Origin of the sequence: Collinsella sp. AM17-1, from assembly GCF_003470665.1 — a bacterium.
Classification (GTDB): domain Bacteria; phylum Actinomycetota; class Coriobacteriia; order Coriobacteriales; family Coriobacteriaceae; genus Collinsella.
The window spans coordinates 1-57,671 of the sequence record NZ_QRJZ01000011.1 but is presented as its reverse complement, the minus strand read 5'-3'; the positions used below and the strand labels follow the sequence as shown (position 1 = coordinate 57,671).

Below are 57,671 nucleotides of genomic sequence, written 5' to 3'. Positions count from 1 at the left end.
AGGTTGCGCGTGACGCGATGATCCAGGAAGATGCCCACATCCAAATAGTCGTCAAAGTTGACGGCAAAGGTGAGTCCGCCCTCTTCGATGAGCGGCAGACGACGGCGCGCGATGTTGGCGCGCTCGCCCGATCCGCCCTTGCCGGCGCCCTGCTTGCCATACTGCGAGCCGCCGCGCGAACGCATGCGGGCCTTGGCGTGCACGTGCTCGGCCGGAACATCAAGGATACGCGGCGCGATGGCCAAGATGTCGAGCATGCGGGCCTGGGCTAGCGCGGGATCGATGGTCTTGGGTGCGGCGTATTCGGCGATGACGAGCCAGCGGCCCGGCGTCTGCGGGCAGCCCTCGTACAGGTCGATGGCGGCGGAGTAGTCGGGCAGGTCGGCATCGTAGACGCGGTAGCAGCTCACGCCCTCGCGCTTGGCCCACTTGCGGCGCAGACGGGCGTTCTTGCGCAGGCGGTTGGCGAACTGCTCGGACTCGGGAATGAGCACGGGCAGCGGCTTGCCGTCACCCAGGTCGAGCGTGGCAGCAGGTTCGGGCATTGGGGTGTCGGCGGCTTCGTCTTGGGCATCCGCGGTCTGCTCCTCGGTGTTTGCGCTGGTCGCAGCCTCAAACACTGCGGCAGCATGATCGAGCGAGGGCCAAGCCTCAAGAGCCGCCTCCTCGTTATTGGGCATGACGGCGATGGAGCGCGCGGGCTCGGCATGGAGCGCACGGGCCATAAGGCCATCGCGGGTGAGTGCGGCGACCGGTGCCGAAGCGAGCTCGGGCGCGCGGCGCAGCTCGCCGACCAACGTCATGGCATCGTGCATGAGCGAAAGCGGGGTCTCGGTCGTGTCCGCGACCAGGGCGGCACCGGCAACGGCACCTGCGTGGTCCAGCACGGTGGCGGACTTGGCGGCGCAAAAATCGACAAAGCGCTTGTAGCCGGCACACTTGACCATGCGCTCAGCGGTCTTGCGGGCGGCAGGGTCAATGTCTACGGCAACGATGCGCGCCTGGCGTTCGCGCGCTGCCGCTTCGCGCTCGCGCGCCTCGGCAAGCAGCTGCTCCCACAGGGCGGCGTCGTGCGGCTGCCAGCCCTCAAAGCCCCAGCGCTCGCGTGTGGCGCCCGGGGCGCGGTCGGTCAGAATGTTCACGGCTTCCAGCAACAGGCCGCCGCCGGCGCACGAGGCATCGATTAGCGTGGGAAGGGCTTCATCCTCGTAATCGTCGGCTGTCAACTCGCGCTCGCACAGTGCGGTCCAGCCGACCTGCGCCAGCACCAGGGCGGCGTAGTCGGGGCGCAACACGTGCGCGCCCTCGCCGGCACGGGTCGCAGCGGGCGGCAGGCGTTTGAACAGCGGGTCGCCCGAAAGGTCCAGGCTGATGCTCGCACGGCGCTGACGCAGCGAAAGCAGCAGGTGAACGTCGGGGTCGGCGGCGTCGACATCGGCGCGACGGCCCGTGGTCTCGGCCAGACGGTCGCACAACGCGTCCTTGGCGCGCAGAGCCGAGAAGCGCGTGTTGCGCAGCTGCTCGGTCACGCCGCGGGCGGTGATGGCGATGGTGGCGCCGGGGCGGATGATAGTCTCCCAGGCGATGTCGTAAACGCTGTCGTACAGCTCGTCGGCATCCTGCGCCTCAAAGCGCCCAAGCACCACAAACACGCGGCTGGCCAGGCGCGACCACAGACAGGCGCGGTAGCCTTCTTCGAGCTCGCCCTCAAACGTAGCGCGGCCCTTCAGGCGGCGGACATGCGAAAGCCCGAGGTGTTTAAGCTCATCGGCGAGTGCGGACTCAAAGCCCTCGGGGCAGCTTGCGTAAAATTCCATGGGTGACCTCTCTGATTGCGTCGCTCCATTATATGATGGATGCTTCGTTTGCCCTTATCCTCGAAAGGAACCCATATGATTGATGCGTGCCCCGAATCCGCTGTGCTCTTTTTTGACGTGGACGGCACGCTGACGTCGTTCGATCCCGACGATATGACCGATAAGGACTTTACGGCGGTGCGTCCCTCGCGGGCGGTTATCGAGGCGTTTCACCGTTTGCGCGATGCGGGGCACAAGGCATTTATCTGCACGGGCCGCCCCCTGTGGCTGGTTGCCGATGGTCTACGTGTCCTGAATCCGGCGGGCATCGTTGCCATGGCGGGCGCCACGCTCGAGGTCGAGGGCCGCGTGGTACACGAGGACTGCTTTGACGAGGACATTGTTGAGGAGCTCGCGCGTCGCATTACTATGGCGGGCGGCGAGGCGTTGTTCGAGACGAATGGTGCCACCTATTCACTTGAGCCGGTTGGTGTCGAACAGTCATTTCTGCTAGGCGCCGGCGTGGTGCATGGCGTTGATCAGATGCGCGTCGATGGCCGCTTGCGCGTAGGCAAGGTGTGCATTAACGCGTGCGACCTGGCTCGCGTAGCCAACGATGACGGCTTTATCGATCGCGAGTTTGAGCTGTGCAACACCGGTGGCCAGAACCGCGAGCTGAGCCCCAAGGGCATCGACAAGGGCGTGGGCGTGGCGCGAGCGCTGGAGTATCTGGGCCGCACTGGCAACGCGCGCACCTTCGGCTTCGGCGATTCCGGCAACGATCTGGGTATGCTCGCTGCCGTCGAGACGGCTGTCGCCATGGGCAACGCCATGCCCGAGGTCAAGGCGGTCGCCGACTACGTGACCGACGATGTCGCACACGACGGCACCGTCGCAGCGATGCAACATTTCGGCCTCATCTAATGAATCTCGCCTTCTGACGTTTGCTCAAACTGCGACTCTTTGCTTTTGCATGCTCAATCGATTTATCAATCCAAACACTGAGGTGTTTATACCGTTCGCCGAGAAGATAAAAAACCGCAGCTCACGCCTTGATAAACGTAGGTAAAGTGTTTAGCAGTTTAACGCCCATGTGCAAGCGAAAGGAATCAGGCAGATGGCAATCAAGGTGTTCGCTGACGGTGCAAACCTCGAGGGCATGCTCGACATGTACGAGAACGGCAACGTTCAGGGTTTCACGACCAACCCGTCCCTTATGAAAAAGGGCGGCGTGACGGATTACCGCGCGTTTGCCAAAGAGGTCCTGACCCATATCACCGATGTGTCCGTTTCGTTTGAGGTCTTTGCCGATGACGTCGAGACCATGGAGGTCGAGGCCCGCGAGATCGCTACCTGGGCCGAGAACGTCTACGTTAAGATCCCGTGCGTGACCACCAAAGGCGAGTCCACCGCCGAGTTGGTCCGTAAGCTTTCGGCTGACGGCATCAAGGTCAACGTCACCACCATCTTTACGCCTACGCAGGTCGATGAGATGGTCGAGGCCGTTGACGCCGAGACGCCGTCCATCATCTCGCTCTTTGCCGGCCGCATCGCCGACACCGGCGTCGATCCCATTCCGTTTATGACGGAGTCGGTCAAGAAGGCCGCCGCAAAGCCCAACTGCGAGGTCCTGTGGGCATCCACTCGCGAGCTCATCAACATTTACCAGGCCGAGGCCTGCGGTTGCCAGATCATTACGGTGCCCAACAGCATCCTGGCCAAGCGCAAGAACATCGGCCGCGATCCATACGAGGTCTCGCTCGACACCGTGCGCGGCTTTGCCAAGGATATCGCCGCTTTGGGCTTCCATATTCTGCCGTAACGCGAACACTGACTACGCCGCGGGCTGCTCGCCCCGGCTTTCCTTTCCCTATCGCTCACGCGCTTCGCGAGGGTCGCGCTAGGCAAAGGAAAGGCCGGGGCTGCCGACACGAGCTTGCCGGTAGGCTGGTAATCGGCCTCCATATCCTGCCGTGGGCAAAGGTACCCCCGTCTGCGACGTGCAAAATTGAGAGTATTCAGCAAGGTAAAGGTTTTTACCAGCTGGTTGAAGCGCGGAACAGCCCCCGTTTTGGCTCTAAAAACGCCAAAACGGGGGCTGTTTGTGACTTTATTGCCTCTGAGGGGCATCTGGAACGGCGGAATTTGCAGAATACTCGCGATTTTGCACATCGCGAGAGGGGGTGCCTTTGCTTTGGCGGTTACTTCCCCTGCACCATGGTGAGCGAAATCTTTTTGCGATCGCGATCAACCTTCTCGACCCACACCTTTACCGTGTCGCCGACGCGTACCACGTCGCTCGGGTGCTTGACGAAGCGGTTGGCGAGCTTGGAGATGTGCACGAGGCCGTCCTGGTGCACTCCCACGTCGACGAAGGCGCCAAAGTCCACAACGTTGCGCACCGTGCCCTTGAGCTCCATGCCGGGCTCCAGGTCGTCGATGGAAAGCACTGAGCGGCTAAAGACCACCTCGGGCGCGTCGTCTCGCGGGTCGCGGCCGGGCTTCTTGAGCTCGTTGACGATGTCGATGAGCGTGAGGGTGCCGCAGTCCAGGTCGCTTGCCAGCGCCGAGATGCTGCCCAGACGGCGCTCGATGTCGGGCACGCCGCCGCGGCTGAGCTCGCTTGCCGCAACGCCAGCGCGCTCCAAGACGGCCGTTGCCACCTCGTAGCTCTCGGGGTGGACGCTTGTCGCGTCGAGCGGGTTCTTGCCGCCGCTGATGCGCAGGAAACCTGCGGCGTTGAGGTACGCCTTGGGTCCCAGCTTGGGGACCTTCTTGAGCTGGCGGCGATCGGTAAAGGCGCCGTTTTCCTCGCGGAAAGCCACGATGTTCTTGGCCACGCTCGGCGTGATGCCCGAAACGTATCCCAGCAGGCTCGCGCTCGCGGTGTTCACGTCGACGCCCACGCGGTTGACGACGTCCTCCACCACGTGGCCCAGGGTGCGCGAAAGCTCGGCCTGGTCAAGATCGTGCTGGTACTGACCCACGCCGATGGACTGGGGCGGAATCTTGACGAGCTCTGCCAGCGGGTCTTGCAAGCGGCGGCCCAGGCTCATGGCGCCACGCACGGTGACGTCCAAGTCGGGATACTCCTGGCTGGCGAGTTCGGAGGCGGAGTACACCGATGCGCCGGCCTCGTTGACGATGGTGTATCGCAGCTCAGGAGCCTGCTCGGCAATGAACTCCGAGACGACTTCCTCGGTCTCGCGGCTGGCGGTGCCGTTGCCGATGACGATGGTGTTGACGCCGTCCTTCTTGACGAGGCGGGCGAGCTCGCGCTTGGTGCCGGCGACGTCGTGGCGCGGCTTGGTGGGGTAGACCACGCCGTGGTCGAGCAGCTTGCCGGTCTCGTCCATGACGGCGACCTTGCAGCCGGTGCGGTAGCCCGGGTCGAGCGCGAGCACGCGGGCGCCGCGTACGGGGCGTGCCGAGAGCAGGCCTTCGAGATTCTTGGCAAAGACGTTGATGGCCTCGGTCTGGGCGCGAACGGTGAGTTTGGCGCGGGTCTCGCGCTCCAGCGAGGGAGCCATGAGGCGCTTGTAACCGTCAGCGATGGCGGCATCGAAGATGGGAGCAAACACGCCCTGGCGTCGGGGCCAACGGCTGCCGAGGCGCGCCGTAGCGGCAGCGCCGTCGACGTTCACACGTACGCGGAGCTTGCCCTCGCGCTCGCCGCGGTCGATAGCCAGCACGCGGTGGTTGGGGATGCGGCGCAGGGGCTCGTCATAGCTGTAGTACGGCTCGTAGGGGGTCTTCTCGGCGGGGTCGGTGGCCTCGACGACGATGTCGGCGGTGTTTTGCGTAAAGGCGCGCAGGTCGGCGACGTTCTCGGGGTCTTCGGCCACCGTCTCGGCCACGATGTCCGCCGCGCCGGCGAGCGCCTTTTCGGGCGTGTCGAAGCCGGCCTCCTCGTTGACGTATGCCGCGGCGGCGTCGAGTGCGCTGCCCTTGGCCGAGGCCTGCATGATGATCATGTTGGCGAGCGGCTCCAGGCCGGCCTCGCGGGCCTTCTGCGCGCGAGTCATGCGCTTTTTGCGGTAGGGCTTATAGAGGTCCTCGACACGCTGGAGCTGCGTGGCCTCGCGAATCTGCGCCTCGAGCTCGGGCGTGAGCTTGCCCTGGGCGTCGATGAGCAGGATGACGTCCTCTTTGCGCTGTTCAAGATTGCGCAGGTAAGACAGGCGCTCGTCGAGTGCGCGCAGGGCGACGTCGTCCATGCCGCCCGTTGCTTCCTTGCGGTAGCGCGAGATAAAGGGGATGGTGTTGCCCTCGTCGATGAGCTTGACGGCCGCCTCGATGTTGGCGGCCTTAAGGTTGAGCTCGCGGGCGAGCTGGGCGATAAGATCCATGGGAATTCCTGTCTGTGAGTACGTTACAGGTGCATGAGCCACCCAGTCTACCACCCGCCCGCGCGCCGCGGCTGCAAAGAAAAGCCCCGCGGGCAGGAGGCTGCTCGTGGGGCAAAGAAGAGGGGCTTATTTGTGGCGGACCGAGGGACTCGGCATGGGGTTTCTGCCGCGGCCGCTCTTAAGGCATTACAGCTCGACGAGCTGACCGGTCTCGGCGGCCTCCTTGATGGCGTTAAGCAGCGTGAGCGTCTTGACGTTGTCGGCGGGGGTCACGACGGGTTCGACCTCGCGGCGGACAACCTTCACAAAGTGCTTGAGCTGCATCTTGTGCGGCAGTGCCGGGTCGACGGCCGGAATCTCCATCTGCAGCGGCTTGTGCCAGTTGGAGGCGCCGTCGTAGGAGAACTGGTGCAGGCGGGGCAGCGACAGGGCGCCTTTGGTGCCGCCGATGAAGTAGGCGTCGGCGTCGAAGGGGCGGTACTGCGGGTCCTCGCGAGCGGTGGCCTCCCAGTTCCAGGGGCTGGCGGTGGCGTCGGAGATGGTCATGCTCGCGAGCGCTCCGTCGGCAAAGCGAACGTTGACCACGGCGGAGTCCTCGGTCTCAAAGCCGCGGGCGGCGCTGGACTGCATGCCCTGGACGGCGACGGGCTCGCCCAGCAGGTAGCGGAGCAGGTCGACGTCGTGCACCAGGTTGACCAGGATCGGGCCGGCACCCTTCTTGCGGCGCCACTCGACATCGAAGTACTCGTCGTTCTTATAGATCATGTAGTGGAAGCTCGACACGGTGAGCTTGCCCAGCTCGCCGGACTCGATGATCTCCTTGGCCTTGTTGACGAAGGGGTTGTGGCGACGGTGCTGACCCACGAGCACGGGCACGCCGGCGGTCTCGGCCTCGGCGGCGAAGGCCTGGGCATCTTCGAGATCGTTGGAGATCGGCTTTTCGACCAACGGCACGATGTTGCGCTTGATGGCCTCGCGGGCAACGCCTAGGTGCAGGTCGTTGGGGGTGGCGATGATGACGGCCTCGGGCTTGACCTCGTCCATCATCTGGGCGGGATCGGTAAAGAACGGCACGCCGGCGGCCTCGGCCGTGGCGCGGGCGCCCTCAAAGGCGTCGGCGATGGCGACGAGCTCGGCCTCGGGCTCCTCGGTGACAAAGCGGATGTGGTTGCGGCCCATGGCGCCGGCGCCGATGACGGCAATGCGGACGGGGTTGAGCTCAGACATTTCGACTCCTAAATACTGGTGGCTGGTGGAATGCGACAAAGGGGCTGTCCCCTCGTCGCATCGGTAAAACTAGGCGGACTTCTTCTTGCTGTCGGAGACCATCATGTAGATGGTGAGCACGACGGCGATGGCGGCGATCACGATGGCGCCGTAGAAGGACTGCTGATAGGCGGCGCTGCCGGCCTCGGCGTGATACAGCACGGCGGTGATGGGCTGGCTGATCCAGGTAGAAGCGGCGTAGCCCAAAAACATGATGCCGTAGTTGACGCCGATGTTGCTGGTGCCAAAGGCGCCACCGGTGAGCGGCGGGTAGATGACGAGCAGGGCGCCAAAGCTAAAGCCGAGCAGGGCGAGTGCCACGAAGAACATAGTCTGCGTAAAGCTCATCGACATGATGACGAGCGCGACGATGGTGACGATAAGGCTGATGAGCAGCGACTTGTAGGCGCCGAGCTTGTCGATGATCTGGCCAAAGGACAGACGGCCGACCAGATTGGCGCAGGTGTTGACGGAGACCACCACACCGCCGAGGGCGACGGCCGCGGCGCTCGTGGGGTCGGCGAAGAGCTGGACGGCGGCGATGGAGGCAACCTTGCCCACGAGCAGGGTGCCCGCGGTGGCGGCAAAGGCGAAGGTGACGATGAGGACCCAGAAGCGCGGGGTCTTGACCATCTCGCCCGGGGTGAGGTCGCCGAAGGTGCCGGCATGCGCGCCGCCCTTGGGGGCCTCGAAGCCCTCGGGCAGCCAGCCGGCCTCGGGGGCCTTCAGGAACAGGGCGGAGGCGGCGATCGTCACAAAGAAGATGACGCCGAGTGCCTTGAGGGCGCCAAAGATGCCCAGGCTCGGGATGAGCAGCGAGGCGAGCACCGGGGACAACACGGCGGGGCCGGCGGTCGAAGCGGCCAGGGTGATGCCGGAGGCGAGGCCCTTTTTGTCGATGAACCACTTTTGGCCGGTGGTGAGCGCGGGGTTGTAGCCTAGGCCGTTGCCGATGGCGGCGACGAGCGAGAACCACAGGTAGAACTGCCACGGCTCGGTGACGGTGCCGGACATGAACCAGCCCACGCCGTAGCACACGGCGGCAGCGATCACGACGTTGCGCGGGCCGATCTTATCGGAGATGCGGCCGGCGAAGATGCCCGTCACGGCCATGATGGTCTGGAAGACCGGGAAAGCCCAGGTAAGTGCGCTGGACCACTCGGGGTAGACGGCGAGCAGGTTCTTGCTCACAACGGAATACAGCGCGATGGAGCTGATAAAGAACATGGTGACGCACGCGGCGGAAAGCACGACGGCGCGACCCTTGTTGGAGTTGGTGGAAGCCATTGGACTCTTTCTAATCGATACGGGGGAGGGGAGGGGCAAACGCCGCTGAGGTGCTTGCCCCGCGCCCCTTTCTACCGGGCTGGTTTACTGGTCAGTCGGCTTTGCGACGCCGGACTCATCGGACCAAAGCTCGACACCCTTGTTCTTGAGGTAGTTGTCGGCAAAGGCTCGGCGGCCTCCAGGCTTGGCGGTGAGGTCGCCCATCATATTGGAGAAGCCGCCGTCGACTTTGATGGCGTCGCCGGTGGTAAAGTCCGAGCGCTTGGACGCCAGGAACATGACGGCGTTGGCGATATCGCTGACCTCGCCAATGCGGCGCGTGGCGATAAGGCGGCTGCGGCTCTTCTCGACCTCGGGGTCAGCGTAAAAGCTCGCCGACATGGGGGTCTTGACAAAGCAGGGCTCGACGCAGTTGGAGCGCACGCCGTAGGGGCCCCACTCGGCGGCGAGCATCTTGGACATCATGTTGACGCCGGCCTTAGTGGAGCTGTACACACCCGAGAACGTCTCGGGGGAGTGGCTGGCAACGGTCGAGATGTGCACTAGGCGGCCCTGGCCGGCCTTGATCATCTCGCGACCAAAGCGCTGCGAGGTGATGAAGTAGCCGGTGAGGTTGACGTTGAGCACCTGCTCCCAGTCGCTTAGCGGCAGGTCCTCCATGGCGGCGAAGCGCAGGATGCCGGCGGTGTTGACGAGAACGTCGACGCGGCCGAAGTTGGCGATGGTGGCGTCGACGGCAGCCTGAACCTCGGCCTCGTCGGTGGCGTTCATTTTGTAGCCCTCGGCGTGGATACCAAACTCGGCGGCGAGGTCGGCGGCTGCTGCCTTGACCTTCTCCTCGTCTAGGTCGAGCAAGACGACGTTGGCGCCGTTGCGGGCGAACTCGCGGCAAATCTCGACGCCCATACCGCCGAGCGCGCCGGTCACGGCGCAGACATCGCCCTCGAGCTTAAGCCAATTGCTCATAGGAACTTCCCTTCTTGTGCCTCCCGGTGGGTCGCTCCCATTAATCGACCCACGTGGTTTTCGCTGGTTATCGTATGCTTTGCATTTGCGCAGGTGAATTGCATATTTGTTAGAATGGCGTAAACCTGTGGTTTATAGCTTGCGAGACGATTTGTTCTTAATTGAGTGTGTGACCTGCCAAAACAACCCCCTTTGGCAACGCATGGCCATATGTCTGGAAACGGGAGATTGATGTGTACGATCGACGACTCGAGGCCGTAACGGCCGCCGCGGAGCTGGGAAGCTTCTCGCGCGCCGCGGCAAAATTGCGCGTGTCGACCCCGGCGCTCGTCAAGCAGGTGTCGGGATTCGAGGCCGAGTTTGGCATCACGTTGTTCGAGCGCTCACACTCGGGCGTCAAGGTGACGCCGGCGGGTGCACTGCTGGTGGACGATGCGCGCTCGATCATGCGCCAGTCCGAGGATGCGTTGCGCCGCGCCCGACGCGCGGCGGGCGACGGCGGCGCCGTGCGCCTGGGCGTGTCGATGATGTGCCCGGGGCGCCAGACGCTGTCGATGTGGACGGGCGTGCACGAGTTGGAACCGTCGTTGCGCTTTGAAATTGTCCCGGTGAGCGACCTCTATGACGAGCGTGAAACCGTTATGCGCAGCCTGGGGCGCGAGGTGGATGTGGTGCAGTCGAGTTTTTCGACCCCGCGCTGGGGCGACGCCTGCCAAAAGCTCCGCATCGTCAATGTGCCGTTTTATATCGATGTGCCCCGCACAAGCCGGCTCGCGCGCAAGACGCGCATTACGGTCGCCGACCTGGAAGGCATGCGCCTGCGCGTGCTTCGTCACGGCAACGACGCCATGGACAGCCTGCGTATCGATCTTTTGGCCGACGGCGGCGTGGACGTGATCGACGTAGACAGCTTTGACTTTGCGCTCTTTAACGATGCGGAGGAAAAGGGCGATGCGGTGCTCACCTGCGGAGCGTGGTCGGGCGTGCACCCGGCCTTTGTGGGCGTGCCGTTCCTATGCGGCCGCGAGGTGCCGGTCTTTTTGCACTATCCGCTCGAGCCCACCCTCCAAGTCCAAAAATTCGTCAACGCCATGGCCCAGCTTCTCACCTAGCTCATTTGGCGCGGGTAGTCTTTTTGGGACGGGGCTTTTTTAGCTACTTTCGCCGCCCTGCCTGCGCACCCTCAAAGTAGTTAAAAAGCCCCGTCCCAAAAAGACTAACAAAACGAGGCCCTGGCCAAACGGCCGGGGCCTCACTAACCTTTATTCCGTTTTAAACAACGGGCTGATTGCGCGCAGGAGGGTGCCCCGGGGCGGCGGGGTATTTCCTCCGCGCGCAGTTTCGCAGCGAAGCGAGAATGTTTGAGCACGGAGGAATTACCCCGACGCCCCGGGGCACCCTCCGTCAGTAACCGTTCCTACTCCAGCTCAAACGCTCCCGTGTACAGCTGGTAGTAGTACCCGCGCTTGGCAATCAGCTCGTCGTGGTTGCCGCGCTCGATGATGCGGCCGTGGTCCAGGCAGATGATCGCGTCGGAGTTGCGCACAGTGGAGAGGCGGTGCGCGATGACAAATGTCGTGCGGCCCTCCATGAGCTTGTCCATGCCTGCCTGCACGATGGCCTCGGTGCGGGTGTCGATGCTCGACGTGGCCTCGTCCAGAATCATCGCCGGCGGATCGGCGACGGCAGCGCGTGCGATCGAGATCAGCTGGCGCTGACCCTGCGACAGCTGTGCGCCGTTGCCGGTGAGCATCGTGTCGTAGCCGTCGGGCAGGCGGGTGATAAAGTCGTCCGCGCCCGCGAGCTTGGCCGCCGCGATGCACTCCTCGTCGGTCGCATCCAGGTTGCCGTAGCGGATGTTATCCATCACGGTGCCGGTGAACAGGTTCACGTCCTGCAGCACGACGCCCAGGCTTCGGCGCAGGTCGGCCTTGCGGATCTTGTTGACGTTGATGCCGTCGTAGCGGATCTTGCCGTCGGCGATGTCATAGAAGCGGTTGATGAGGTTGGTGATGGTCGTCTTGCCGGCACCGGTGGCACCGACAAACGCGACCTTCTGGCCCGGCTTGGCAAACACGGACACGCCGTGCAGCACCTCGTGGTCGGGCGTGTAGCCAAAGTCGACGTTGTCCATGACCAGGTCGCCGCGCAGCGGTACGTACTCGATCTCGCCGGTTGCACGGTGCGGATGCTTCCATGCCCACATGCCAGTATGGTGGTCGGCCTCCTCGAGCTCCCAGGTCTCGGGGTTTACCTGCGCGTTGACGAGCGTCACGTAGCCTTCGTCGGCCTCGGGCTCCTCATCGATGAGCTCAAAGATGCGGTCGGCGCCGGCCAGACCCATGACCACGGCGTTGATCTGCTGCGAGATCTGGCCGATCTGTCCGCAGAACTGCTTGGTCATGTTAAGGAACGGCACCACGACGGCGATGGACAGCGCCATGCCCGAGATGCTCAGGTTGGGCACGCCCAGCGCCAGGAAAATGCCGCCGGCAAGGGCCACCAGCACGTAGAGCAAGTTGCCCAGGTTCATAAGGATGGGCATGAGGATGTTGGCGTACATGTTGGCCTTCTGTGAGACCTCGAAGAGCTTTTCGTTGCGCTCGTCAAAATCAGCCTCGGCGGCAGACTCGTGGCAGAACGCCTTGACGACTTTCTGGCCGTTCATGACTTCCTCGATATGGCCCTCGACCACGCCGAGTTCGGTCTGCTGTGCAATGAAGAAACGCGCGGAGTTGGAGCCGAGCAGCTTGGTCATAAAGGTCATAAAGGCGACGCCGGCGATGATGACCAGGCACATCCACACACTGTAGTACAGCATGATAAAGAACACCGTGACGATGATGATGATCGTCATGAGCAGGTTGGGCAGCGACTGACTGATCATCTGGCGCAGCGTATCGATGTCGTTGGTGTAGTGGCTCATGATATCGCCGCGCTGGTGCGTGTCGAAGTAGCGGATCGGCAGGTCCTGCATGCGGTTGAACATCTTCTCGCGCAGCTTCTCGAGCGAGCCCTGCGTGACGATGGCCATGGCGCGGTTCCAGAACAGCGAGGACAGGATGCCGACGCCGTAGATGCAGGCGAGGGTGGTCACGAGCTTCAGAATCTTGGGCTGCGCGGTCGTCCAGTCGCCCGACTGCCACGATTCGCTAATAATCTGCAGGGCGCTCTGAAGGAAGGTCGCGCCGATGGAGTTGATGATGGCGCAGAGTACCACGCCGACGACGACAAGGGGCAAAAGCACGGGATAGAAGCCAAAGAGCGTCTTGATGAGGCGCGACATGGTGCCGCCCTTACGGTTGAGCGCGCGCTCGGCGGTCGTTGCCTTACTCATGTGCCTCGCCTCCTTCCTGGGTCTGAGCTTGCGTTGCGGATGCCTCGGTGTCGGCCTCGACGGCCCCTTCGCCCTCAGCAGACATCTTGTTTTGCGAGGTAAAGGTCTCGCGGTAGATCTCGCTCGTCTTGAGTAGCTCGTCATGGTTGCCGATCTGCGCGATACGGCCGCCCTCCATGACGATGATGCGGTCTGCGTCCTGCACGGAGCTGATGCGCTGGGCGATGATGAGCTTGGTCGTGTTGGGCAGATAGCTTGCCAGCCCTGCGCGGATCTTGGCGTCGGTCTTGGTGTCGACGGCGCTCGTGGAGTCGTCCAGGATCAAGATCTTGGGGCGACGCAGCAGGGCGCGTGCAATGCACAGGCGCTGCTTCTGACCGCCCGAAACATTAGAGCCGCCCTGTTCGATCCAGGTGTCGTAGCCCTTGGGGAAACCGTCGACAAACTCGTCGGCGCAGGCCAGATGCGCTGCCTCGCGGACTTCCTCGTCGGTGGCGTTCGGGTCGCCCCAACGCAGGTTCTCGGCGACGGTGCCGCTAAACAGCACGTTTTTCTGCAGCACCATGGCGACCTGGTGGCGCAGCGCGTCCAGGTCGTAGTCGCGCACGTCCACGCCGCCCACGCGCACAGCGCCTTCGGTGGTGTCGTACAGGCGGGCGATGAGGTTAACGAGCGTGGACTTGGCCGAGCCGGTGCCGCCGATGATGCCGATGGTCTCGCCGCTCGTAATGTGCAGGTCGATATCGTCGAGCGCCTGGCGCTTCGCATGCTTGGAATACTTAAAGCTCACGTGGTCAAAGTCGATGGAACCGTCGGCAACCTCGAGCACGGGCTCGGCGGGATCGGCGATCGTGGGCTCGGCGGCCAGCACCTCGGCAATGCGGTGTGCCGATTCGTCGGCCATGGTCACCATGACAAAGATCATCGACAGCTGCATCAGGCTCATGAGAATCTGGAAACCATAGGTAAAGGTCGAGGAGAGCTGGCCCACGTCGAACAGCGTGCCCTGGCTCGTGATGATGAGCTTGGAGCCCAGGTAGATGATGACGACAAACGCGCCGTTGACGCAGATGTTCATCATGGGGTTGTTAAAGGCGAGCAGCTTCTCGGCGCGGGTGAAGTCCATCTGGACGTCGCGCGCGGCGGTCGCGAACTTCTCCTTCTCAAAGTCTTCGCGCACATAGCTCTTGACCACGCGCATGCCGGTGACGTTTTCCTCGACGGACTCGTTAAGGGCATCGTACTTGTGGAACACGCGCGAGAAGATGGGGCGCACCTTAAAGATGATAAAGAACAGTCCAAAGCCCAGCAGCGGAATGATGACCAGGTAGACCATGGCGACGCTGCCGCCCATGATAAACGCCATGGTAAAGGCGAAGATCAATACCAGCGGCGCGCGCACGGCGATACGGATGATCATCATAAAGGCCTGCTGCACGTTGTTGATATCGGTGGTCAGGCGCGTGACGAGCGAGGAGCTCGAGAACTCATCGATGTTGGCAAAGCTGAACGTCTGGATCTTGTAGAACAGGTCGTGACGCAGGTTCTTGGCGAAGCCGCAACTCGCATGGCTGCAGGTGACGCCTGCCGCGGCGCCAAAAGCCAGCGATGTCAGCGCGATGAGCACCAAAAGGCCCGCGGTGGGAAGCATCTCGGCTACGGTGGCGCCGTCTTTGATGGCGTCGATCAGGTTGGCGGTGATAAATGGAATCAGCATCTCGCAGAGCACCTCGCCAAGCACGAGCAGCGGCGTGGCAACGGTGACTTTCATATAGTCGCGGATGCTTCCCATGAGGGTTTTAATCATCCAGTTCCTCCCAGGTTACGCGGATTTTATCGAGCATTTCGGCGAGCTGCTCGCGCTCGTCGTGGGTGAGCGCGCTAAAGGCCTGCTCTCTAAAGCGAATGCGGGCCGCCTGCTCTACGTGGGCCTTTTCCCATCCCGCTTCGGTCAGGCGAATGGTGAGCTGCCGCCGGTCTTTGGGATTGCGGCTGCGCTCGATAAGGCCGGCGCATTCGATCTTGGAGAGAATCTCGGAAAGCGAACCGGGCTTAAGATCAAAGTGCAGGCCTAGTTCCTGCTGTGACATCTCGCCGTTTGGCTGCTTGGCGAGCAAGCAGACGATGGGGGCCTTTCCCGAGGCGCCGCCGCCGTGAAAGTGCAGAAAGTGGCCGCAGAAGCCCAGCCCGTTTAGGATGTGCTTGGCGAGCGCGTCTGATTGGGACTGTGCCGCGGGCGCATCTGCGGGTTCATGGGGGTCGCCGCCCGGCGTGTGGGGGCAGAGGCCGATGTGGTCATCGCACATGGTGTCGCTCCTTTCTTTAGTTAGGTAGTGCAATTGTTTTGTGCCTAACTAATTTAGGAGTGCAAGAAATAAATGTCAAGGTACCAAACTTATTAAGTTACGGCGTTTTACCAAACGCCGTAACCGCTCGACGCTGCAAACGCTCCTAAGCGGCAATCTGATCCCTTGGGGACGAAGGAAAAGGTATCGTTTTGGGCTGCGATGATGCCTTTCGAAGCGGCCTTGCCAAAAACTATGCCTAATTACTACGATGAATCCAGCATCGCTGACCACAACAGCTGTTTCTGAAAAAACGCAAGCTATCTACCTGCGGTTTTGTTGGAGAGAAATTCGCTGTGGTTGGAGGCGGGCGGTTAAACGTAGTAAATAGGCATAGTTTTGAAATGGAGCTATATGAGTAGCATCAACTAGGCCGCTATGGAGCAAACAGCCCCCATTTCCGAAACCTTTCCGCAACAATTTGACCTCCACGGCGCCACCGCCCGCCCACAACGCCTCCTGCGCTACACTTAGTCGCACTGTGGCGCTGCTGCGCCGTGCCCGAACCAAGGGAGACCCTCATGAAGAATACTCAGCTGCTGCTGATTAACGATATGTGCGGTTACGGCAAGGTCGCGCTTTCCGCCATGCTGCCGGTGCTGTCGCACATGGGTTACCGTATCCACAATCTGCCGACGGCGCTTGTGTCCGATACGCTCAACTATCCCAAGTTCTACATCCACGACACCACGGAGTACGTGCGTCAGAGTCTTGCCATCTGGGAGGAGCTCGGCTTTGAGTTCGACGCCATCTCGACCGGCTTTATCGTGACCGAGGAAGAGACGCGTATCATCTCGGACTTTTGCCACCGCCGCGGGCAAAAGGGCACCAAGGTGTTCGTCGATCCCATCATGGGTGACAACGGCAAGCTCTATGCGGGCGTGCCCGAGTCCACGATCGGTCTCATGAGGCACCTGCTCGAGTGCGCCGATTACGCGGTGCCCAACTACACCGAGGCCTGTCTGCTCACCGATACGCCTATTGCAGAGCAGATCACGCCCGATGAGGCCCGCGCCCTTGTGGACGCCGTGCGCGAGCTGGGTGCCAAATCGGTGGTCATTACGAGCGCCGTGGTCAATGGCACGAACGCGGTTATCGGTTACGACTATGTGGCGGGGGAGTACTTTACGATTCCCTTTGAGCTCATTCCGGTCTATTTCCCGGGCACGGGCGACACGTTCTCGGCGGTGCTCGTCGGCCGCGTTATGGCAGGTTGGAGTCTGCAGCGCGCGACGTCCGATGCCATGCGTGTGGTGGCTGAGCTTATCGAGCGCAATGCCGACCAGGAGGACAAGTCGGCCGGCCTTCCAATCGAAGCCTGCTTGGATGTGATTGACCATGAGTAACGCTGGCGAGGGCGGCACCAAGCCTGCGGGCGGGGGCAAGCCGCTCGGCGCGCCGCGGGGCAAACGTCCGCGTATCCGCGTGAGCTGCGTGGACCAGCTGGGAACGTGCCGCTGCCATCATGGTCACAAGCCGGGCGACGTTTTTGACTTCGACCGAGACCGCGGCAAGATGTGCGCCATGGCCTGCCATGTGGGCTTTCCCTATATCGATATCCTGCGCTATGGCGGAACCGTGCCTGGCAATGAGCCCGGTACGGCAAAGTTCTGCTGCCCCGAGGTCGATACGCTGAATGTCTGGCTTGCCGAGATCGTCGACGAGTAGTTGAGCGTGGATTTTCTCCCGTTTAGAGCGCACTTGAACGCTCAAAGTGGGAGAAAAACCACGCTCGATTTGTATATGGGAATTCCGACTTCGCTTATGCCTATGCTTAGGCGTTGTCGTCGTTGTTCTGTGCGCGAGTAAGGTCAAATTTCTGCATTTCATCCGATTTGTGGCTCTAAAAACTCTGCATTCCATCGATTACAGTTGCTCGAGCATGGCGGTGCAGCCGGCGAGCACATCGCGGTAGGTGGCATCGAAGTTGCCGGTGTACCAGGGATCGGCCACGTCGCCGGGACGATCGGTCCAATCGAGCAGGCGCGAGATCTTGCTATCGGGATCGCTGCCAAAAATGCGACGCAAGCCACGCGCGTTCTCAGCATCCATATAGACAATGTGATCCCAGTCGCCATACTCTGCACGACGCACCTGGCGCGCGCGGTGGGCAACGACGGGAATCCCGATTTCGCGCAGCTTGGCGACCGTGCCATGGTGCGGCGGGTTGCCGATCTCCTCGGTCGAGGTGGCGGCAGAATCGATGACAAACTCCGCCTCGCGCCCGGCACGGCGCACCAGCTCGGTAAACACCGACTCGGCCATCGTCGAGCGGCAGATGTTCCCATGACAGATAAACAGTACACGTTGCATGCGCGGTTCCTTTCATATAGAGGGCTGCTAAAGAGTCGAAGCCGGGCGCATGCCAAGTTTTATTTCTTGGCCAGTTTGAAGTAGCGCTCAAATATCAATTCGAAAACGTAATAGAACATTAATCGACTGTCGAGGTCCATGCTGCCCAAGCGGATTTCTTTTTGCACGGTGTAGATAGGGTAGTCGGCTAGTTTCGAGAGAGAATTTCGAGAAAAGCCGGTGAGTGTGACGACCTTGCATCCGCGCGTTTTGGCTATCGATGTGGCGTCAATAGACACCTGCGTCTCGCCGCTTACGGAAACGCTGAAGACCAGGTCTTTTTTGCCGAGGAGTTCTGCGTAATGCCTCATGACGTGGCGTTCACTGAGCGTGTCGGTATTCTTGCCCATTATTTTGAGCTTTTCAGCCATCTCGAGGCACGGGTATTTCGAAAAGCCCGAGCAAAAGAACACGATATGCGAGGCGTCCTGGATAAGACTCACAACCGAATCGATGACTCGATCGTTAAGCAGATCTTTGGTCTGTACGAGCTGGGTATCAAGAGGAAGCGTCTCGATAGTGAATCGATTGCGGTCGAGCGAGGCGGAATACGATTGTTTGAGCTCCGTAAACCCCGAGAAGCCAAGCTTGTGGGCAAGCCTGACGATTGTATTGGGAGCGACGAAGAACCGTTCAGCAACGCTCTTAAGCGTGACATCGTCAATATCATCACGCAGCTCGATGATGTAGCGCATGATCTCGCCTTCGAGATCGTTGAGCTTGCTCTCGCCAGCTCGCACATGATCATAAAAAGATTCTTGATCTTTCATAAGATGTTTCAGCTCCTCGCACCTCGCCGTACATATGGTACCGCTTTGTGTAGCCAGGTGAGAAATCGGCAATCGGTCAAGATTGCCTATTGCCCATGAGCTGGGCAAACGTGCGTGTCTGCCTACACATATCTGTGTTGTAAGCGAAATCATGTGTCCCCGTTTCGCATTGGCCCACACGGGGACTTGCAAATGACCTTATGTCGCAAAATATCAATCGAAACGAAGCAAGCCGAGGACAACCGCGGAGCCCAAGGTCTTCGAGAACACCGATCAGCCAACCCTGGAGGGACGGAACATGAAGGATAAGCTCAATATTGTGATCGTTGGCGGCGGCTCCACGTGGTGCCCTGGCATTCTTAAAGCCCTGACCAAGCACATGGACATTCTGCCGCTGAACCGCGTGATGCTCTATGACATCGATGCCGAGCGTCAGCGTCCGATTGGCGAGTTTGGCAAGATCCTCTTCGCCGAGGAGGAGCCCGGTGTGGAGTTTGGTTACACCACCGATAAGGACGAGGCTTACACCGACGTCGACTTTGTGCTCTGCCAGATTCGTACCGGCGGCTACGAGATGCGTAGCAAGGACGAGAAGATTCCGCTGCATATGGGAATCATCGGCCAGGAAACGGTGGGCCCTGGCGGCATGGCTTACGGTATGCGCTCCATGCATGACATGGTTGAGATCGTCAACGACGTTCGCGCTCATAGCCCGGAGGCGTGGATTATCAACTACACCAACCCGGCTGCTATTGTGGCATATGGTCTCGAGCGCGTCCTGCCCGATGAGCATCGCGTCCTCAACATCTGCGACCAGCCCGTCAACCTCATGCGCTCTTACGGTCGCCTGCTCGGTCGCGATATGAGCAAGACGGAGCCCGTGTACTTCGGCCTCAATCACTTCGGTTGGTTCAAGCACATCTACGATGAAGAGGGTCATGACCTCGTCCCGCAGATTAAGGAGTACACGGAGAAGAACGGCTTCCTTCCTGCCGATGCGGAGCAGCGTGACCAGTCCTGGCTTGATACCTACGCCATGGTCAAGGACATGCTCGAGGACTTCCCCGACTATCTGCCCAACACTTATCTGCAGTACTATCTGTATCCCGAGTACAAGGTCGCTCACCTCGACCCCGACTACACTCGCTCCGACGAGGTTATCAACGGTCGTGAGAAGCGCGTGTTCGCCGAGTGCGAGCGTGTTGCCAAAGTTGGCACCGCAAAGAACTCCTCGGTTGTGCAAAACGACGCTCATGGCGATATGATCGTGGAAATCACGTCGGCCATTTATCGCAACACCAACAAGACTTTCATTGTCATTGTGCCCAACAACGGCATTATCGAGGGTATGCCCGATGACGCCATGGTCGAGGTTGCGGCAAGCGTGGGCGCCAATGGCCCGCAGCCCTATGCTGTTGGCAAGATCGGTACCTTCTATCGCGGCCTTATGGAGAACCAGTACGCCTATGAGCGCCTGACTGTTGAGGCTTGGATGGAGGGTTCCTACGAGAAGGCTCTGCAGGCACTCACGCTTAATCGTCTGGTCGGTGACGCAAAGAAGGCTCGCAAAGTGCTCGACAAGCTCATCGAGGCCAATAAGGATTACTGGCCGGAGCTTAAGTAGCTAGTTCCATAGCGCTTGATAACTGTTATGGGGCGTGTGGGCTGTAGAGCTGCACACCCCGTTTCTTTAAGAGGGGTATCCCATGAACAAAGATGAGCTGCTGGCAAAGTTCCAGCGCCTGGGCAAAGTCCTCATGACACCTGTCTTGATCCTGCCAATCGCCGGCATCCTTCAGGGCTTTGGCAATGCCTTTACCAGCCCCACCCTTACGGCAGCTGTTCCCTGGCTTGCTGCTCCGGGCTTTGCGATCTTCTTTTCGATTCTCAAGGCCGCAGCCGGCATCGTTATGAACAACATCCCGGTTATCTTCTCGATTTGTCTCGCCTATGGCTTCGCCAAGTCCGAGAAGGCTACCGCGGCGCTTTGTGGCTTTTTGGGCTACATGTGCATGAATTCCGTGATGGGCACGTTCCTTACGGCGACTGGCGTTATCGATCCCGCGAATCTTACGACGGGCCAGAGCACGATCCTCGGCATCACCACGCTCGACACTGGTGTTATCGGCGGTCTTCTGGTGGGTGCAATCGTCGCATGGTTGCATAACCGTTACTACAAGATTGAGCTGCCTGCCGTGTTCTCCATCTTCAACGGTACGCGCTTTATCCCGGCGGTGACGCTGCTCTCATGCAGCATCCTCGCATTGGTCATGTCCTTTGTTTTCCCGTTTATTCAGAACGCTCTCGGCGCGCTGTCCGAGTTCATCAAGACTACGGGTGCCTTTGGTGCATTTGTCTACGGCGCCGGCGAGCGCATGCTCCTGCCTTTTGGCCTGCATCACTTTGTCTATTTGCCGTTCTTCTTCACGTCGCTTGGTGGCGTCGAGACCATCGACGGCCAGACTGTTCAGGGCGCTATCAATATCTACAACGCGATCCTGGGCTCTCCCAGCACGCCGTTTAACATCGAGGTCAGCCGTTTTGTCATGAACGGCAAGGTTATCTTCGCCATGTTCGGCCTGCCCGGCGCTGCACTCGCCTTCTACAAGACGGCGCTTCCCAAGAACAAGAAGAAGACCGCAGCGCTCATGATTGCCATTGTGGTGCCTTGCATCCTCTCCGGCATTACCGAGCCGCTCGAGTACTCCTTCCTGTTTATCGCGCCCATCCTCTACGTGTTCCACGCTCTCATGGCTGGTCTTGCTTATGCGCTGACCTATATCCTGCAGTTCAACGTGGCCGGTTCCGCATCCTTTGGCGGCCCGCTCTTGTCGTTGATCTTTAACGGCATTATGGGTGCAGCCAAGGGCTCCAACTGGCAGGTTATCCTGTTCCTCGGCCCCATCTACTTCGTGGTGTACTACTTCGTCTTCAAGTTCATCATCCTTAAGAAGGACCTTAAGACCCCTGGCCGCGAGGAAGAGTCCGACGATGAGGCCGCAAAGGCTCCCAAGACCGTGATTAGCGACCTCATTCCCGCCATCGTTGAGGCAGTGGGCGGCGACAACAATATTAAGTCTGTCGAGGCCTGCTTCACCCGTTTGCGCATCCAGCTCAATGACTGTGACAAGGTGGTTGATGACGCCGAGTTTACCGAAAAGCTCGAAGCGCGTGGCATCGTGCATGTCAACGGCGGCGTGCAGATTGTCTACGGCAACATGGCATCTAACTACGCGACTCAGATGCGCGAGCTGCTGGGCATGGAGTAAACGACTCACATATCTATAAAATCCGGGATAAAAGGCGGCGGCAGACAATGCGTCTGCCGCCGCCTTTGAGTTGCTCCACGCGCATTTCGTGTATTTGAAATACACGAAATCGTAGAAAAGCGTGTATCTGAAATACACGAAATTGCACTGCCGGAGCTTGCAGGCGGATAAACACTACTAGTATGGGACGGTTTTCACTGGTTGCTCGCCACCTTGGGCTGTGTTCGTCCCTATGCCTGCATCCGGGGCTGTGCTGATTGACGACGGCGCTCCCAACGGGCGAGCTTAATCGTCACCAGCGTAAGCGCCCAGGCCACAAGCGAGAACGCGGCGCCCACGGCGCCCACGTGTGCAATGCCAATGCTGCTCACCACGGCTCCGCCTACCGCGGTGCCAAACGAAATGCCGACGTTAAACGCCATGGGCTCAACCGAACTTGCGAGTACCATCGACTTGGGGTGGCGGCTGCGTGCCACGTCCATAAAGTGCGTGATGCACGACACCGAGAACAGGTACATGAGCAACGCCAAGCTAAAGACAAAGACCAGCGCGAGCGGCATGGTGCCGCCCACGGCAAACAGCCCGAGTAACGCCGCAGCCTGCAGTACAAACGTCACAAGCAGTGCCTTCATGCCAAAGCGCGCATCGATCCATCCGCCCAAGATGTTCGAGATCAGGCAGAACACGCCGTAGGCCATAAGCGTGGTGCTGGCTTCGACCGTGCCCATGCCCAGCACCTGCTCCAGATAGGGCGTCACGTAGCCGTAGAACACATAGACCGAGCCTACGCCAAACAAAAAGATGAGCATGCCGGTGATGATGCTCGGCTCGCGCAGAAGCCCCGCCTGCTCACGGAAGGTGGCGGGTTCGTCGGTCTGTCCAGCACGCGGCATAAACATCACGAGCGCTCCGCAGATCAGAACGGCAAAGGCCAGCGTGCCGTACATGGCTACGTGCCAATCGAGTGTGTCGGCCACAAACTTGCCGATCGAAGTGACAAAGACCATCGCCACGGAAAACGCACCATATACCACCGAGATTGCAAGCGAAGTTTGCTGCGGGGACAGCAACTCGGGGATGTACGTCACGCCCACGGCGAGCAGCGCACCTGAGACAGAGCCCAGGACAATGCGCGAGATAAACAGCACCTGGAAGTTGGGCGCCAACGCCATGACCAGGTTGCCGAGCACAAAGACGATGCTGTAGCACATGAGCAACTGGTAACGGCGGAATCGCCCCGTGCTGAGCGCAAGCACCGGCGTGGCGATAGCGTAGACGAGTGCGAACACGCTGATGAGCTGGCCCGCAGTGGCAAGTGATACGCCGAGTTCCGTTGCCAAATCGCTTTCGATGCCGATGACCACGAATTCGGAGCAGCCGAGCGAGAATCCCAACAGCACGAGCAGCGTCAGGCAGAGCTTGGTGCGCGCGGGGGAGAGCGCGGCGGCGGTTGACTTACTTTTAGGCGTGGTTGCGGCGGTCAAGGTTGTCACTCCAATGTCGCATGAATAAGCGGGATTCAATCCCTGCAACTCTAACAGAATGTGTCAGGTGCCTGCCCCCTTTGTCGCAGGCTGCGCTTGCCTGTATAGTCGCAATACAGGCGAAGATGGTCTCAGGTACATCGCGGGCGACAGGAGATCCCATGGGTATGCACACGACAAAGGTTGCAGTGGGCGAGGGCAAGTTTGCGCTCGAGGCCCAGTTGACGGTGACGCCGCGCGGCATGGTGGTGTATGCCTGCTCGCCGGAGTTTGCTCACCTGGGCGCCACGGCGCAGGCCATTCCGCGCCCCGAGCCCGGCCGCACGGCAACGGTGAGTATCCTGGCTGTTCCGTGCCATCGAGACGAGATCCCGGCTCATGATATCGCGGCGGCGCTGGCCACGCGCTTTGACGTGCCGGTGGTTACAAGCACGGGCTTTCATGTTGAGCACGCGAGCGCAGACGATTTGCAGCGCGTGCTCGACACCACCAAGGAACTCATCGCCGCGCTCGAGGCAGCCGCAGCCCGCATCCTGCGCGCCGGCTGGGACGAGGGCGGTGCGGGCGCCGAGGTCGTGGCGGTCGATACCGCGACCGGCGAGGCGCTTGACACCGTCGACCGCATCGAGGCCCATACCGGCGAGGGCATCCTGCATCAGGCATTTCTGACGCTTCTGGTCGAGGGTCAGGGCGAAGACGCACGCCTGCTGCTCTGCCGTCGCAGCCCGCTCAAGCGACTGTGGGGCGGGGTGCTGGCCGATGGCTGTGCCGGCCATCCGCTCCCCGGGGAAGACGTCGCGGCCGCCACGGCGCGTCGCATCAACGAAGAACTTGGCATCACGCGCGACCCCGATCAGCTCAAGCACCTCGGACACGTGGTGTACCGCGAGGACCACGGCGACGGCCGCTGCGAGTGCGAATGGTGCGAGGTGTTCGCAGCCCATGTTGAGCCGGGCGAGCTGCATATCAACCAAGAGGAGATCTCGGAAGCGCGCCCGGTGGCCCCGTCCGAGCTCGACGGCTATCTGCAGGGTCACCCCGAGCAGCTGGCCCCCTGGGTCCGCGAGGCACTCAGCGACCCATCCATCCGTACGGCCCTCGCTATGTAACAAAGGTACAGTTCCTTTGCCATATCCAAACCGTCACAACATTCGATGAAAATCTCGAAAACGAGGAAAAGCGTCGAATGTTGTGACGGTTTTTGTCCAGGGGATCGCTTCTCATCCAAAAATCCCGCTTGACTGTATTGCAACAACACAGCGCAACGTAAGGGGTGTCCGATAACGGGCGCCCCTTTTTTAAGCGGCAACGTGGCCGTAAATCCGGAGCGCCCCCAACAAGAAAGGTGGGGAGATGGAAGCGGAAAAGAAGGCGTTTAAGATTACCAAGCGCGAAATTGGCTTTGTGTTGGGTGTCGTTGTCTTTTTGCTGGTGAAGTTTCTTCCTTTGGCGGAGCTGAGCTCGACGGTCGAGCTTACGGTCGGTGGTCAGACCTGCCTGGCACTGACGCTCGCCACGGTGGTGTTCTGGGCGTGTGGCGTGGCACAGCCGGGCTTTGTGGGCCTGCTCTACTGCGCGCTACTCGTTCTGTTTAAGGTGTGCGTGGACGACACGGGCGCCGCGAGCATCTCGGCGACGGTCGCCTCCACGTTTAGCTCGTGGACTAAGGCCACTATGTGGCTCGTCATCGGCGCCTACCTCATTGCCAGCGCCGTCAAGGAGTCGGGTCTGGGCGAGCGCATCGCCTATGCGTTTATGCTCAAGTTCGTGCGCGACGCCAAGTCGCTCATCATCTCGATCTTCGCGCTCACCTTTGTGCTGTCGCTGCTGATCCCGCATCCGTTCCCCCGCGCCTTCCTCATCCTCGCCGTCGTCTCGGTTATCGCCGAGTCCGCCGGCTACGGTGACGACGACCGCGGCAAGCTCGGCTTCCTCGTGTTTGCCGCAGCCGCCCCGGGCTCCATGTTCTTCCTGACGGGCGACTCCACGCTCAACCCGCTCGTTGCGCAGTACAGCGCCGAGGCCGGCGGCATGAGCCCGTCCTTCGTTGACTGGTTCCTGTACATGAGCGTGCCTATGCTGGTCGCGCTGCTGTGCACCCTGTTCTTGGGTCTCTTCCTCTTTAAGCCCAGCAAGGAACTCGTCTACGATCGCGAGCAGATCGTGGCCAAGCAGGCCGCGCTCGGCAAGCTCTCCGTCAAGGAGATCCGCACCATCGTGTGGCTTGTCATCGCCATCGCACTGTGGCTCACCGTCTCGGGCGATTACATCGGCTGGGTCACCCTGGCCATCGGCGTCTCTCTCGCCATGCCCATCATCGGCGAGGTCCTCACGCCCGCCAGCTGGAACGCCGTCGACATCAAGTCCCTCATGTTCCTGACGGCCGCCATGGCCGTGGGCTCCGTGGGCGGTGCCACCGGTATGAACGCCTGGATCGCCGATGTCGTGCTTCCCAGCTCCGTGCCCGAGAACATCTTCCTGTTCGCCCTGCTTGTCGCCGCGCTTTCCATGATCATCCACATGTTCATGGGCTCGGTCATGGCCGTGCTCGGCGTGTGCGTGCCGGCGTTCATCAGCTTCGCGGCCGGCTCCAGCGTGAGCCCGCTCGCCGTGGCGCTCATCGTCTTCACGTCCATCAATATCCACTACATCCTGCCGTTCCATAACCTGCCGATCCTTATCGGCGAGGGTAAGGACGCCGGCGGCTACACCTCCAAAGAGGCCATGCGCATGGGCATCCCCCTCACTGCGGTCGTCTTTATCGTCGTGTTGGTCGAGGCTGCCTGGTTCCACCTCTTTGGCCTGATGTAAGCGGCTGAGCGCTCTGGCTGTAGGCAGCCGAGTGCTTGAACCGCGAGTTGCCAAGCGCTCCATCTATAAGCGCTGCGGCCCCACTACGTTACCCAGCCCGGCGGCACTCCCGTCGCCGGGCACTCTCCCGAAAGGAGCACGCTATGTCCACTACCGATGCTTCCCAGATCCACGACCTGCGCTCCGCGCTCGACTTTTTGCGCGAGATGCCGGGCCAGCTGCTCGAGACCGACACCCAGGTCGATCCGGACGCCGAGGTTTCGGGCGTCTACCGCCACGTCGGTGCCGGCGGCACCGTCATGCGTCCGACCAAAGAGGGTCCGGCGATGGTCTTCAACAACGTCAAGGGCTTTGACGATGCCAAGGTCTGCATCGGCATGCTTGCCAGCCGCAAGCGCGTTGCCGCCCTGCTCGACCTGGACGAGGAGCACCTGGGCCTCGAGATCGGCAAGCGCTTCGAGAACCTGATCGCGCCCGAGCAGATCGCCGAGGGTGCGCACGTCGACTGCCAGGAGGTCGTGTACAAGGCGACCGACGATGGCTTTGACCTGCGCAAGATCGTTCCCGCTCCCACCAACACGCCCGTCGACGGCGGCCCCTACATCACCATGGGTCTCGCCTATGGCACGAGCCCCGACGGCTCCCAGTCCGACGTGACCATCCACCGCTTTTCCTGCGTCGACAAGGACAAGCTCGCCATGTGGATCACTCCGGGTAGCCGTCACCTTGGCGCGTTCTTTGACGAGTACTGCCAGCGCGGCGAGGACATGCCCATCTCCATCTCCATCGGCCTGGACCCCGCCGTGTACATGTGCTGCGGTTTTGAGGCTCCCACCACACCGCTCGGCTTCAACGAGCTGCAAATTGCCGGCGCCCTGCGCGGCCACGCTGTCGAGCTTGCCGACTGCGTCACCGTTCCGCAGAAGTGCATTGCCAATGCCGAGTATGTGCTCGAGGGCTACCTCATGCACGACGAGACCATCAACGAGGATGTCAACGGCCACGGCTACGCCATGCCCGAGTTCCCCGGCTACACCGGCGGCGCCAAGGTCTGCCCGGTGATCAAGATCACCGCCGTCACCACGCGCGTCAACCCCATCATGGAGAGCTGCATCGGCCCTTCGCACGAGCACGTGTCCATGGCCGGTATCCCCACCGAGGCTTCCATCTACAAGATGGTCGAGACCGCTATCCCGGACCGCCTGCTCAACGTCCACGCTGCTCCCTGCGGCGGCGGCAAGTTCGTTGCCATCATGCAGTTCAAGAAGTCGAGCAAAAATGACGAGGGCCGTCAGCGCAACGCCGCCATGCTCGCCTTCTCGGCATTCTCCGAGCTCAAGCATGTGATCCTGGTTGACGAAGACGTCGACATCTTCGACATGAGCGACGTGATGTGGGCCATGACCACGCGCTTCCAGGCCGACGTGGACCTCATCACCATCCCCGGTTGCCACTGCCACGTGCTCGACCCGTCCAATGACCCCGCGTTCGATCCTTCGATTCGCGAGCACGGCATCGCCTGCAAGGCCATCTTCGACTGCACGGTCCCGTTCAGCCTCAAGAAGAACTTCATCCGCTCGCAGTTCATGGAGATCGATACAGATAAGTGGGCAGCAGAGCTCGCTTTCTAGTACGTAGCCCTACCAAGTAGTCAAGGAGTTGTCATGCCTGAGTCTTCTGTCCGTCCCCGTCGCATTGTCGTTGGCGTATCTGGTGCCAGCGGCGCTGCGCTGGGCCTCGAGTGTCTCAAATGCCTGCGCCAGGCCGGCGCCGAATCGGCGCTTGTCGTCACGCGCGGGGGAGAGATCACCATCGAGCAGGAGCTCGGCATGACGCTCGACGAGCTTGCCACGCATGCCGATGTGATCTACGACAACAAGAACATCGGCGCCGCCATCGCAAGCGGTACCTATCCGGTCGATGGCATGATCGTGGCGCCCTGCTCCATGAAGACGCTTGCCGGCATCGCGAGTGGTTACAGCGAAAACCTGTTGCTGCGTGCGGCCGACGTGCAGATGAAAGAGCAGCGCCGCCTGGTGCTCATGGTGCGCGAGACGCCCTTCAGCGCCATTCATGTCGACAACATGGCGCGCCTGGCGCGCGTACCGGGCGTCATGCTCATGCCGCCCATGCTCACGTTTTACAACGGCCCCGCCACGCTCGATGACGCGGTGCATCACATCGCCGCCAAGGCGCTCGAGGCCGTCGGCGTGTCATGTGCAAACTATAAGCGCTGGTCATAGGCGTCTTTAGGGTAGGATACGAGTAGTGTTTGAGCCCGCTGCCCCTGTGGGCGGCGGGCTTTGTGCGCAAAAGGGATGTGTCGGGAGGACCTATGCAGACGGGCATGTATGCGATTAGCGAGATGGCGAGCTTGTTTAACGTTTCGCGCCAAACGCTCATCTACTACGACAAGATCGGTCTGTTTAAACCCGCCGTGGTGAACGAAAAGGGCTACCGTTTCTATTCGCCCACGCAGATCCCGCTCATGCGTCTGATCTGCATGCTGCGCGACCTGGGGCTCGAACTCGACGAGATTGACCGCCTGACCTCGACGTTCGACATTGGCGAGATGACCGATCACCTGCGCTCGCGGGTGCAGGCGCTCGATGAGCAGATTGCCGGGCTCAAAGCCGAGCGCGCGAGCGTACAGGAGCGTCTAAGCTTTTACGACGAGGCGGTTTACTGGCGCGAGCGCGAGGGCAAGCCGGAGCTCAAGCAATTCGAGCGTCGCTACGTGGTCTTTGAGGAGTTTCCGGGCGATATCGAGCGCGGCCGCTCGATGCTGCACCCTACGCTCATGCGGGCAATCCTGCGCATGCGTACGTTGACGGGCACGCGCCCCATGCGCGGTTGGGGCGCCATGCTGCGTCGCGAGGCGCTGCATTCCGACGACCCTATCGCCGGCGCGGGCTCCTTTGCCGTGCTGCCGCGCGGTGTCGAGGAACTGCTGCCGAGCGATCCCGCCGAGCTGGCAGAGATCGGCATCGAGGTGCTGCCCGAGGGCACATACCTGTGCATGAGCCGCTGGGGTATGCCGTACGAGCCCGAGGGCATCCGCGCCATCGTTGCCTGCATGGACGAGCACGCGCTCCAGCCCGTTGGCAACGCTTTCGACTTTTGCTACCTCGATACCACGAGCTACGACGAGTCCCACCAAGAGGACTTTTGCTGCATCCAAATCCCCGTTACCCTCCAGATGTGACAAAGGGACAGTCCCTTTGTCACATTCGCGGCATGGCTGCCGCCCAAACCGTCACAACATTCGATGAAAATCTCGAAAACGAGGAAAAGCGTCGAATGTTGTGATGCTTTTCCTGTCTGTGCCGGCGAGCTCCCGTGTCATCTGGGGGTATAAGGCTAGCAAGTGTTTATTTGCGAGGCCAAGGGGGCGCCCCGTATGGATATCGATAACTTTGAATGGTGGTATAGCGAGGGCGAGGCTCCGGACGAGGAGTGGGACGAGCCCGCGCCGTGTGACGTGTCGAGCGACGAGGGCGGGACCGGCAGCGATGCCGCTGTCGAGCCTGAAGCTGCCTCCGATGCCGCCGAGCCCCTGACCTTTGAGCAGGCTTGGGCCCAAGCCGAGGCCGATGAAGCTAAGGCCGATGCCACGGCCACACTCGGTGAGCCGGCGGACATGTCCATCTCGCCGGCCAAGATCCCGCAGCCGCGCCATAACATCGACCCCGGCAGTACGGCATCCTTCAGCATTCTCGACGTGCCCTCGCAGGGTGCCCAAGCACCCGCGCCCACACGTCGCCCCGACCTGGCTCGCGAGGAGGACGCGGGCCGTCGCTCTCCGCTCGGCCCCATCCTCATCGCCTTCATGGCCGGCGTTATCGCATGCTCGGTAATTGGAAACGTCTGGAGCCATGTTGAACAACAACGAAAAGACGCCGCCAAGGTCGAGATGTCCGTCGAACAATCGCTCAGCCGCACGCGCTCGGTGCATGTATCGGTCGAGGTCAAGGACGGCGCGACGTGGGACACCGCGCGCGGCGACAGCCAGATGCTCGTCCATATCGTGGGTCGCACGCTCAAGGGGCAAGCGATCGACGAGTACCAATACGTCAATTCCGAAGGTGACGGCATCGAGCTCAAGCCCGGCGACTACGAGCTCACGGTCGATGAGCCGCCCGTCGCCACCGACGGCACGCGTTACCGTGCCTCAAAGCGCATGGTTCCGGTGAGTTTTAATTCACAGGCGCCCGATACGGTCGATAGCACGCCGCAGGGCGGGTTTGACCTTTACGCTATTGCTCAATAACTGCACCTGTCGCTCAACCCCGCCGCCAAGAGTGGGACAATAGCCCTCGACACCGTTGTTTACTATTGGAGGAAGTAGCATGTCCACCGTCACTACCATCAAGCGCGGCGGCCTCACCGCGGCCATCGATTCCATGGGCGCCCAGCTCACGAGCCTTGCCCTCAACGGCAACGAGTATCTGTGGCAGGGCGACCCGGCCTTTTGGGGCAAGCATGCGCCTATCCTGTTCCCCATCGTGGGATCGCTGCGTAACAACACGGCGACGTCTGCGGCCGGCACCTGCGAGATGCCGCGCCACGGCGTCGCGCGTATCGTGGAGCACAAGCTGGCCGAGGTCTCCGAGGACGGCTCGTCCGTCACCTACGAGATCACCGACACGCCCGAGTCGCTCCAGGCGTTCCCCTTCCACTTTAAGCTCAACATGACCTATGCCCTGACCGGCGACGCCACGCTCACACAGACCTTTGCCGTCACCAACACCGGCGACGTGGACCTGCCGTTCTCGGTGGGCGGCCACCCCGCGTTTAACGTGCCCGCCCCCGGTGCCGAGGACGAGGCATTCGAGGATTACGAGCTGGCGTTTACCGAGGCCTGGACGAACGAGGCCCCCATCATCACGCCCGATGGCCTTATGACGTTCGAGGGCAGCTACAAGGCCCCCGACAACTCGGACGTGCTGCCCATCACGCACCGCAGCTTCGATAACGACGCCATCATGTTCACCGATACCCCGGGCTCCACGCTCACGCTGCGCGGTCGCAAGTCGGGCCACGGCGTCAAGATCGACTTTGAGGGCTTTAAGTACATCGGCGTGTGGTCTGCCGCCAACGACGCTCCGTTTGTGGCGCTCGAGCCCTGGACCGGTCATACCACCATGGACACCGAGGACGACGTTTTTGAGCACAAGGTCAACACGATCACGCTGGCGCCGGGCGAGACGGACGTCCGCAGCTTTAGCGTCACCCTGCTCTAGAGGTTCCGCCGTTCTAACGAACGACGGACCGGTCGACGCTGCGCCCTTAGGTTTCGCCGTTCTGACGAACGGCGGGCCGGTCGACGCTGCGAGCCGCCCAGAGCGACAATTTGCCATTCAAAAGGCACGGCATGACCAGAAGGTCTATGCCTCGCCTTTTTCATGCCAACTTGTTCGCTCTGGACGTCGCTCGCTGGCATTGCCAAAACATCGACGCTCCCAATGACTACCGTGTGTCTATTAATTTTTCGAGCTTGTGCTGCGCTGCTGGTCGCTGGCGTATATCCTGTTAAGTCGTCAGCATACGATTCAACAGGGAAGGCAGATTATGCATTCTCCCCATCAACGCGACGCGCATCCACAGCCGGTGTGCAGTCGTCGCATCTTCTTGGGTAGCGCTCTCGCTGCGAGCGCTTCTGTCGTCGCCGGCGCACTTGCCGGTTGCCAGCGCCCCTCCACGCTGGAAGTAGTTCAGCCCACGACAGGCGGCGGTCGCGACGACCTGTCCGATTCCGTTATCGGCAAGGATAAGATCCGCATTGGCATGGAGGCGGCCTACGCCCCGTACAACTGGCAGGTTTCCGAGGCCAGCGAGTTCACGATCCCCATCGATAACGTGCAGGGCGCTTATGCCGACGGCTACGACGTGCAGATCGCCAAGATCGTCTGCAAGGCCCTTGGCGGTGAGCCCGTTGCCGTCAAGCAGAGCTTCTCGGGCCTCATCGATTCACTTAACAATGGCCAGATCGACCTCATCATTGCCGGCATGAGCGCCACGCCCGAGCGCGAGGAGTCCGTCGGCTTTTCCGATCCGTACTTTATCGGCTACTTTGGCCTATTCGTAAAAGAGGGCTCGCCCTACCAAAACGCCACCAAGCTCAGCGACTTCAGCGGTGCCACGGTGCTCGGCCAAAAGGACACCATGCTCGATACCGTCATCGACGAGATTCCGGGCGTTGTGCACAAGAACCCGGTCGATTCGGTCCCCACGGTGTTCTCGAATCTGCTGCAGGGCACTTGTGACGCTGTGACCTACAACACCGAAAACGAGAAGGGCTATATGGCCCAAAACCCGGGCATCGTGCCCATTCGCTTTGCGGAGGGCGAGGGCTTTAAGCAGGAGGTTACGGCAAACGTCGGCTGCCGCAAGGGCTCGGACAAGCTGCTCAAACTTATCGATAAGACGCTCAAGGGCATCAGCCAGGAGGAGCGCGACCAGATGTGGGACGCGTGCCTCGACCGTCAGCCGGCATAGGGAGGCAGCATGAAAGGCATCAATCGTCTGGCCTCCTTTATCAAGGCCGACCACCGTTATGTGTACCTGGGCACGAGCGTTATCGCGGCGCTCGGCCTGGCGTTTAGCCAACGCAATCCTACGCCGCTGAGCTTCTTGGCGCCTACGGGCGTGTTCCAAGACTGCCTCTGGGCGATTCTTTGGGCCTGGCTCGTCGTGTCGGCGGCGGCGCTGGTCACCAAGCTCATGCACTGGAACGACTATCGCGAAACGTCGCCGTTCGCCTCCGAGCGTTGCCGCCGTGGCGCACGCCTGGGCAGCTACGTCGTGGTCGCCATCGCGGCGATCTTCTTTATCGACCGCTGCGTCATGTCGTTTATCGATCTGGTGCAGGTGAGCATTGTCTCGGACTCCAATCCCAGCGACTTTCTGTCGAGCTTGGTCTACATGACCTACAAGAGCGGCGACTTCTTTATCCGCGGTATCGAGATCACCATCGCGCTTGCCACCTTCGGCACGGTCATCGCCTTCTTCTTGGCGCTGCTCTTTGTGTTCCTGCGCATTCAGACGTTTGACCGCGTGGATAACGATCTGGTGCGCTTCTTTAAGAGCATCGGCCGCGGCTTTGCGACCGTTTACTCCACCATCGTGCGCGGTACGCCCATGATGGTCCAGGGCCTGCTCATCTATTACGCGGGCTTCACCGTTTTGCGTGGCATGGGCTTCGAGACTGCCCAGGCCAACCAGATCTGGAGTACCTTCACCGCGGGTCTCGTGACCATCTCGCTCAACTCCACCGCCTACATGATGGAGGTCCTGCGCGGCGGCATCGAGTCCATCGACCCCGGCCAGGCAGAGGCGGCACGCTCGCTGGGTCTGTCGCAGTGGCAGGCCATGCGCAAAGTTGTGTTTCCCCAGGGCATTAAAAACGCGATTCCGGCGCTCACCAACGAGCTCATCATCAACATCAAGGATTCGTCGGTGCTCTCGGTCATCGGCGTGTTCGACCTCATGTACGCCACCACTACCGTCGCCGGCGTGTACTACCGCCAGATGGAGGTCTACTGCGTGGCGCTCGTGGTCTACCTGATCCTGACACTCGTGGCGAGCCGCCTGCTCGAGGCCTTTGGCAAAAAGCTCGGCGCCGAGGCTCCGGTCACGCTGCCCAGCTCCAACTAGGCTTAGGACGAGGAGAATCATCATGGCAGATACCGCCATTACCGGCGTTGCGGCCGCCGCACAGACCAATGAGCCGCTCATCCGCGTCGAGGGCCTGCGCAAGAGCTTCGGCTCGCTCGAGGTACTCAAGGGCATCGACCTGTCCGTCAATCCCGGCGAGGTCGTCACCATTATCGGCGCCTCGGGCTCGGGCAAGTCGACCTTCCTGCGCTGCCTCAACCTGCTCGAGACCCCGGACGCGGGCCACATCTGGTTCCATGGCCAGGACCTCACGGCCGAGCGCTGCAATATCAATAAACTGCGCGAGGACATCGGCATGGTGTTCCAGGGCTTCAACCTGTTCAACAACATGGACGTGCTCGACAACTGCACGCTCGCGCCCGTCACGCTCAAAAAGATGAGCAAGGTCGAGGCCGAGAAGGTCGCGATGGAGCATCTGACCAGCGTGGGACTCGAAAAGTTCGCGCACGCCGCCGTGGGTCGCCTGTCCGGTGGTCAAAAGCAGCGCGTGGCCATCGCTCGTGCCCTGTGCATGAATCCGCAGATCATGCTGTTTGACGAGCCGACCTCAGCGCTCGACCCCGAGATCGTGGGCGAGGTGCTCGAGGTCATGCGCAAGCTCGCTGCCGACGGCATGACCATGGTCGTCGTCACGCATGAGATGGCCTTTGCCCGAACCGTGTCCGACCGCGTGGTCTTTATGGACAAGGGCGTGGTGCTCGAGGATGCCGCGCCGGCCGAGCTCTTCGGCAACCCCAAACACCAGCGCACTCGTGAGTTCCTCTCTCGCTATCTCGAGGACAAATAACCGACCGCAAACGCTTACGTTGCAGGGCCGCTCCGGTGGGGCGGCCCTCGTCATCACAATCGAAAGGATGTCATGGCCGAGGTTTGGCGCTTCTTTGCGCATGAGGATGATTTTGCCGATATAGACGAGGCCGGCGCGTGCGAGCGCTTGGGCCGCGTGCTGTCGTTTCCGACCATTTCGAGCATGGATGCCGAGGCGGTGGACTGGCAGCCCTTCGACGACCTGCGCGCCTATATGCAGCAGGCCTGGCCGCGCGTGTTTGCGGCGGGCGAGGTCGAGCTTATCGACCACTCGCTGTTGGTGACGCTTGTCGGCTCCGACCCTGCTCTCAAGCCCGTTATGCTCATGGGCCACATGGACGTGGTCCCCGTGGTGCCGGGTACCGAGGCCGACTGGACGCACGCCCCCTTTAGCGGGCACGTGGACGACGCCTACATTTGGGGCCGCGGTGCCATCGACATGAAAGACCAGGTCGCAGGTATTCTCGAGGCGGTTGAGTATGCGCTGGCGCACGGTTGGCAGCACGAGCGCACGCTGCTCCTGGCCTTTGGTCAGGACGAGGAGACGACGCAGTACGGCGCAGGCGCCATCGGCCGCGCGCTCGAGGAGCGCGGCATTGAGCTTGAGTACCTGATCGACGAGGGCGACTACCGCATCGTTCCGGCTGCCGAGTACGGCGCGGGCGAGGGCTGGCTTATGCATGCCGATCTCGCGGAGAAGGGCTACGCCGATATCGTGTTGAGGACGCGGAGCGAGGGCGGACATTCTTCCAACCCCTACGGCGGCACGTCGCTCGAGGTGCTCGGCCGTGCCATCGCCGCAATCTGCGATATCGAATGGCCGACGCGCGTCACGGACCTGCTTGTCGCACAGCTCGTCGAGCTGGGACTCTGCACGGCCGACGAGATTGCCTCCAACAAGGACGCCATCGTGCGCGAGTGCCTTGCCAGCAAGAAGCTCTATCCGCTCGTGACCACCACCTGTGCACCGACCCAAATCGAGGGCGGTAGCACCGGTGCTAACGTGATGCCGCAGGATATGTGGGCCAGTATCAATTTCCGCATGCTCGAGGGCACGAGTGTGGCCGACGTTGTGGCGCGCTGCCGTGAGGCGGTTGCCGGGGCGGACCTTGCCGGTCGTGTCGAAGTGGAGCTGGGCCCCGGCAGCTCCGAGCCCTCGCCGTCCCCGCGCATCGGTGGTCCCGGCCTCGAGGCGGTTCGCTCCATCGCCGCCCGCTATTTCTGCGATCCAAAGGGGACGGAGGAAAACGGATCATCCGAGCCGTTGGCGATTGTCCCCTCGACCGTGATCGGCGCGACCGACGCTGCCAACTACCAGCACATTTGCTCCGAATGCATTCGTTTTTCGGCGTTTGTGGTCGACGATGACGAGTGCGAGCGCGGTGTCCACGGCACCAACGAGCGCATCACCCGCCGCGCCTACCTCCAGGGTGTTCGCTTCCTCATCGCCCTGCTCCATACGCTCTAGAATCCGACAAAGGGACTCTCCCTTTGTCGGATTCCGTGCGGGTTATATGCAGGTTTGCCTGCGCACGCTATCATGTATGGGTTAGACCGCAACTATGTACCCCGTACGCGAAGGGATGCGCATGTATCTGAAGATCGACATGCTCTAGCTGGACTTACCCCCGCAATGGCGCCGTGCGCCCCATCAATTCTGCCGATTTTCACCTTCACGCATATAAAGGAGTCCCGTCATGCGCGACAAGCTCGAAAAGATCATCAAGGCCTACGAGGAGCTCGAGAAAAAGCTTTCCGACCCGGCCGTCGCTTCCGATATCAAGGAGTTCACGCGTCTCAACAAGGAGTACGCGCACCAGTCCGACCTCATCGCTGCCTCGCGCGAGTACATCGGCGCGCTCGATGACATCGAGGCTGCCAAGGAAATGCTCCACGATACTACCGATGCCGATGAGAAGGAGATGCTCCAGATGGACATCTCCGAAAACGAGGCCAAGCTTCCCCAGCTCGAGGAAGACATTAAGTACATGCTCATCCCGAGCGACCCCAACGACGACAAGAACACCATCGTCGAGATTCGCTCCGCCGCTGGTGGCGACGAGGCGGCTATCTTTGCCGGCGATCTGTACAAGATGTATCAGCGCTTTTGCGAGTCGCGCGGCTGGAAGACCACCGTGCTCGACTCCAGCCCCAGCGAGGCCGGCGGCTTTAAGTCCATCGAGTTCAAGGTCGAGGGCGACCGCGTCTACTCCGTCATGAAGTTCGAGTCCGGCGTGCACCGCGTCCAGCGCGTTCCCAAGACCGAGTCCCAGGGCCGTATCCAGACCTCCACGGCGACCGTCGCCGTACTTCCCGAAGCCGAGGAGATCGACGTCCAGATCAACCAGTCCGACCTGCGCATCGACACCTACTGCGCCTCCGGTCCTGGCGGTCAGTGCGTTAACACCACTTATTCCGCCGTGCGCATCACCCACCTGCCCACCAACACCGTGGTGCAGTCGCAGGAACAGCGCTCCCAGATCCAGAACCGCGAAGTCTGCATGCAGATGCTGCGCGCCCGTCTGTACGAGATGGAGCTCGAGAAGCAGCAGGCAGAGCTCGGTGCCGAGCGCCAGAGCCAGATCGGCCACGGCAACCGTTCCGAGAAGATCCGTACCTACAACCAGCCCCAGGACCGCGTGACCGATCACCGCATCGGTTTCAACTCCACCTACAACGGCGTCCTCCTGGGCGACCAGCTCGGCACCGTCATCGAGGCGCTCGCCGCCGCCGAGCGTGCCGAGAAGCTGGCACAGGCTGTTTAAGTTACGGCGTTTTACCAAACGCCGTAACTGCTCGACGCTGCGCGCCGCCCAGAGCGACAATTTGTCATTCAAAAGGCAAGGCATGACCAGAAGGTCTATGCCTTGCCTTTTTCATGCCAACTTGTTCGCTCTGGACGTCGCTCGCTGACATTGCCAAAACATCGGCGTTTCCTTGGTTGTCAAATGATCCGTAGGGAGTCATTGGTGACATTGCCTTGATATTTTATTCAGTCGGCTGTGATGTCATTTGAGCTGCTTACCTGCTTAAGGTAATTGACGGCATAAGTCCGCTATCGAAAATATTGCTCAAAATATCGTTCAAGAAGTCGCGGAGGGATTTTTGATGGGTCGCGCGTCAAGTGATTTGGCAAGTTCTTGGTTAGATATTGGTCAGTTTTGGGTCAACCTTGCCAAAAACTTGACGGATGCAGATTTAGACGTCGACGAATGAACACTTCAGGTGGGCTCCAAGCAAAAATCTGGGCTGATTCTCGATAATCGCCTTCAATCGCCCCTTGCCAAGCGCTGGCCTCGCTTACAATCTGCTCCGACATTCGCGCGCCGTCCGGCGCTTAAGAGGGGAGGGCCCCATGGCAAACGAGATTTGGACCATCAAGCGTTGTCTCGAGTGGACCAAGGAGTACCTGGCCGAGCGCGGCGAGGAGCACCCCCGTCTTTCTGCCGAGTGGCTGCTGTGCGCCGCCACGGGCCTGGCGCGCATTGACCTATATATGCGTATGGACGAGACGCTTAACGCGGCCCAGCTCGAGACCATGCATGCGGCCGTTGTCCGCCGCGCTAAGGGCGAGCCGCTGCAATACATCACGGGCAGCACGCAGTTTCGCATGATCGACGTCGCGTGCGCCCCCGGTGTGCTCATTCCGCGCCCCGAGACCGAGATGCTCGTCGAGGAAGTCCTCAATTATCTGGATGCCGAGGTACTGAGCCCCGAGGCCGCTGCCCGTCAGCGTGTTGAGCTGCCTTGGAACGATGAGGTCGAGGAGGCACGCAAGGCCGAGGCCGCATTGGCCGACGAGCGAGCGACGGCCGAGCGCCGTGCCGCCAACCTCACAGCTGCCGACGAGGCGGCGCTAGGCGGCGATGTGCTGGGCAGTCGCGCTTATGCCGAGGAACTGGCCGATCGCGAGGCCGAGGAAGCCGCCGCGCAGGCGGCAGAAGCCGAAGCGGCAGAAGCAGAGGCCATGGAAACCCCCGAGCCCGAGCTCGACGAATACGGCATCGCCATTGAGGACAACGACCAACAGGCGACTCCCGCGCAAGATGCCGCCGAGGCCAACGTATCTGCCCCAGCCGAGCCCCGCACTGCCCGCGTTCTCGAGGTCGGCTGCGGCACGGGCTGCATTTCGCTCTCCCTTGCCTGGGAGCGCCGCGGCCACGTTACCTGCACTGCTACCGATATCGAGCCGCGCGCCATCGATCTGGCCACCAAAAACCGTGATGCGCTTGGCCTCACGTCCGACGAGGTCGCCTTCAGCCTCACAAACCTGGTGAGTTCCATTCCCCGCGAAGAGTGGGGCACCTTTGATGTGCTCGTCTCCAACCCACCTTACATCCCGACCGACGTCATGCGCTCGCTGCCGCATGAGGTCAAGGACTTTGAGCCCGATCTGGCGCTCGAGGGCGGTGCCGACGGTCTCGATATCTTCCGCCGCCTGCTCAACGCGGCGCCCTACATGCTGCGTGCCGGCGGCCTGTTTGCCTGCGAGCTCTACGAGGGCGCGCTCGACGCCGCGGCCGAGCTCTGTCGTCAAGCAGGCCTTTCGGACGTGCGTATCGTCCACGACCTCACCGATCGCCCCCGCATTGTCCGAGCCATCGTCACCGAGCCCAAGCAACGCCAGTAATATTTATTAACTGGTTAGCAAAAATTATAAAGTAGTTTATAATTAGGACGGCTGAAAGAGGTCGGCCCATGCAACCTCCTACCTTTCGGGAAATCATTGCCCTACTCAAGCACGATGGATTCGTGAAGGTCGCGCAAGTCGGTAGTCATGCTAAGTATGTTTCTGGTGACCGCGTTGTCACCGTGAACGGCTCTGGTGGTGATCGACCAAAGAAGGGCACGTGGGCAAGTATTCGTCGCCAAGCTGGATGGTAGTTGGAGGCAAAATGAGGCAGCGATTTACCTATGACTGCGTTCTCATAAAAGAAGACGATGGTTACTGCGCTAGCTTCCCGCAGATTCCCGGCGCCTTTGCCGATGGCGATACGCGCGAAGAAGCGATTGCCCATGCCACCGAGGCACTGATGGCGTTTTTGGCCGACGACCTCAACAACGGTTTGACTCCGGCAGGGTACGAACGCTCGGCCGAGGTCGTGGCCCTTTCAGTCGAAATCGACCACGAGGACGCTCGGGAAGCGGCGTGCCGAACATTTAAAGACGCAGCGCTGGACCTCAAAGTCTCCGCTCCGCGGATTACCGCGCTGGTCAAAGCCGGAAAGCTCGATGTTGAACTCGTCGACGGCCGTCGGATGATAACGATAGACAGCATCGAGCGTTACGCCGCCCAAGAACGTCACGCCGGCAGGCCAAAGAAGTTCGTCGCAGTCCAATAACCCCCTCACTTTCACCGACTACTAGAGCCGCTCACCAAACCAACATGCGCTCTGGGCAAATAGGTTGAACGTTTCGTGCGAGAATGCCCCACAGTAAACAAACTTGCACCAGAGCGTAAGGGGCTGGCATACACATGCAGACGGTCTATCGGGTATACGAGGGAACGCGCGAGCCGCATCGGCTTGCCGTCGAGCGCACGGCCGAGGTGCTCGGCCGCGGCGGCCTGGCTTTGATCCCGACCGAGACCGTCTACGGTGTCGCCGTGGCAGTCAACGCCTTCTCGGACGCCGTGCCCCAAGATACAAGCGAATTCCCATCGTGGCCGCGCGATCCGCAGGCTGCCGTCAATGGCGCCGCAGTTCCTGCGCTCGGCACCGGCTATCGCCGTATCTTCACTCTCAAGCAACGTGAACTCACGCAAACCGTCGCTTGGCTGGTCGATGGCGTCGAAGCACTCGACCGCTATGGCGTGGATATCCCGGAAGATGCCCGCATACTCGCGCGACGATGCTGGCCGGGAGCCCTGACTATCGTGGTCAAGGCAGCTCCCTGCGTGCCGACCTTTATGCGCGCTGCCGACGACACGGTGGCACTTCGCGCTTCGGCCTCGCCCGTGGTGCAGGCGCTCATTCGCGCCTGTGGCAGCCCCCTTGCCTGCACCAGCGCCAACACGCATGGCGCGCCCGCGCCGGCAAGTTTTATCACGGTGGAGGGTCGCATCCTGGAGGGGGTCGATGTTGCCGTCGACGCCGGTGAGACCCCGTGTCGCGACGCCTCGACCATCGTGTCGTTTCAGCACGGCGAGCTCCAGATCCTGCGCCAAGGCGCACTTCCCGCATCAGAGATCGAACGGGTCCTGTCCGACCCGATGCAATAGAAAGGTTTAAGCGATGTCGTTGAATCTGGGCAGCCTGGGCATGGAAGATGCCTCGTTTGACTTTGGCGGTTCCTACATCATGGCGCTCGACTGCGGCACCACCTCGGTACTTGCGACCATCGTCGACGAGTACGGCTGCATCGTCGCGCAGGCACGTCGCAGCGTCAAAACCAGCTTTCCGCGTCCCGGCTGGGTGGAGCAAGACCCCATGGCGGTCCTTGCTAGCCAGATCGCCGTCATGATGGAGGTTCAGTTTAAGAGCGGCATCCATTCTGACCGCATTGCCGCCATCGGTATCTCCAACCAGCGCGAGACCACGGTGGTGTGGGACCGCATAAGCGGCCAACCCATCTATAACGCCATCGTGTGGCAATGCCGTCGCACCGCACCTCTGATCGACGAGCTGGTCGAGCAGGGCGCAGAAGAGCTGGTGCGCTCCCGCACGGGGCTTACGCTCGACCCGTATTTCTCGGCCTCCAAGGTGCAGTGGATTCTCGATAACGTCGACGGCGCGCGCGAGAGCGCCGCGGCGGGCGACCTTATGTTCGGCACCATCGACACGTGGCTCATCTACAATCTCACCGGCGGTCAGGTCTTTGCTACCGACTACACCAATGCCAGCCGCACCGCGCTCTTTAATATCCATGCGCTCGATTGGGACGACGATCTGCTGGCGCTTTTCGACGTCCCGCGTTCCATGATGCCCGAGGTTCGTTGGAGCTCGGGCGATTACGGCCGCGTCGCGAGCGACATCATGACCAACATGCCACCCATTATGGGCGTGGCGGGCGACCAGCAGGCGTCGCTATTCGGCCACTGCTGCTTCCATCCCGGCCAGACCAAAAACACCTATGGCACGGGTTGCTTTATGCTCATGAACACCGGCGACGAGATCGTAGAATCCAAGAACGGTCTGGTCTCCACGATCGGTATCGCCGCTGACGGCAAGATCAGCTATGCGCTCGAGGGTTCTATCTTTGCCGCAGGCTCCACCATGAACTGGCTGCGCAACAACATGGGCATCATCTCGAGCGTGAGCGAGTCCGCGCAACTCGCCGCTTCGATCAACGACAACGAGGGCTGCTACTTCGTCCCCGCCTTCGCAGGCCTGGGCGCTCCCTGGTGGGACCCGCATGCTCGCGGTATCGTGTGCGGCCTGACCGGTGCCTCGAGTCGCGCGACCATTGTGCGTGCGGCCTGCGAGTCCATGGCCTATCAGAGTTATGACGTGCTGCGCGCCATGGAGCAGGACGTGGGACTTTCGATTGAGCGTCTGTCCGTCGATGGCGGTGCCTCGCGCAACGAGTTCATCATGCAATTCCAGGCCGATCTGCTGGATATCCCCGTGCTGCAGTGCGAGACGGTGGAGACCACGGCGATCGGCGCCGCGTACTTGGCGGGCCTTGCCGTCGGCTACTGGGAGGATTTGGAGGAGCTGGAGCAAAACGCTCAGATCGTCAAAATCTTCCATCCTCATATGTCCGCCGAGCGCCGTGAGAGCAACCTCGCTGGTTGGCGTGATGCCGTCAAGCGTTCGCTCAGCACCGTTCAGTAGGGTTGCGACGGGGCACTCGATACAACAAACCGTTAAACTTATGCACGGTGCGCGGCAACAACGTCGCCGTGCGCCTTGTCAGCAAGGCCATCTTCCGGCCGCAACGAAAGGGGCTTCAACCCATGACCGTCACCTACGATACGTCCCGTGTGACCCTTGTCGATCACCCACTCGTCCAGCACAAGCTGTCGATCTTGCGCGACAAGAGCACCGGCACCAATCAGTTCCGCCAGCTCGTGCGCGAGCTTGCGCTTTTTGACGGCTACGAGGCCATGCGCGACCTGCCCATGGAAGACGTCGAGGTCGAGACCCCCATCACTGCCGCCACGTTCAAACAGCTCGCCGGCAAGAAACTCGCCATCGTGCCTATCCTGCGTGCGGGCCTTGGCATGGTCGACGGTATCCTCGACCTGGTGCCCTCTGCTCGCGTGGGCCACATCGGCATGGAGCGCGACGAGGTCACCCACGAGCCGCATGAGTATTACTGCAAGATGCCCAAGGATATCGACCAGCGCATCTGCCTGGTCGTCGACCCCATGCTCGCCACGGGCGGCTCGGCCGAGATGGCTATCAGCTATCTGCGCGAGCGTGGCGTCAAGGACATCCGCATGCTGTGCATCGTCGCGGCCCCCGAGGGCCTCAAGTCGCTGACCGAAAAAGATCCCGATGTGCATATCTATACCTGCGCCATCGATGACCATCTCAACGAGGCCGCCTACATCGTTCCCGGCCTGGGCGACGCCGGCGACCGCATCTACGGTACGCTCTAGTCGTTGGGCCTTGTCGGCTACGGTTACAAATACGAAGAAATGGTGCGCGCGGGCGAGCAAAAGTCGTCCACGCGCACTTCTGTTAACGGACGTTTTGCGCTGAGGGGTTCGAAAAAACGTATTACCGTACCTGCGGCATAAAGAAGGCCTTAAGAAAACGTACAGGTGCGTATTAACCGTTTGTTTTACGGTTGTACTTTAGCGATTGGCTCGTACAATAGTCACCAATGTTTGGCTGGGACTGTGCTGTGAGGCGTTGAAAAGGAAAGCGAGGAAGCCAGTGTTTCAGATAGCCGATCTGCTCGCTATCGTTGCAGGCGCCATCGCGGGCGCAATTGCCTTCCTTCCCTTTGTTTTTACGCTCAAGCCGGTTCTTGACGATAAACAGAATGCGGACATGCTCAGGGGCATGGTGAGTCTCGCGGTCTCGGCGATCGCGTTGCTTGTCTTTACCTTGGTTGTGTTTGCGTTGTTCGGAGAGGCATTTCGTATGTTCCTCCTGGGCGAGGCGATCGGCTTCGTGGCCTTTATGGCCGCCTGCACGGTTCGCGTCGCCAAGGCGCTGCGAGATCCTCATGAGGTCGAAAGGTAAGTCGTGGAAATTTTTGAAAAGCTGCCTGATGAGATTAATCATCTGGTCAGCGAGTTCAGCTCCACCCCTGTCGTGGGCGATCTGAGCTGCGGCATCACGCAGTACTCGTTTTGGCTGATCGTCTCCACGATCGTGCTCCTGATCGTCCTGGCCGTGTTCAAGAAGAAGCAGACCCTGGTTCCCAAGGGCTTCTTCGTCAACGGTTTCGAGTACATCATCGAGTACGTCGAGAACGATATCGGCAAGGGTGTCGTGGGTGAGAACTGGAAGAAGCACTTCCCGTTCCTGTGCTCGCTTTTCCTGTTCATCCTGATCAATAACATGATCGGCCTGATCCCGGGAATGAAGCCCGGCACCGGCGCAATCGGCTCCACCGCCGCACTCGCCATTTTCGCCTTCGTGTACTTCATCTACTACGGATGCAAGGCTCACGGCGTGATCGGCTACATCAAGAGCCTCGCCCCGCAGGGCGTGAGCTTCCCGATGAACGTGCTCGTGTGGGTCGTCGAGCTTTTCTCGACCTTCCTGCGCCTCATCACGCTCGCCGTCCGTCTGTTCTGCAACATGTTCGCAGGACACGTGGTCATGGGCTCGTTCGCCATCATGGCGAGCATGTTCATGCAGCCGCTGCTTCAGCAGGTTTCCGCGGCCCACGCCGTTGGCGCCCTGCCTTCGCTAGCCTGGCTTGCCATCCTCATCCTGATCTATGCGATCGAGCTTGTGGTCGGCGCCATCCAGGCTTACGTCTTCACGGTCCTTACCGCCGTGTATGTCTCCGAGGCAGAGGAGGTCGCGGAGGAGGAGTAGTCTTCCGTTCGCGCCTTAAAGGTAAGGCAATTCGTTAAACCGCCGGTGCCCGTACCCATGGAGCCCGGCAGTTATAAAAAGGTTATCCTGCGTGAAATAAGACACGCACGACAAAGGAGGAATCGTGGGAGTTATCGGTTACGGTCTCGGTGTTATCGGCGCTGGTCTTGCTATCGGCCTGTCTGCTCTGGGTGCTACGGGTGCTATGGCCCGTCAGCCTGAGGTCCAGGGCCGCGTGTTCACCGTCTTCATCATGGGCTCCGCCTTCGGCGAGGCTCTGGCTCTGATCGGCTTCGTTGTCGCGCTGATCGTTAAATAGCACGGAGCGTCAAGTATGAATCTTTCATCCCAGAAGAGCGCGATCGCACTCTCCGCGTCCGCGGCCGCGCTGCTCATGCCGGTTTCCGCGTTCGCCGAGGACGGCGCTGCCGGTGCGGACATCCTCATCCCTAAGATGGCGGAGTTCATCCCGGCGCTTATCGCCTTCCTGATTATCTGGATCGTGCTGGCCAAGGTCGCCCTGCCGGGCATCATGAAAACCATGGAGGAGCGCGGCAAGAAGATCGAGGAGAGCCTCGACGAGGCCGAGAAGACCAAGCAGGAGGCTATCGCCAAGCGCGCTGAGTCCGACTCGATCGTCACCGACGCCCGTCGTCAGGCTGCCGACATCGTTCTCGAGGCCCGTAAGGACGCCGAGTCCGAGCGCGCCCGTATCATCGAGGCTGCTCACAAGGAGGCCGAGGAGATCATCGCCAAGGCCCATACGACCGTCGAGGACGAGCGCAAGTCCATTTACGCCGGTGCCGCGAGCTCCATCGCCGACCTGTCCGTTGCCGTCGCCACCAAGATCGTGGGCGAGGCACTCGAGGACGATGCCGAGCAGAAGAAGCTCATCGAGCGCTACATCCAGGAAGCAGGTAGCCTGAATGCCGACTAGCCGCTATCAGGACAAGGTGCTCGAGACCTACGCGCGCTCCCTTCTGGAAGCCGCTAAGGCCGAGAACCATGTGTTCGAGGACCTCGAGATGATCGAGCGCTTGGCTTCTGCCAGCCCCGAGATCGTCGCTGTGCTCGACACCATGTCCAAGCGCGACCAGCTCGACCTTCTTCCCAAGGTGGCAGCTGCCTTTAAGTATGTTGCCGAGGAAGACGAGGATGTAGTGGGCGTGACCGTCACCACGGCGATCCCGCTCGACGACGAGCTGCGTCAAACCATCACTAAGAAATGCGAGCAGGACTTCGGCCGCAAGGTATTCCTTATCGAGCAGGTTGACCCGTCTATCGTGGGCGGCCTGGTGCTCGAGGCCCGCGGCGAGCGTCGTGACATTTCCGTCAAGACGCAGCTGCGCGTCGCGCAGGAGACCCTCGCAAACTCTGCTAATTCGTACGGAGGTGAAGCCTAATGTCCGAAACCCTCAATGCCCAGGATATCGCCAAGAAACTGCAGGAGCAGCTCACGAGCCTCTCCGCGACGGTCGATACGCATGAGGTTTCAACGGTCGACGAGGTAGGCGACGGCATCGCGCGCGTCTCCGGCCTTAAGAGTGCCATGGCAGGCGAGCTTCTGGAGTTCAAGAGCTCCGATACCGGTGAGACCGTCTTCGGCCTTGCCCAGAACCTTGACCGTGACGAGGTCGGCGCCGTTCTGTTCGGTGCCGTCGACTCCATCAAGGAAGGCGACGAGTGCCGCACCACTGGCCGCATTATGGATATCCCCGTGAGCCGTGCCATGCTCGGCCGCGTCGTCAATCCGCTCGGCCAGCCCATCGACGGCCTGGGCGACATCGTCGCCACGCACCGTCGCCCCATCGAGTTCAAGGCTCCCGGCGTCATCGATCGTACCCCGGTGTGCGAGCCGGTTCAGACCGGTCTGCTCGCTATCGACTCCATGGTGCCTATTGGCCGCGGTCAGCGTGAGCTCATTATCGGCGACCGTAAGACCGGTAAGACCGCCATCGCCATCGACGCTATCCTCAACCAGCGCGGCAAGGGCATGGTCTGCATCTATGTCGCCATCGGCCAGAAGGCCTCCACGGTTGCCAACATCCGCGAGACCCTCGCTCAGCACGGTGCGCTCGACTACACCATCATCGTTTCGGCCACCGCTGCCGATTCCGCCCCTATGCAGTACATCGCGCCTATGGCCGGTGCCGCTATCGGCGAGTTCTTCATGTACAACGGCGAGGACGGCAAGCCTGCCAGCGAGACCAACCCCGGCGGCCACGTGCTCGTCATCTACGACGACCTGTCCAAGCAGGCTGTGGCTTACCGTCAGATGTCGCTGACGCTGCATCGTCCGCCCGGACGCGAGGCCTATCCTGGCGACATCTTCTACCTGCACTCTCGTCTGCTCGAGCGTGCCGTCAAGATGTCCAAGAAGAACGGTTATGGCTCCATGACGGCTCTTCCGATCATCGAGACCCAGGACGGCGACGTCTCGGCCTACATTCCGACCAACGTCATTTCCATTACCGATGGTCAGATCTACCTGCAGTCCGAGCTCTTCTTCCAGGGCCAGCGCCCGGCAGTCGACGTGGGCATTTCCGTGTCCCGCGTCGGTGGCGACGCACAGACCAAGGCCATGAAGCAGGTCGCCGGCAACCTCCGTCTGGACCTTGCTTCGTACCAGGAGCTCGCCGGCTTCACGCAGTTCGGCTCCGACCTCGACGAGGCCACGCAAAAGCAGCTTACCCACGGCGCTCGCATGACCGAGCTCCTGAAGCAGCCGCGTTACAAGCCGTTTGAGGTTGGCGAGCAGATCGTTACGCTGTTCGCTGGCAACGAGGGCTTCCTGGATGACCTGGAGATCGCCGACGTGCTGCCCTTCCGTGCCGAGCTCATCGAGTACATGGACAATGGCTTTGGTTCGCTGCTCGACAAGGTTCGCGCCAAGAAGATCGATGATGACACCAAGGCTGAGCTCTTGCGCGTCATCGGCGACTTCAAGCAGCAGTTCATGGCCAAGCACCATTCGGATGTTTCTGGATCAGAGGAGAACTAAGCCCCATGGCCAACCTTCGCGACATTAAGAAGCGAATCTCCTCGGTTACCACGACCAAGCAGATCACGCGCACGATGGAGATGGTCTCTACGGCCAAGATCCGTCGTGCCCTCGATCGCTCCAAGCAGGCCGAGCCCTATAAGGAGGCGCTGACCGACGTCATGTTGACGGTCGCCGGCGACGCTTCCTGTTCGGGCACCGATCCCATGCTGCAGAAGCATGAGAGCGTCAAGCATGGCCTGATTGTCGTTATTGCCTCGGACCGCGGCCTTGCCGGCGGTTTCAATACGACGGTGGAGCGCACGGCCGAAAAGCTCGCCGCTTCTTGGGCGAACGACGGCATCGAGTGCGAGATCATCGCGTGTGGGCGCAAACCGGCCACGTATTTCCGTGACCGCGCAAACGTCGTCATGCACTTTGAGGGCAACTCCTCTGAGCCCGATTTCAATCAGGCCCGCATGATCTCCTCTCATATCTGCGATGCGTATCGTGCCGGTGAGCTTGACCGTGTCGAGCTTGTCTACCACCACGCCAAGAACCGCGTGGATCAGGAGCTTCGCGTCGAGCATCTGTTGCCGCTCGACCCCGAGATGATCGCTATGGCCCACGGTCCGCGTAAGAACGAGACCGACGCCCCTAAGCGCATCTCGTCCACGTTCGAGTTCGTGCCCTCTCCCGAGCATGTTCTCGGCAAGCTTGTGCCGTCTTATATCCTGACGGTCATCTACCAGGCCCTGATCGATTCGGCGGCTGCCGAGCAGGGTGCACGCCGCAAGGCCATGCACTCCGCGACGGAAAACGCCACCGCGATCATCTCGACCCTTACCCGCACGTATAGTCGCGTGCGCCAGGCTTCGATCACGACCGAGATTAACGAGATCGTCGGCGGAGCCTCAGCATTGGAGGAACAGTAATGGCTAATAACACCGTAAAGCTTGCGGTCGAGGAAGCCACCAAGAAGACGACTGCCGGTGATGGTCGCATCGTGCGAATCATCGGCCCTGTCGTCGACGTCAAGTTTGACGGCGCGGTGCCCCCGATCTACAACGCGCTCACGGTCGAGGCCGAGACCCCGATCGGTCATCTGAGCACGATCCTCGAGGTCGAGAGCCAGCTTCCGGGCGGCGTCGTCCGCACGGTCGCCATGTCCTCGACCGACGGCCTGCAGCGCGGCCTCATTGCCACCGATACCGGTGAGCCCATGAAGATGCCCGTTGGCCCCAAGACGCTCGGCCGCATTTGGAACGTTATGGGCAAGCCCGTCGACGGCAAGCCCATGCCCGAGGTGGAGGAGTTCTACCCCATCCACCATGCAGCGCCCCGTTTCGACGAGCTCACCACCAAGACCGAGATCTTCGAGACCGGCATCAAGGCCGTCGACCTGCTCGAGCCCTACATCCGTGGCGGAAAGACGGGTCTGTTCGGCGGCGCCGGCGTCGGCAAGACCGTTCTGATTCAGGAGCTCATCAACAACCTCGCCCAGGAGCACGGCGGCACCTCGGTGTTCACCGGCGTCGGCGAGCGTACCCGCGAGGGCACCGACCTGTTCCTCGAGATGAGCGAGTCTGGCGTTATCGACAAGACCTGCTTGGTCTATGGTCAGATGAACGAGCCGCCCGGAGCGCGTCTGCGCATCGGTCTGGCCGGCCTTACCACCGCTGAGTACTTCCGCGATCGCGGCCAGGACGTTCTGCTGTTCATCGACAACATCTTCCGCTTCTCCCAGGCAGGTTCCGAGGTTTCCGCACTGCTGGGCCGTATGCCGTCCGCCGTTGGTTACCAGCCCACGCTGGCAACCGAGATGGGCGACCTCCAGGAGCGCATTACCTCGACCAAGACGGGCTCCATTACCTCCGTCCAGGCTGTCTACGTCCCCGCAGACGACCTGACCGACCCGGCGCCTGCCACGACGTTTACGCACCTCGACGCCACCACGGTTCTTTCGCGTAGCATTTCGTCGCTCGGCCTGTTCCCGGCTATCGACCCGCTCGCGTCTTCCTCCGACGCTCTCGATCCCTCGATCGTCGGCGAGGAGCACTACCGTGTCGCCGTCAAGGTCCAGGAGCTCCTGCAGGAGTACTCCGACCTTCAGGACATCATCGCCATTCTGGGTATGGACGAGCTGTCCGAGGAGCAGCGCCTTACGGTCAACCGTGCCCGTAAGATTCAGCAGTTCCTCTCGCAGTCCTTCCACGTCGCCGAGAAGTTCACCGGCAACCCCGGTGTCTACGTCCGCGTCGAGGATACCGTCCGCTCTTTCGCCGAGATTGTCGACGGCAAGGCCGATGACCTGCCCGAGCAGGCTTTCCGCTATGCTTCCACGATTGAGGACGTGCGCGAGCGCGCCCGCAAGATGGGGGAGAAGTAGGTTATGCGTATCCGCATCGTGTGCCCCGTGAGCTGCGCCTATGAGGGCGACGCTGCGTTTGTGTCGATTCCGTCCACGGATGGCGAGTTTGGCGTTCTGCCTGCTCACTCCAGCGAGATCTGCACGATCGACCGCGGTTACGTTCGCGTTTCCGATAAGGCCATGGGCACTGTCGACCACACGTTTGCCGTGGCCGGCGGCTATGCCCAGGTTGCGGACGATGTCGTGACCGTTCTCGCCGAGCGCGCTTGCGATCTGGCGACCGTCGATGCCGACAAGCTTAAAGCTGATATTCAAGGTTTTGAAGAGAAGCTGGGTAATTTGTCGGAGGATGATGCACGCCGCGCCTACCTCTATAATGAAATCGCATGGTGTAAGCTCAAGCTTGCCCAATAGTCAAACGATTTAGCGTTCGACCATTTGCGAACACATCATGCCCGGGATGGCTCAGCCATCCCGGGCATGCTTTTTGAAAGGGTAGACCTTGGATATTATCCGCGTTGAGGGTGGCCACGCCATCGGAGGCTCCGTGCCCATTTCGGGCGCCAAGAACTCCGCACTCAAACTCATGGCGGCAACGCTTCTGGCGCCGGGCAAGACGACGCTGCAGAACGTGCCCAATATTTCCGATGTCCACGTGATGGGCAAGGTGCTCAAGGGCATGGGCGCTACGATCGATGTTCTCGACGAGCACACACTCGAGATTGATACCTCTCAGGTCGATTCTTGGGAGGCCCCCTACGAGCTCGTCGCTAAGATGCGTGCTTCCACCGCCGTCATGGGACCCCTGCTGGGCCGCTTCCATCGCGCCAAGATCGCCATGCCGGGCGGCTGCAACCTGGGTGCTCGCAAGATCGATATGCACATTCTGGGTCTCGAGGCCCTGGGCGTTGAGTTTGATACCGCCCACGGTTACATCAACGCTAATGCGCCCCAAGGTCTGCGCGGTACCACCGTCACGCTCGAGTTCGCCAGTGTCGGTGCGACCGAGAACCTCATTATGGCATCCGTGCGCGCGAAGGGTACCACGGTTATCGACAATGCCGCCCGCGAGCCCGAGATCGTCGATCTCGCCAACATGCTCAACGAGATGGGCGCCAAGATTGTTGGCGCCGGCACGCCCGTCGTGACTATCGAAGGCGTGGAAGAGCTCCATCCCGTTACCCATCGCGTGGTGGGTGACCGCATCGAGGCCGGTACCTTTATCGTTGCCGGTGCGTTGATGGCCGACGATCGCGGTGTCGATGTCACGGGCTTTTGCCCCATTCACTTGGGCATGGTGCTCAAGAAGATGGAGCTCATGGGTATCGACTGCGAGCGCGTCGAGGATGGCGTCCATGTAAACCGTGCCGAGCGTATCAAGCCGGTCGACATCCAGACGCTTCCGTTCCCCGGCTTCCCGACGGACATGCAGGCGCAGATTATGGTGCTCTCCGCCCTTGCCGACGGCAGTTCCGTTATTACCGAGAACATCTTCGAGAATCGCTTTATGTTTGCCTCTGAGCTGGTGCGCATGGGCGCCGACATTCGTATCGAGAGCCATCATGCCATGATTCATGGCGTCAAGGGCTTCTCGGGTGCACAGGTTACCTCGCCCGATCTGCGTGGAGGAGCGGCCCTCGTCGTAGCGGGCTTGATCGCCGACGGGACGACCGAGGTTTCAGCCATCCATCACATCAAGCGCGGCTACGAGCAGTTTGTCGAAAAGCTGCAGGCGCTCGGCGCGCATGTCGAGCATGCTACCGTCCCCGATCCCGTCATCTACTAATACAGGTTGCCTATGTTTAATAAAAAGCCCCTCGCGGATACCACCACCCGAAGACCCTCAACTGGTGCGCAGGCCAAGATCTACAGTCGCGATAACGTGGCTCGCTATTCCGAGCGCGCTCGTCAACGTCGTCGTAGCCACACGATTCGTCACGTCGCGCTCATTGTCGTGCTTGGCGTGCTGCTGAGTGCCACTACCGCTGCCGGCTTGTGGTTTGCCACCATTATGGGCAAGCTCGGCGATTCTAATGTCATTACCGACAATCTACGTCGGGTTCTGGTTGACACCGATGAGGCAAAGGATCCGTTCTACGTGCTGCTTCTTGGCACCGACGGCCGTCCGGGCGAGGATACGTATCGTGCCGACTCGATTATCCTGGCACGCATCGACCCCACGCAAAAGCAGGCGACGCTCATTTCCGTTCCGCGCGACACCAAGGTCGAGTACAAGGGCGAGACCATGAAGATCAACGCCTGCCATACCGTTGGCGGCGCCGAGGCCATGGTCGAGGCGGTCAACGAGCTATGCGGTGTTCAGATTTCCCACTATGCCGAGGTCAGCTTCGACGGTATGCAGGCGCTGATTGATTCGGTTGGCGGTATCGACATTAACGCAACCGATGATGTTGACGACCCCGAGCACCTGGATATTAAGATTACCGCTGGCCAGCAGCATATGGACGGTGCCACCGCCCTTACCTATGCCCGCTGCCGCTACACCTATGCCGACGGCGATTACACGCGCATGCGCCACCAGCGTCAGGTGCTTGGCGCCCTTGCCAACCAGATTCTCAATAACTTCGATGCCACGAAGATTTTTGGCCTGGTTAATTCGCTGTCCGATATGCTCGTAACCGATATGAGCGTTCAGGATATCGTGGCTACGGTCAACGCCATGCGCGGTATGGATGTCGACGGTATCTACTCGGCCAACCTGCCCTCGTACGCCGACGACAGCACCATGATCGACGGTGTGAGCTACGTCTTTGTCTACGAGGACGAGCTCAAGGAAATGATGGAGCGCGTCGATGCCGGCAAGGATCCCAAGGGTCCCAACACCATGGGTCTTTCCGACGGTTCCAGCTCTACGATTGGCGACCTGAACAACAACACGTCTGACGACTACGCAAACGGTACCGCAACCTCATCGGTCAGCTCTGACGATTCCGATGACTCAAGCGATTCGAGCGATTCGGACTACTACGAAGAGCCCACCGGCGACGGCAACGGCTACGAGGCCAACTACTAGGGTTACGCGGGCTTACCAGCCCGCGTAACCAGTTGACGCTGCAAACCCGCCAGAGCGGCAATCTGCCTTTCAACTGCGGCGGCATGACCAGAAGGTCAATGCCGCCTCGTTTCAAGGCACCTTGCTCGCTCTGGCGGGTTTTCGCTGTCGTTGCCAAAACATCGGCGTCGCCGTTGTCGGCACTTGTAGTCATTGGGGACGTTCTTAAACGACTGGTCAAAGGGGACACTCTTGATGCACTTGACACTTGGGGACGTTCCTTTTGTGCCGGCAGTTTGGGACACTCCTTGCGTTAAGAGGCTGGCGTGCGTCAACCTGTTCTCATTGCAGCAAAAAATCGCCCCGTTCTCGGTTGAGGACGGGGCGATTCGTCTTTTGGACTTGTGCAGTCAGGCTTATGCAAAGCGGGCGACGAGCTCCTGGAGCACGTCGGTCATCTTGACGAGCGAACTGACCGGGACGAACTCGTTGACGCCGTGGTAGCAATAGCCGCCGGTGGAAAGGTTGGGGCAGGGCAGACCGCGGAACGACAGCTGTGCACCGTCGGTGCCGCCGCGAATCGGCAGCACTTGGGGTTCAACGCCGCAGGCAAGGTAGGCTTCCTTGGCAACATCAATAAGCTCGGGATAGTCACGAACGATTTCGGCCATATTTCGATACTGCTGCTTAATCTCGACCGTCACGCGCTCCTCACCCAGACGCTGGTTGAGCATCGAGGCGGCGGCATCAATAAGGTCGAGTTTCTGCTGGAATTTGGCGGCGTCATGGTCGCGGACGATATAACGCGCTGTGGCGTGATCGACGGTCGCAGATACGCCCTCAAGGTGATAAAAGCCCTCGTAGCCTTCCGTATACTCCGGGCGCTGCACGTAGGGGAGCAACGCGTTGAAGTCGCAGAACAGATTGCCTGCGTTGATCATACGGCCCTTAGCGTCGCCCGGGTGGATGGACTGGCCCTCAAAGCAGACGGTCGCCTCGGCGGCGTTAAAACACTCCCACTCCAGCTCGCCGATGGGGCCGCCGTCGACCGTGTAGGCGTACTTGCAGCCAAAGGTATCGATATCCAACAGCTCGGCTCCGTGACCGATCTCCTCGTCAGGGCAGAAGCAAATGCCGAGTGCGGGATGGGGCAGAGAGGGGTCCTGAGCGATACGCGCGACAAGCGACATGATCTCGGCGACGCCTGCCTTGTCGTCCGCGCCCAGCAGCGTGGTGCCATCGCTGCAGACCAGGTCCTCACCCGCGAGGTCGTTCAGGGCGGGAAGCTTGGCGGTACTCATGGCAACGGGCTTACCGTCAACCGTGCCGCAGACCAGGTCGCCGCCTTCGTAGTGTACGATGTGCGGCTTCACGCCGGCGCCCGGTGCAACTTCGGTGGTGTCGAGATGGGCGATCAGGCCAAGGGCGGGCTTGTCCTCAGCGCCCGCACTTGCGGGGATATGCGCGCAGACATAGGCATGCTCGGTCACGTGGGCATCTTCCGCACCAAGCTCGCGCAGCTCTTCAGCCAGCACGTTGGCAAGGTCAAACTGAACGACGCTCGAGGGTACCTGGTCGCAGTTTGCATCCTCGGACTGCGTGTTGATCTGGACGTAGCGCAAAAAGCGCTCGAGGACATCGGGGTTCGTGGTGGTGTTTTCCATAAAGACCGCTCCAATCTTGGTCGTCGTGTGCAACAAGAACTCTAGCACGGTATGCCACGGCATACCGCGACGCTTGGATGGGGTAGAATCAGCCATTGAATGCAGAAGGGACGGAAGATCATGGATACGACAAATAGCTCGCGCGAACTACATCTGACGGTGGCGAACGAAGACTACTTGGAGTGCATGGTTCGCATTGAAAGCGAAGAGGGGGAAACCAACGGCGTGCGATCGGTCGACATCGCGCAGCGCCTTGGCGTCTCCAAGGCATCGGTCAATAAAGCGGTTTCGGCGCTCAAGGCATCCGAGCTTGTCGAGCAATCGCACTACGGCAAGGTAGTCCTGACCGATCGCGGCCGCGAGGTTGGCACGGCTATCTGGTACCGTCATCGCCTCGTCCGCACGTTTTTGGTTCAGGAGCTCGGTGTCGAATTTGAGCGAGCCGATTCCGAGGCCTGCATGATGGAGCATGCGCTATCCGAGGACACGATGAACCGCTGGCTCGCCTATCTCGAAAAGCAGGGAATCAGCGTCGAGGAATAGCGGGATATATATGGATACGAGTTATTACAATCGCTTTGGTGCCGAGGAACTTACGCGCCGCTTGTCGAGCGAGACCTTGTTGGCGCAGGGCCCCATGGGCAGTGTTCTGTTGAGTGAGTACGACGCCGCCGATATTCCACCGGCGTTTTGGAATCTGGCAGAGCCGCAGACCGTTTCTCGTATCCATCGCTTGTATGTCGCCGCCGGCGCGCAGGTACTCATTACCAATACCTTTCAGGCATCAAGCTATGCCCTCAAGCACGACCAGATTGCGCCGTCCGTGGCGGAGGTCAATCGCGGGGCCGTCGACGATGCCCGCCAGGCGCACCCTCAGCTGCTGCTGGGCTCGATGGGTCCGATCGGTATTGAGTGGTTTGCCGAGGACTCGGCCGAGTTTCGTGAGATCCGAGGCATTGCGCGCGAACAGGCGCACGCCTTGCTCAATGCTGGTGTTGACGGTCTGCTGATCGAGACGGTGACGTCTATCCGTAATTTGCAGCCCATGCTTGCCGGCGCCCGAGATGCCGCCGACGGCATGCCTGTTCTGGTGAGTTTTGTCGTTGACGATAAGGGCGACCTGTTGGGCGATGGCCTCAACATCGAGGCAGCCGTTTTGTACGCCGAAAAACACGGCGCAAACTCGGTTGGTGTTAATTGCTGTTCGCTTGCGGCCGCGAACGCGGCGGTGCCCAGGATGGTTGCATCGGCGACTACTCCCGTCACGGTGCGTCCCAACGTGGGCGATCCGGTCCAGACTCAGGATGGCCCCGTATGGCACGAGAACCCCGAAGCTTTCGCGCGCGCATGCATCGAATGGAGACATGCCGGTGCCGCAATGGTGGGCAGTTGCTGTGGAACCACGGCAATCACTACGGCAGCGATGGCCGAGGCGCTCGATATATAAAGGGCAAAACCGCTCCATACGGGGCGGTTTTTTTATTGCCTGCATGTCCTCGGCAGCATTTGCCCAAATGGTGAATGCTGGTGCCGGCAGGTTGCCGAGCGTGTATCGCGGGTATACCTCATGCGTACCATGATCCAAACACTGTGAGGTGTCTGCGCGTGTGCGCGATAATTCATTTTGGAACTGACGGTTGGCGCGCTCGCGTCGATGAGGACTTCACTGCCGATAACGTTGCCCGTATCGCCGATGCCGTCGGCGAGTTGTGGCAAAAGACCAATCCGGGCAAAACGGTATATATAGGGTTCGACACTCGGCCCCTGGCGCGCGAGTTCGCTGAGCTTGCGGCGGGTGTGCTAGCAGCGCACGGGCTAGACGCCGTGCTCGCTTCGCGACCTGTTCCGACCCCTGCCCTTACGTGGGCGGCGGCTTATGACGGTGAGGCGTGCGGCGCGCTCATGGTGACGGGGTCCCATCATCCGCAGGGTTATCTGTGTCTCAAGATTCGCATGGGTGACGGCTCGACCGCCAACCAGGATGTCATCGAAGAGCTCGAAGAGACCATGGCTCCCGAGCCAATGGGGATCGAGGGGCAATATCGCACCGCGGATATCATTCCTGACTATATGCAAGCGGTGGCATCGTTTGTCGATGCCGAAGCCATCCGCGCCGCGCACCTGCGCGTGGTTGTTGACCCCATGGGCGGCGCAGCCCAGGGCTATCTAGCCGACTTGCTGCGCGAGCTTGGCGTTGAGGTGCACGAGATTCACGCCGGGCAGGCGCCTGACCAAGAAGATATCTGCCCCGACCCCGTTGAGCCGTGGGTGGACGCTTGCGAGCATACGGTTATCGAGGACGGAGCTTGCGCTGGCCTGGTGACCGACGGCGACGCCGACCGTATCGGCGCGGTTGACGAGCGCGGCAGATATATACATCCGCATCAGATCATGGCGCTCGTTTTGGGCGACTTGGTTCAATTTCGTAATTTGGAGGGACGCGTCGTCGTCAATCTTTCGTGCTCGACGCTCGTGCGTCGCATTGCCGAGGCGCTTGGCTGCCGCGTGACCGTCAAACCAGTCGGTTTCAAATATATAGCGGCAGAGATGAAGAAGGGTGGCGTCCTCATAGGCGGCGAGGAAGCCGGTGGTATCGGCATCGCCGCGCATATGCCCGAGCGCGATGGAATCCTCGCCTGTCTGATTCTGTGTGAGCTTATGGCAAAGACGGACGCGCCTTTGGGCGTTCTGGTCGACCAACTCGAGGACAGTTTTGGTAAGACGAGTTACGGTCGACGCGATTTGCGCCTTGAGGCCGAAGATGCCGAAACGTTACGAACCCTGCTGCCGGGCGTAAACCCCAAGTCGATTTGTGGCAAGGTGCCGCAAAACGTTAGTCATATGGATGGCTTGCGTTTAGCATTCGAGGATGACACGTGGCTGCTGGTCCGTCCTAGCGGGACCGAACCAGTGGTGCGCGTCTACGCCGAGGGGTTCTCGGTGGAAGAACGTGATGAGTTGCTCGATGCTGGCTGTGCTTTAGCTAGGGGAACGTATCCGCTTTAACCATGAGACTGCCTTATATAAAGAGATGCTCGGTGAGCGGTAGTTAACGGCTGGCAAACGTTAGTCGGATCCCAAATTGTGTAGGAAATGTGTACACCCAGATTCCCGCCCCCGGCGCCCCTCGGGTCTGGCAATATATCTCCTTGCCGCGCGGCCCGGTCGGACCGGATCAGCCGC

The 57,671-nt window shown here is 60.9% G+C and carries 51 protein-coding genes (1 of these 51 running past the window's edge); 39 read left to right on the top strand and 12 right to left on the bottom strand.

Annotated elements, in window-relative coordinates:
• On the bottom strand, positions 1-1,817 hold the 5' portion of the coding sequence (gene rlmKL, locus DW195_RS06575) for a bifunctional 23S rRNA (guanine(2069)-N(7))-methyltransferase RlmK/23S rRNA (guanine(2445)-N(2))-methyltransferase RlmL (protein WP_118206229.1). Its footprint begins 742 nt before the window's first position; only the first 1,817 of its 2,559 coding nucleotides appear in the window; it begins with the start codon at positions 1,815-1,817; its stop codon lies beyond the left edge, outside the window.
• Positions 1,818-1,892: 75 nt separating this feature from the next.
• On the opposite strand from rlmKL, the gene DW195_RS06570 reads away from it, so the two are divergent.
• The gene (locus DW195_RS06570) at positions 1,893-2,720 is read left to right on the top strand and encodes an HAD hydrolase family protein (protein WP_158567913.1); all 828 of its coding nucleotides are present in this window, start codon (positions 1,893-1,895) and stop codon (positions 2,718-2,720) included.
• Between the two features lie 193 nt (positions 2,721-2,913).
• Entirely contained in the window at positions 2,914-3,618 is a 705-nt protein-coding gene (locus tag DW195_RS06565; RefSeq protein WP_199576330.1) for a transaldolase, read from the top strand.
• 379 nt (positions 3,619-3,997) lie between these two features.
• Here the strand turns inward: DW195_RS06565 and DW195_RS06560 are convergent, their stop codons facing one another.
• From DW195_RS06560 to DW195_RS06545, 4 genes are all read right to left on the bottom strand, one after another.
• Positions 3,998-6,145: a Tex family protein gene (locus DW195_RS06560; RefSeq protein WP_118206226.1), complete on the bottom strand. Its 2,148-nt coding sequence runs from the start codon at positions 6,143-6,145 to the stop codon at positions 3,998-4,000.
• 186 nt (positions 6,146-6,331) lie between these two features.
• The gene (locus DW195_RS06555) at positions 6,332-7,372 is read right to left on the bottom strand and encodes a Gfo/Idh/MocA family protein (RefSeq protein ID WP_118206225.1); all 1,041 of its coding nucleotides are present in this window, start codon (positions 7,370-7,372) and stop codon (positions 6,332-6,334) included.
• 69 nt (positions 7,373-7,441) lie between these two features.
• Positions 7,442-8,698, bottom strand: coding sequence for an MFS transporter (locus tag DW195_RS06550; protein WP_118206224.1), 1,257 nt, complete (start codon positions 8,696-8,698; stop codon positions 7,442-7,444).
• Between the two features lie 84 nt (positions 8,699-8,782).
• Positions 8,783-9,664, bottom strand: coding sequence for an SDR family NAD(P)-dependent oxidoreductase (locus DW195_RS06545; protein ID WP_117734887.1), 882 nt, complete (start codon positions 9,662-9,664; stop codon positions 8,783-8,785).
• A 233-nt stretch (positions 9,665-9,897) separates the two neighbouring features.
• On the opposite strand from DW195_RS06545, the gene DW195_RS06540 reads away from it, so the two are divergent.
• Complete coding sequence (locus DW195_RS06540) at positions 9,898-10,776, top strand: LysR family transcriptional regulator (protein ID WP_118206223.1); 879 nt, start codon at positions 9,898-9,900, stop codon at positions 10,774-10,776.
• A 305-nt stretch (positions 10,777-11,081) separates the two neighbouring features.
• On the opposite strand, the gene DW195_RS06535 is transcribed toward DW195_RS06540, so the two are convergent.
• The 3 genes from DW195_RS06535 to DW195_RS06525 are packed head-to-tail and all read right to left on the bottom strand — an operon-like array spanning position 11,082 to position 15,307.
• A complete protein-coding gene (locus tag DW195_RS06535; protein ID WP_118206222.1) occupies positions 11,082-13,001 on the bottom strand; it encodes an ABC transporter ATP-binding protein in 1,920 nt (639 codons plus the stop codon).
• Positions 12,994-14,808: an ABC transporter ATP-binding protein gene (locus DW195_RS06530; protein WP_118206221.1), complete on the bottom strand. Its 1,815-nt coding sequence runs from the start codon at positions 14,806-14,808 to the stop codon at positions 12,994-12,996. The genes DW195_RS06535 and DW195_RS06530 overlap by 8 nt, the downstream gene beginning before the upstream one ends.
• Complete coding sequence (locus DW195_RS06525; protein ID WP_118206220.1) at positions 14,801-15,307, bottom strand: MarR family winged helix-turn-helix transcriptional regulator; 507 nt, start codon at positions 15,305-15,307, stop codon at positions 14,801-14,803. Before DW195_RS06525 ends, DW195_RS06530 begins: the two co-directional genes overlap by 8 nt.
• A gap of 560 nt (positions 15,308-15,867) precedes the next feature.
• Here DW195_RS06525 and DW195_RS06520 point away from each other — a divergent pair.
• Positions 15,868-16,692 (top strand): PfkB family carbohydrate kinase, encoded by an 825-nt coding sequence (locus DW195_RS06520; protein ID WP_118206219.1) that lies wholly within the window; start codon positions 15,868-15,870, stop codon positions 16,690-16,692.
• On the top strand, positions 16,685-17,014 hold the full coding sequence (locus DW195_RS06515) for a TIGR04076 family protein (protein WP_118206218.1): 330 nt from the start codon (positions 16,685-16,687) through the stop codon (positions 17,012-17,014). Before DW195_RS06520 ends, DW195_RS06515 begins: the two co-directional genes overlap by 8 nt.
• 198 nt (positions 17,015-17,212) lie before the next feature.
• On the opposite strand, the gene DW195_RS06510 is transcribed toward DW195_RS06515, so the two are convergent.
• Together DW195_RS06510 and DW195_RS06505 are read right to left on the bottom strand one after the other, a co-directional pair.
• Entirely contained in the window at positions 17,213-17,659 is a 447-nt protein-coding gene (locus DW195_RS06510; RefSeq protein WP_118206217.1) for a low molecular weight protein-tyrosine-phosphatase, read from the bottom strand.
• A 59-nt stretch (positions 17,660-17,718) separates the two neighbouring features.
• Entirely contained in the window at positions 17,719-18,468 is a 750-nt protein-coding gene (locus DW195_RS06505) for a MurR/RpiR family transcriptional regulator (protein WP_158567912.1), read from the bottom strand.
• 298 nt (positions 18,469-18,766) lie between these two features.
• Here DW195_RS06505 and DW195_RS06500 point away from each other — a divergent pair, with 298 nt between their 5' ends.
• Together DW195_RS06500 and DW195_RS06495 are read left to right on the top strand one after the other, a co-directional pair.
• Complete coding sequence (locus DW195_RS06500) at positions 18,767-20,092, top strand: 6-phospho-alpha-glucosidase (protein ID WP_089573127.1); 1,326 nt, start codon at positions 18,767-18,769, stop codon at positions 20,090-20,092.
• 82 nt (positions 20,093-20,174) lie between these two features.
• A complete protein-coding gene (locus DW195_RS06495) occupies positions 20,175-21,737 on the top strand; it encodes a PTS transporter subunit EIIC (protein WP_117758447.1) in 1,563 nt (520 codons plus the stop codon).
• A gap of 230 nt (positions 21,738-21,967) precedes the next feature.
• On the opposite strand, the gene DW195_RS06490 is transcribed toward DW195_RS06495, so the two are convergent.
• The gene (locus DW195_RS06490) at positions 21,968-23,230 is read right to left on the bottom strand and encodes an MFS transporter (RefSeq protein ID WP_233540831.1); all 1,263 of its coding nucleotides are present in this window, start codon (positions 23,228-23,230) and stop codon (positions 21,968-21,970) included.
• Between the two features lie 152 nt (positions 23,231-23,382).
• Here DW195_RS06490 and DW195_RS06485 point away from each other — a divergent pair, with 152 nt between their 5' ends.
• From DW195_RS06485 to DW195_RS06345, 29 genes are all read left to right on the top strand, one after another.
• Positions 23,383-24,330 carry an isopentenyl-diphosphate delta-isomerase gene (locus DW195_RS06485; protein ID WP_158567911.1) on the top strand — a complete coding sequence of 316 codons (948 nt, stop codon included), beginning with the start codon at positions 23,383-23,385 and terminating at the stop codon, positions 24,328-24,330.
• Positions 24,331-24,574: 244 nt separating this feature from the next.
• Complete coding sequence (locus tag DW195_RS06480) at positions 24,575-26,032, top strand: SLC13 family permease (protein ID WP_199576329.1); 1,458 nt, start codon at positions 24,575-24,577, stop codon at positions 26,030-26,032.
• A 143-nt stretch (positions 26,033-26,175) separates the two neighbouring features.
• Positions 26,176-27,663, top strand: coding sequence for a UbiD family decarboxylase (locus DW195_RS06475; protein WP_118206214.1), 1,488 nt, complete (start codon positions 26,176-26,178; stop codon positions 27,661-27,663).
• A gap of 33 nt (positions 27,664-27,696) precedes the next feature.
• Positions 27,697-28,275, top strand: coding sequence for a UbiX family flavin prenyltransferase (locus DW195_RS06470; RefSeq protein WP_118206213.1), 579 nt, complete (start codon positions 27,697-27,699; stop codon positions 28,273-28,275).
• 92 nt (positions 28,276-28,367) lie between these two features.
• Complete coding sequence (locus tag DW195_RS06465) at positions 28,368-29,237, top strand: MerR family transcriptional regulator (protein WP_118206212.1); 870 nt, start codon at positions 28,368-28,370, stop codon at positions 29,235-29,237.
• Between the two features lie 195 nt (positions 29,238-29,432).
• Positions 29,433-30,302, top strand: a complete 870-nt coding sequence (locus DW195_RS06460; RefSeq protein WP_118206211.1) for a hypothetical protein — start codon at positions 29,433-29,435, stop codon at positions 30,300-30,302.
• Between the two features lie 79 nt (positions 30,303-30,381).
• Positions 30,382-31,275, top strand: coding sequence for an aldose 1-epimerase family protein (locus DW195_RS06455; RefSeq protein ID WP_118206210.1), 894 nt, complete (start codon positions 30,382-30,384; stop codon positions 31,273-31,275).
• Positions 31,276-31,603: 328 nt separating this feature from the next.
• Positions 31,604-32,530 carry a transporter substrate-binding domain-containing protein gene (locus DW195_RS06450; protein ID WP_118206209.1) on the top strand — a complete coding sequence of 309 codons (927 nt, stop codon included), beginning with the start codon at positions 31,604-31,606 and terminating at the stop codon, positions 32,528-32,530.
• Positions 32,531-32,539: 9 nt separating this feature from the next.
• The gene (locus DW195_RS06445; protein WP_199576328.1) at positions 32,540-33,688 is read left to right on the top strand and encodes an amino acid ABC transporter permease; all 1,149 of its coding nucleotides are present in this window, start codon (positions 32,540-32,542) and stop codon (positions 33,686-33,688) included.
• Between the two features lie 22 nt (positions 33,689-33,710).
• Complete coding sequence (locus DW195_RS06440; RefSeq protein ID WP_118206208.1) at positions 33,711-34,496, top strand: amino acid ABC transporter ATP-binding protein; 786 nt, start codon at positions 33,711-33,713, stop codon at positions 34,494-34,496.
• A gap of 72 nt (positions 34,497-34,568) precedes the next feature.
• Positions 34,569-35,984, top strand: a complete 1,416-nt coding sequence (locus DW195_RS06435; protein ID WP_118206207.1) for a M20/M25/M40 family metallo-hydrolase — start codon at positions 34,569-34,571, stop codon at positions 35,982-35,984.
• A 229-nt stretch (positions 35,985-36,213) separates the two neighbouring features.
• The gene (gene prfA, locus DW195_RS06430; RefSeq protein ID WP_055252487.1) at positions 36,214-37,281 is read left to right on the top strand and encodes a peptide chain release factor 1; all 1,068 of its coding nucleotides are present in this window, start codon (positions 36,214-36,216) and stop codon (positions 37,279-37,281) included.
• Positions 37,282-37,871: 590 nt separating this feature from the next.
• Entirely contained in the window at positions 37,872-39,146 is a 1,275-nt protein-coding gene (locus tag DW195_RS06425; protein WP_117635551.1) for a HemK/PrmC family methyltransferase, read from the top strand.
• A 68-nt stretch (positions 39,147-39,214) separates the two neighbouring features.
• The gene (locus DW195_RS10760; protein ID WP_089573106.1) at positions 39,215-39,400 is read left to right on the top strand and encodes a type II toxin-antitoxin system HicA family toxin; all 186 of its coding nucleotides are present in this window, start codon (positions 39,215-39,217) and stop codon (positions 39,398-39,400) included.
• On the top strand, positions 39,367-39,858 hold the full coding sequence (locus DW195_RS06415) for a type II toxin-antitoxin system HicB family antitoxin (protein ID WP_128620077.1): 492 nt from the start codon (positions 39,367-39,369) through the stop codon (positions 39,856-39,858). Before DW195_RS10760 ends, DW195_RS06415 begins: the two co-directional genes overlap by 34 nt.
• Positions 39,859-39,992: 134 nt before the next feature.
• Entirely contained in the window at positions 39,993-40,736 is a 744-nt protein-coding gene (locus DW195_RS06410; protein ID WP_089573104.1) for an L-threonylcarbamoyladenylate synthase, read from the top strand.
• Between the two features lie 13 nt (positions 40,737-40,749).
• Entirely contained in the window at positions 40,750-42,291 is a 1,542-nt protein-coding gene (glpK, locus tag DW195_RS06405; RefSeq protein WP_118206206.1) for a glycerol kinase GlpK, read from the top strand.
• Positions 42,292-42,413: 122 nt separating this feature from the next.
• Positions 42,414-43,061 carry a uracil phosphoribosyltransferase gene (upp, locus tag DW195_RS06400; protein WP_117758462.1) on the top strand — a complete coding sequence of 216 codons (648 nt, stop codon included), beginning with the start codon at positions 42,414-42,416 and terminating at the stop codon, positions 43,059-43,061.
• 280 nt (positions 43,062-43,341) lie between these two features.
• Positions 43,342-43,653, top strand: a complete 312-nt coding sequence (locus DW195_RS06395) for a hypothetical protein (RefSeq protein ID WP_117758463.1) — start codon at positions 43,342-43,344, stop codon at positions 43,651-43,653.
• Positions 43,654-43,656: 3 nt separating this feature from the next.
• Positions 43,657-44,460, top strand: coding sequence for a F0F1 ATP synthase subunit A (gene atpB / locus DW195_RS06390; RefSeq protein WP_022094263.1), 804 nt, complete (start codon positions 43,657-43,659; stop codon positions 44,458-44,460).
• 124 nt (positions 44,461-44,584) lie between these two features.
• The gene (locus DW195_RS06385; RefSeq protein WP_022094262.1) at positions 44,585-44,779 is read left to right on the top strand and encodes an ATP synthase subunit C; all 195 of its coding nucleotides are present in this window, start codon (positions 44,585-44,587) and stop codon (positions 44,777-44,779) included.
• Between the two features lie 15 nt (positions 44,780-44,794).
• Entirely contained in the window at positions 44,795-45,397 is a 603-nt protein-coding gene (gene atpF, locus DW195_RS06380; RefSeq protein WP_006235712.1) for a F0F1 ATP synthase subunit B, read from the top strand.
• On the top strand, positions 45,387-45,863 hold the full coding sequence (locus DW195_RS06375; RefSeq protein WP_118206205.1) for a FoF1 ATP synthase subunit delta: 477 nt from the start codon (positions 45,387-45,389) through the stop codon (positions 45,861-45,863). The genes atpF and DW195_RS06375 overlap by 11 nt, the downstream gene beginning before the upstream one ends.
• Positions 45,863-47,461 (top strand): F0F1 ATP synthase subunit alpha, encoded by a 1,599-nt coding sequence (gene atpA / locus DW195_RS06370; protein ID WP_035138794.1) that lies wholly within the window; start codon positions 45,863-45,865, stop codon positions 47,459-47,461. Before DW195_RS06375 ends, atpA begins: the two co-directional genes overlap by 1 nt.
• 5 nt (positions 47,462-47,466) lie before the next feature.
• Positions 47,467-48,375: an ATP synthase F1 subunit gamma gene (atpG, locus tag DW195_RS06365; RefSeq protein ID WP_006235716.1), complete on the top strand. Its 909-nt coding sequence runs from the start codon at positions 47,467-47,469 to the stop codon at positions 48,373-48,375.
• Positions 48,375-49,829: a F0F1 ATP synthase subunit beta gene (gene atpD, locus DW195_RS06360; protein ID WP_006235717.1), complete on the top strand. Its 1,455-nt coding sequence runs from the start codon at positions 48,375-48,377 to the stop codon at positions 49,827-49,829. The genes atpG and atpD overlap by 1 nt, the downstream gene beginning before the upstream one ends.
• Positions 49,830-49,832: 3 nt before the next feature.
• Positions 49,833-50,225, top strand: coding sequence for an ATP synthase F1 subunit epsilon (gene atpC, locus DW195_RS06355; RefSeq protein ID WP_006235718.1), 393 nt, complete (start codon positions 49,833-49,835; stop codon positions 50,223-50,225).
• A gap of 88 nt (positions 50,226-50,313) precedes the next feature.
• On the top strand, positions 50,314-51,597 hold the full coding sequence (murA, locus tag DW195_RS06350; RefSeq protein WP_118206204.1) for a UDP-N-acetylglucosamine 1-carboxyvinyltransferase: 1,284 nt from the start codon (positions 50,314-50,316) through the stop codon (positions 51,595-51,597).
• Positions 51,598-51,609: 12 nt separating this feature from the next.
• Positions 51,610-52,845, top strand: a complete 1,236-nt coding sequence (locus DW195_RS06345) for an LCP family protein (RefSeq protein WP_089573100.1) — start codon at positions 51,610-51,612, stop codon at positions 52,843-52,845.
• Positions 52,846-53,240: 395 nt separating this feature from the next.
• Here DW195_RS06345 and pepT read toward each other — a convergent pair whose 3' ends face one another.
• A complete protein-coding gene (gene pepT, locus DW195_RS06340; RefSeq protein ID WP_118206203.1) occupies positions 53,241-54,488 on the bottom strand; it encodes a peptidase T in 1,248 nt (415 codons plus the stop codon).
• A 120-nt stretch (positions 54,489-54,608) separates the two neighbouring features.
• Here pepT and DW195_RS06335 point away from each other — a divergent pair, with 120 nt between their 5' ends.
• The 3 genes from DW195_RS06335 to DW195_RS06325 all read left to right on the top strand — a co-directional run bounded on the left by DW195_RS06335 (position 54,609) and on the right by DW195_RS06325 (position 57,494).
• Complete coding sequence (locus tag DW195_RS06335; RefSeq protein WP_089573098.1) at positions 54,609-55,031, top strand: metal-dependent transcriptional regulator; 423 nt, start codon at positions 54,609-54,611, stop codon at positions 55,029-55,031.
• A gap of 10 nt (positions 55,032-55,041) precedes the next feature.
• Positions 55,042-55,935, top strand: coding sequence for a homocysteine S-methyltransferase family protein (locus tag DW195_RS06330; RefSeq protein ID WP_055252635.1), 894 nt, complete (start codon positions 55,042-55,044; stop codon positions 55,933-55,935).
• Between the two features lie 158 nt (positions 55,936-56,093).
• Entirely contained in the window at positions 56,094-57,494 is a 1,401-nt protein-coding gene (locus DW195_RS06325; protein ID WP_117630036.1) for a phosphoglucomutase/phosphomannomutase family protein, read from the top strand.
• The last annotated feature ends 177 nt before the right edge of the window (positions 57,495-57,671 follow it).

Bases quoted from the DNA above. Each gene is read 5' to 3' on its own strand.
- DW195_RS06570 (WP_158567913.1), top strand. From the start codon at position 1,893: ATGATTGATGCGTGCCCCGAATCCGCTGTGCTCTTTTTTGACGTGGAC.
- DW195_RS06565 (WP_199576330.1), top strand. From the start codon at position 2,914: ATGGCAATCAAGGTGTTCGCTGACGGTGCAAACCTCGAGGGCATGCTC.
- DW195_RS06560 (WP_118206226.1), bottom strand. From the start codon at position 6,145: ATGGATCTTATCGCCCAGCTCGCCCGCGAGCTCAACCTTAAGGCCGCC.
- DW195_RS06555 (WP_118206225.1), bottom strand. From the start codon at position 7,372: ATGTCTGAGCTCAACCCCGTCCGCATTGCCGTCATCGGCGCCGGCGCC.
- DW195_RS06550 (WP_118206224.1), bottom strand. From the start codon at position 8,698: ATGGCTTCCACCAACTCCAACAAGGGTCGCGCCGTCGTGCTTTCCGCC.
- DW195_RS06545 (WP_117734887.1), bottom strand. From the start codon at position 9,664: ATGAGCAATTGGCTTAAGCTCGAGGGCGATGTCTGCGCCGTGACCGGC.
- DW195_RS06535 (WP_118206222.1), bottom strand. From the start codon at position 13,001: ATGAGTAAGGCAACGACCGCCGAGCGCGCGCTCAACCGTAAGGGCGGC.
- DW195_RS06530 (WP_118206221.1), bottom strand. From the start codon at position 14,808: ATGATTAAAACCCTCATGGGAAGCATCCGCGACTATATGAAAGTCACC.
- DW195_RS06525 (WP_118206220.1), bottom strand. From the start codon at position 15,307: ATGTGCGATGACCACATCGGCCTCTGCCCCCACACGCCGGGCGGCGAC.
- DW195_RS06520 (WP_118206219.1), top strand. From the start codon at position 15,868: ATGAAGAATACTCAGCTGCTGCTGATTAACGATATGTGCGGTTACGGC.
- DW195_RS06515 (WP_118206218.1), top strand. From the start codon at position 16,685: ATGAGTAACGCTGGCGAGGGCGGCACCAAGCCTGCGGGCGGGGGCAAG.
- DW195_RS06510 (WP_118206217.1), bottom strand. From the start codon at position 17,659: ATGCAACGTGTACTGTTTATCTGTCATGGGAACATCTGCCGCTCGACG.
- DW195_RS06505 (WP_158567912.1), bottom strand. From the start codon at position 18,468: ATGAAAGATCAAGAATCTTTTTATGATCATGTGCGAGCTGGCGAGAGC.
- DW195_RS06500 (WP_089573127.1), top strand. From the start codon at position 18,767: ATGAAGGATAAGCTCAATATTGTGATCGTTGGCGGCGGCTCCACGTGG.
- DW195_RS06495 (WP_117758447.1), top strand. From the start codon at position 20,175: ATGAACAAAGATGAGCTGCTGGCAAAGTTCCAGCGCCTGGGCAAAGTC.
- DW195_RS06485 (WP_158567911.1), top strand. From the start codon at position 23,383: ATGGGTATGCACACGACAAAGGTTGCAGTGGGCGAGGGCAAGTTTGCG.
- DW195_RS06480 (WP_199576329.1), top strand. From the start codon at position 24,575: ATGGAAGCGGAAAAGAAGGCGTTTAAGATTACCAAGCGCGAAATTGGC.
- DW195_RS06475 (WP_118206214.1), top strand. From the start codon at position 26,176: ATGTCCACTACCGATGCTTCCCAGATCCACGACCTGCGCTCCGCGCTC.
- DW195_RS06470 (WP_118206213.1), top strand. From the start codon at position 27,697: ATGCCTGAGTCTTCTGTCCGTCCCCGTCGCATTGTCGTTGGCGTATCT.
- DW195_RS06465 (WP_118206212.1), top strand. From the start codon at position 28,368: ATGCAGACGGGCATGTATGCGATTAGCGAGATGGCGAGCTTGTTTAAC.
- DW195_RS06460 (WP_118206211.1), top strand. From the start codon at position 29,433: ATGGATATCGATAACTTTGAATGGTGGTATAGCGAGGGCGAGGCTCCG.
- DW195_RS06455 (WP_118206210.1), top strand. From the start codon at position 30,382: ATGTCCACCGTCACTACCATCAAGCGCGGCGGCCTCACCGCGGCCATC.
- DW195_RS06450 (WP_118206209.1), top strand. From the start codon at position 31,604: ATGCATTCTCCCCATCAACGCGACGCGCATCCACAGCCGGTGTGCAGT.
- DW195_RS06445 (WP_199576328.1), top strand. From the start codon at position 32,540: ATGAAAGGCATCAATCGTCTGGCCTCCTTTATCAAGGCCGACCACCGT.
- DW195_RS06440 (WP_118206208.1), top strand. From the start codon at position 33,711: ATGGCAGATACCGCCATTACCGGCGTTGCGGCCGCCGCACAGACCAAT.
- DW195_RS06435 (WP_118206207.1), top strand. From the start codon at position 34,569: ATGGCCGAGGTTTGGCGCTTCTTTGCGCATGAGGATGATTTTGCCGAT.
- prfA (WP_055252487.1), top strand. From the start codon at position 36,214: ATGCGCGACAAGCTCGAAAAGATCATCAAGGCCTACGAGGAGCTCGAG.
- DW195_RS06425 (WP_117635551.1), top strand. From the start codon at position 37,872: ATGGCAAACGAGATTTGGACCATCAAGCGTTGTCTCGAGTGGACCAAG.
- DW195_RS10760 (WP_089573106.1), top strand. From the start codon at position 39,215: ATGCAACCTCCTACCTTTCGGGAAATCATTGCCCTACTCAAGCACGAT.
- DW195_RS06410 (WP_089573104.1), top strand. From the start codon at position 39,993: ATGCAGACGGTCTATCGGGTATACGAGGGAACGCGCGAGCCGCATCGG.
- glpK (WP_118206206.1), top strand. From the start codon at position 40,750: ATGTCGTTGAATCTGGGCAGCCTGGGCATGGAAGATGCCTCGTTTGAC.
- upp (WP_117758462.1), top strand. From the start codon at position 42,414: ATGACCGTCACCTACGATACGTCCCGTGTGACCCTTGTCGATCACCCA.
- atpF (WP_006235712.1), top strand. From the start codon at position 44,795: ATGAATCTTTCATCCCAGAAGAGCGCGATCGCACTCTCCGCGTCCGCG.
- DW195_RS06375 (WP_118206205.1), top strand. From the start codon at position 45,387: ATGCCGACTAGCCGCTATCAGGACAAGGTGCTCGAGACCTACGCGCGC.
- atpA (WP_035138794.1), top strand. From the start codon at position 45,863: ATGTCCGAAACCCTCAATGCCCAGGATATCGCCAAGAAACTGCAGGAG.
- atpG (WP_006235716.1), top strand. From the start codon at position 47,467: ATGGCCAACCTTCGCGACATTAAGAAGCGAATCTCCTCGGTTACCACG.
- atpD (WP_006235717.1), top strand. From the start codon at position 48,375: ATGGCTAATAACACCGTAAAGCTTGCGGTCGAGGAAGCCACCAAGAAG.
- atpC (WP_006235718.1), top strand. From the start codon at position 49,833: ATGCGTATCCGCATCGTGTGCCCCGTGAGCTGCGCCTATGAGGGCGAC.
- DW195_RS06345 (WP_089573100.1), top strand. From the start codon at position 51,610: ATGTTTAATAAAAAGCCCCTCGCGGATACCACCACCCGAAGACCCTCA.
- pepT (WP_118206203.1), bottom strand. From the start codon at position 54,488: ATGGAAAACACCACCACGAACCCCGATGTCCTCGAGCGCTTTTTGCGC.
- DW195_RS06335 (WP_089573098.1), top strand. From the start codon at position 54,609: ATGGATACGACAAATAGCTCGCGCGAACTACATCTGACGGTGGCGAAC.
- DW195_RS06330 (WP_055252635.1), top strand. From the start codon at position 55,042: ATGGATACGAGTTATTACAATCGCTTTGGTGCCGAGGAACTTACGCGC.